The organism is Streptomyces sp. NPDC057543 (genome assembly GCF_042801895.1).
GTDB lineage: Bacteria > Actinomycetota > Actinomycetes > Streptomycetales > Streptomycetaceae > Streptomyces.
The window spans coordinates 1-51,329 of sequence record NZ_JBHVFF010000015.1 but is presented as its reverse complement, the minus strand read 5'-3'; the positions used below and the strand labels follow the sequence as shown (position 1 = coordinate 51,329).

Genomic DNA, 51,329 nt, shown 5'->3' with positions numbered 1-51,329 from the left:
AAGCTCGACGTCAAGAAGGTCGCCGACCCCGAGGGCGGCGAGCGCGCCGTCATCACCCTCGACGGCAAGTACCTGCCCACCAAGCCCTTCTGACCGTCGGGCGCATCCTTCTCCCCGGGCGGCCCCGTCCCTACGATCGGCATGACCCCCGCGCCCACAGGCGCATGACGGCCCGATTCTCCCCGTGCGGGAGGCGCGGGCCGTCATGCGCACGGTCAGCAGGGGCACATGTGCGGCCGCGCGGGCTTCCTGCGGGGCCGGCGGCCCTGCCACTGAAGCCTCACCGTCCGCCGTTCCGCAAGCACGGCTATCTGCTGGTCCGCGTCGACGACGGCTGCCTGCCGGGCCTCGCCACCGCGGCGGACGTCACAGACCGCTTCCCTCGTGGCGCCCCCTCCGCCAGCCGGTGTTCGCCCTGTCAGCCGGAGTTGTAGCCCCAGCGGGCCTGGCCGTCCTTGCCCATGAAGCACTTCGCGGGCCGCCCGTCGACGGTCGTCGTGGTGGCGCCCACGGGGGAGCAGTACTGCCCGAACCGGGCACCGCCCCGGCTACCGGTGCTACCGCCCGAACTGCCTGAAGTACCGGCGCTGGTGGTGCCACCACCGGTGGTGCCCCCGCTGCTGGACGAGCTCCCACCGGTACTGCCCCCACCGGTGCTGCCTCCTATGGTGCCGCCGCCCGAAATGGTGCCGTACGAGGGCTGGGGGCGTGGCTTCGGCTTCGGCTTCGGCTTGGGCTCGGGTTTGGGCTTCGGCTCCGGGCTGGGTGCGCTGCAGGGGTCGCTGGGCCCGATCAGCCACAGTTTGACCGGCGTCCAGGTCGAGACCTCGGTGTCGGGTTCCGGCTGCTGTCGGCATACCTGCCAGTCGGCCAGGTCACTCGACTCCTCGTCCAGGTACTTGCCGGTGTGCGCGTGGAAGTACGCCGCACGAGCAAGGCCGAGGTCACCGAGGGCACCCGAGGCGTCGTCGAACCGTCGACCGCTGAGGTCCGGCATGACGAGCCGGCGGGGGCCGAGCAACCGCGTCGGGCACTCCTCCCGCTCCGGGACCGCGTACAGCGTCAACGCCCTGGCGGTTGGACGAACCGTCTCGTCGCGGGTGGGGGTCTGGAAGCAGACCCGCCAGCCCGGCTGGGTTGTCTTCACCTGCCGGTAGGCGGAGGAGGCGTCAGCCGCCGACACCCTCAGCCACGGTTGGGCGTCGGCTTCCGCCGCGGCAGCGGAGAGTGAAGCCCCGTTGAAATCGGGAACGACGAGGGTGCGGTCCCCCCGAACCTGCGCCACGGCCTCCTCCCTGCTGGAATCCGACCCCAGGCCGATGAGGAACATTGCGGCCACGCCTGTGGACATCAGGACGGGATGTCGGCGTACCCAGGTGAAGAACCGCGTCCCGCGACCGGGACGCAAGGCAGATGCAGGAGGCAGGAGTTCCCCCCTGGTTTCGAGGAGCGTTCCCTTCGGGTCGAGCTTCGAGCCGTGCAACTTGTGCGGCCTACCGTCGACAAGGATCTCGACGGAGTCGAACACGCCGTACCTGCGGCGGAGGATCCGCAGTGGCTCGGGCACGCGGGTCGCCTTGGGCGACAGGGGATTCCTGAGAAGGATGAGGCCCCTTCGGGTGAGCGCGGCGTAGCCCCATCCGTTGTGGTAGATGGCCCGGACGACTTCGCCCGGCTCCAGCTCTTCCAGCAGCACCTTCTCGCAGTTGCCGGAAAGGGAGATGGTCTCGCCTGCGACGGCAGCGGTGACACGCCAGTCCTTGGCCGGCGTCTCGGGCACGAGTTTCCTGCTGCGCAGGAGCAAATCGCCGGACTCGTCGATCCGCGAGCCCCACAGACTTATTCGCCGCCCCTCCACAGACACATCCACGCGCGGCGGGGAGCCGTACGCGGGGCGCTGTATCGCCAAAGGCCTCGGAATACGCGCCGGAACACCCCCGTCCAGGAGGATGAGGGCCTCCTCGGTGAGCGCGGCATGCCCTGCCCCCTGGTGGTACAGGGCCAGCACCGACTCCCCGGCCCCGAGAGCACGGAGCAGAGCCTCAACTTCAGGGGCCGGGAGCCCAATGGCCTCATGGGCCGCCACCTGCATGGTGCGTGAGTCGTTTCGCAGGAGGCGCTGCGCGGCAGTCTCGGACATGTGGGGATATTAACGACTGCCGTTCGAGGCCCGGCCACTGGTACGAGATCACCGCACGCCTGTGACCTGCTCCGATTCCACGGCTTCATCGCCATCTCAGGCGCGGGACTTCGGTCGCTCAGCCGCCTGAGTCTCTGGGCGCAGTGCTTTCAGGAGCGGAGCAGCGCGCCCTGTCCCGGAGACAGCCGGAGCAGCGTGTCAGCCCGTACCCGGGGCGAACTCCTCGCGCACAGTGCGGCGTGGAGCCACACTGTGCGCTCGTCGGGCGGGTCTCCAGGATCTGTACCGCCCACGAAGCGAGCGGCCGGCAACCGCGACTGCGAAGCGGCGTCGTGATGGCCACATCAGGAACCGCTGAGCTGGTCTCCTTCGTGGTTGCGCGCAGAGCCTGACCGTGTCGCGTCCGCCGCCGTGACCGTCGTGAACGGCAGCACCAGTCGGGAGCGGTGCGCAGCGTCGCGGTAGATCTTGTGGGTGACGGGGCGGCCCACCGGCAGGTGGAAGGCGTCCGGCGGCAGCAGGGCGTTGTGCTCGTCGGCCAGCGGCTCGGCGTTGGAGAGCTCCACGACCAGCTTGTGTCCCGGCAGGAACGTCGCCCCGAACGGGTAGACGCGCAACACGTACTCCTCGATCTTCCCCGGCTCGACCGGCACCGCGCGGGTGTGCGGGTGGTGGGGGTCGCCCTCCGTGGTGCGCTCCTCGTCGAGCTCGCGGTGCGAGGCCTTGAGGTAGGCGGACGTGATGAGCTGACGCTTACCGTTCGGGGCCTCATCCCACATGCGCAGGATGAAGTTCGTGTCGGGCTGGTCGATCTCCGCGAAGATGTGCGCCGCACCCTGACCGATCATCTCGGCGGGCTCGGTGAACGGGGCGGTGCTCCAGTCGAGGATCTCCACCTTGTCGGTCACCGTCAGCGGCGCCTGGTAGAAGCCGTCGGGGGCCGCGTACTCGGCACCCATGAGCTCGGGCTCGAAGGAGAGCTTGCGGCGCGGGCGCAGGTAGAGCGGCTTGTACTCGACGTCCTTCGGCGGCCACTGCGTGCCGGTGACGGTCTCGCGCGAGCCCTCGACGTGGACGGTGACGGCGGGCTCGTCCATGATGCCGTTCTCGATGCCCTTGAGCCAGTACTCGTACCAGCGGAACATCTTGTCGTGCTCCTCGATGAAGGGGCGCGACTGCATGGGCGGGTAGGGGCCGATGTCGAGCTTCTTCGGGCCCTTCAGCGAGTTGTAGAGCTCGATGGTGCCGTCCATCGTCCAGCCGCGGCCCTGGTCGATCTGGAGCCAGACGGGGATGTCGATGTCGGGCGCCAGCGTGATCGGGTTGCGTTCCTCATACCACTCGCTGTCGACCTCGTTCATCACGATGTCGAACCAGGCCTCGTGGTTCTTCGGGTAGTTCAGCACGTGGACCAGGTTGGGCCAGGCGGCCACGTCCGGGTCCTGCAGGCGCTTGGCGACGCGCTCCTTGATCTCCTCGGGAGAGAAGGTCTCAAGCATGCGGGACTTGACGCCGTCGGTGAAGGCCCAGCCGGAGTCGCCACCACGGCCCTCGCGGGCGGCGCGCGGCATGAACCACATGACGCCGCCGTGGTAGGTGGTCTCGTAGAAGTCGTAGTGTCCGCCGCTGACGAAGATCGCCTTGAGGCTCGGCGGCCGCTCGGCGGCCGCCAGTACCTGCATCGAGCCGAAGTAGGAGATGCCGATCATGCCGACGTTGCCGTCGCACCACGGCTGCGCCGCGACCCACTCGATGAAGTCGTAGGCGTCCTGGCCGAGCGAGACTCCACCGGCGTTGTAGTTGCCGATGTGCTCGCCCTCGGAGGCGCCGGAGCCGCGCAGGTCGCCGATGACGTGGACGTAGTCCTCCTGGACGACACGCGCGATGTCACCGGCCTCGATGCAGCCGTCCCACATCGGGCTGGGGCGCCGCTGCGGCGGCGTGGTGAGCGCGAGGACCTGCAGCTCCTTGCCGTACGGGCTGAGCGCCACGAGCGCCGGACGCGGCTTGTCGTCGACGCCGCTGTAGGTATCGGCCGCGAGCATGACACCGTCGCGCATCGGCACCCGGAGATCCTTGCGGACGGCGATCGTCTGCGCGCCCGCCTGGATCGTCTGGAAGTCAGTCATGAGTGCGAAGCTCCTGTACTACGAGTTCTGGTTGTGCTGCGTGCGGTAGCCGTTCATGGATGTGAAGAACGGGGACGGCTCGAGCGCGGGGTCGCCGGTGTAGCCGATCTCCTCGGCGACGCGGGCGAACGGGGAGTACGGCGAATCCGTCTTCTCCAGGCCGGCCTGGAGGCAGCCGCAGGCCGCCTCGCCGACCCGGCCCTCGATGGCGAGGCTCTGGGCGATGGCCTCCTGGGCCTGTGCGGCATCGAGTTCGACGCCGTACGGCGTGCCGTTGGCGCGGCGGTACGGGTGTCCTAGGTACAGGTGCTGCGGACGGATCTCGTCACGCAGGTACTCCAGGCTGGTGCGGTAGGCGGCCGGGTCCACGTAGCCGGGGAAGCCGTTGGCCGCCCCGTGGACCTGCACGGCGTCGCCGACGAACACCGAACCCTGGCCGTCGATGACGTAGGCGACCGATCCGGGCGTGTGGCCCGGGATCGAGTGCACCGAGACGGTGACGTCGCCGCCGAGGGAGATGGTCTCGCCGCCCTTGACGAGCAGGGAGGGCTCCATCTCGCCGGAGATGACGGAATTCGTGGAGGCCGTCACCTTCGCCTCGCCCTCGGGGTCGCCCAGGTACTGGCCCCGTCCCGCGAGGTACTCCGCCACGTGGGCCCGCCGCGAGCGGAGCATCGGTGCGTCGGCCTCGTGGATCACCACCTGGGCGCGCCGACCGGTGAGCTCCCACAGGGCGTGCGCCCCACCGAGGTGGTCGATGTGACCGTGGGTCAGCAGGATCCAGCGCACGTCTTCGATGCGGCGCCCGATCGCCTCCAGCGCGGGAGCCATCCCTTCGGCGGGCGAGGAGGCGATCCCGGTGTCGACGATGGCCGGCTCGGGTGCGTCGATGAAGAAGCTGTAGAGACCGAACCGGCCCCACGGCGAGACCAAGGGATGGACGTTGACTGCGTGCGTCATGGTCTTCTTTCTGAACTCGTAGGGGGCCGGCCGGGTCAGCGCCTGCTGAGGAAGTCGCGCGTCTGAGCGAAGACCCTGTGGTACTCCGGGATCCAGGAGAAGTGCTGGACGAATCCATGGCCCGCCCCCTCGTACCGGCTCACTGTCGCCTCCACACCGGCCTCCCGCAGCCGTCGGCCGTAGAGCTCGCCCTCGTCGCGCAGCGGGTCGTACTCCGCGGTGACGATGAGGGCCGGCGGCAGCCCGGTGAGCTCCGCCCGCTTGATCGGCGAGACGAGCGGGTCCGCGGGATCGGCGCCGCTGTCGATGTAGAAGGCGTTGAAGGGCTTCAGCCCGGCCGTCTCCAGGCCGTGGCCCACGGCGTTCTCCCGCAGCGAGGCATAGCGGTCGACGTCGAAGTCCAGGTCGAGCGAGGGGTAGTAGAGGACCTGATGCGTGATCCGGTGAAAGCCGTCGTCGTGAGCCTTGCCCGCGACCGCGGCGACGAAGGTGCCGCCGGAGCTGTCGCCGGCGATGGCGAGGGTCGTGCTGTCCCAGGCAAGGCTCTCGCCCTCCTCGGCGGCCCAGCGCACGACCGCGTAGCAGTCGTCGAGACCGGCCGGGAAGGCGGCCTCGGGCGCCAGGCGGTAGCCGACGGATATGACCTTGAACCCGGTCTCCTTCGCCAGCGAGCGCGCGACGTGGTCGTGCGTCTCCAGGCTGCCGAGGAAGAACGCGCCGCCGTGGAAGTAGACCAGCACGCCGTAGCTGTCGGCCTCGACCGGCGTGTAGATCCGCACCGGTACCTCGCCCGACGCCGTCTGCGCTGTCACGTCGTCGACCGCGTGGAGCGGCAGGCGCTCTTCGAGGGGCGCGACGTGCGCCTCGTCCACGGCGCGCATGGAGACCGGGTCGAGCGGACCCTCGGGCGGGGTCGGCAGGCCGGCGAGGAACGTGGCGATCTCAGGATGCAGGGGCATGGCGCGTCACTCCTTCGTCGCGGCAGCCGCGGGCTTCTGACCGGGGAAGACGTCATTGATCTCGTCCTCGGTCCATCCCTGGCGCGAGATGCGCTGCAGCTCGTCGGTCACCGGCTTGCGGGTGGCCTGGTACAGGGCCAGCCCCTCCTTCAGGGTGTCCGCCTGCTGCAGGGCGTCGGCGAGAGCGCCGGCGTCCTCGATGGCCGAGTTCGCGCCCTGGCCCTGGTGGTGCAGCATCGAGTGGGCCGCGTCGCCCACGAGGACGACGGAGTCCGAGTGCCACGTGTCGACCGGGTCGATGTCGTAGACCGCGCGGACGTTCAGGGTGTCCATGTCGAGGTCGCGCGTGATGCTCACGAGGCGCTCGTCGAAGCCCTCCACCGTCGCCAGGAGGTCGTCCTTCGTGACCTCCGGTGCCCAGGTGCTGTCCGGGCACAGGGCGGTGATGTCGAACGACACCTGGTTGCGGTGGCGCAGCGGCAGCAGGTAGATCTTCGTGCCCCTGCCGATGTACATCCGGAGGTTGTCGTCGACGACCATCCCGTAGGCGTCGTCGACGGAGATGACCGCGCGGTAGGCGTGCTCACCCGAGAACACCGCGCCTTTGTCGCTGAACAACTGCTGACGCACCACCGACTTGATGCCGTCGGCACCCACGACCAGGTCGGCCTCGACACTCTTGCCGTTGGCGAAGGTGAGGACGGAGCCGTCGCCGTTGGCCTGGATGGTCTCCAGCTTGTGACCGAGGTGCACCATGCCCTCGGGGAGCACGCCCAGAAGGGCCTCGATGAAGTCCCCGCGGTGGATCAGGTGGGTCTTGGTCTCCTCGGCGAAGTCGTGGATCCCCGGCCACGCCTCCTCCATCATCGGGTCACCGGTGGCCGTGAGGATCTCGAAACGGTCGCTCGGCGAGCTCACTTTCGCGATCGCGTCGAAGATCCCCCACTGACGGAACCGGTTCATGGTGGAAGGACGCAGTCCGATGCCGGCGCCGACCTCCCGGATCCGGTTCGCCTGCTCGTAGACATTGACGTCGGCTCCGAGCAGGCTCAGGGCTTTGGCCGCCGCCGCGCCACCGTACCCCGCTCCGACGATGGCGATCTTCAGGTTCTTCAGGTCTGAGAGCTGCATGGTGGTTCTCTCTACTTCTGGATGGTCAGGAAGTCGGCTGGGTTGTCGACGAAGATCGTCTTGATCGCGGCCTCGTCGAGACCGGCAGCGCGGAGGTCCGGGATGAGGTCCTCGAAGATGTAGTTGACGGTGTGGCCCTTCACGCCCGGCCAGCCCAGCGGGCTGCAGTTGGCGTCGGCGGAGGCGAGGACCCGCGTCAGTCGGCCTTCGCCGATGAACCGGAGGAAGTGGTCCAGCCGCTCCTTGCGGGGGCGGGCCCAGAACGGCGGGTCCGGTAGCTCCGTCTCGTAACCGAAGGTGTCGAAGCCGATGCGACCGCCCTGCTCCGCGATCCAGACATCGCGCGTCTTGTCGGCGTTCACACCATCGTCGACGTGCCCGAACAGGACGCGGTCCAGGGGAAGGCACTCTTCGCCGAAGATCGCGATCGCGTTCTCGGCGTCGATCGCGAGGTGGGTCAGGATCGGCACGCCCGTGGTGAGCGAGGCGCGGGCCGCGGCGCGGTAGATGCGCTTGTCCAGGTCCGTCATCCGGCCGCCGCGGCTCACTCCGACCTTGATGACACCGGCGAGGCTGCCGGTGTCGCCGATGCCGACGGTGATCTCGTGGACGAACTGCTGGGTCAGGTAGTCCACCTCGGCCCGGGCGAAGTGCGGCAGGGCGGTGTCGCCGCCGACGAAACCGGTGCAGGCGACGATGTGGACGCCGGTCTTCGCGGACAGCGACCTGTAGTAGTCGACGTCACGGCCGTTGCAGATCCCGGTCGCGTCGACGAAGGTTCCGCCGCCGTACTCGTGGAACGTGCGCAGCTTCGGGACGGTCTCCTCGTACCGCTGCTCGGGGGCCTTCCACCACTTCGTGTCCAGCTCGGAGCCGGGCATGCCGTAGCCGATGTGCTCGTGGATGGCCACGAGACCCAGCTCCTCGGCCGGGATCGGCCCCAGGACAGTGTTCACTCTCGACACAACACTCACCTTTGAAGAAAGAGACTTGATGGTCGTTCGCGCCGACGCGTTCAGCGCACCGACAGCAGGTCGCGCGGGTTCTCCACGAGAATCCGCTGCGTGTCCTCGTCACTGAGACCCTGTGCCTTCAGGAGCGGGACGAAAGTGGTCAGGACGTAGCTGTACGGCACGTCGTTGCCGGGGTGGCCCTTCGCCACCCCGGTCGCGTTGCTCGAGAGCAGGATCCGGTTGCCGAAGCCGGCCTGCACGAGGTCGGCGACCAGGGCGGCGCGCTCGGCGTCGGTGAGGTGGGTCTCGTCCTCCACGCCGACGTGGTCGAGTGCGACGTAGGCGCCGCGGCGGGCGATCTCCAGGGGCGCGCCGGTGGCGACGGCGTCCTTGCGGTCGAGTCCGCCGACGACGACGCGGTCGGCCGACAGCTTCTCGTCCAGGACGACATCGAGGTCGTGGACGGCGTCGCTCCCGTAGCGGATGGAGACCGCGACGCCGGTACCCAGGGCGGTTCGGGCCGCACCGCGGAACAAGCTCTCGTCGGTCGCGGTCATGCCCTCGGGGGTCGCGACGGTGGCCACCAGGCCGGCGGCGCCGCGTCGCTCCACGCGGGGGACCACCATGCCCTCGGCGACCTCCTTGGTGAAGAGGTCGGCGAACTTCTCGGCCGGCCACGGCGCCGGCGGGTTGGTCTGCGGCGTGAGGAAGTAGCCGCCGAGCAGCTCCTCCGGGCCCTGACCCGTCGAGGCGACGATGTGCACGCCGGTCGTGCGGGAGAGGGTCTCGTACAGCCGGACGTCCCGGCCGTGGAACATGCCGGTGCTGTCGACGATCGTGCCGCCGCCGTGGGCGCGGAAATCCTTCAGCTTCGCGGCGAGGGTCTCGAAGATCTCCGCGCGGTCGATGGTGATGTCGAAGGCGTACTCCGCGCCCGGCACCACCGACAGCAGTGCCTCGTGGACCGAGACGACGCCCAGCTCCTCGGTCGGCACCGGGCCCAGGACGGTGTTCACGGTGTTGCTCTTGACGCTCATGCCTGCCCTCATATGTCCGGGTTGGGCGCACTGCACCCTGTGGCTGCAGTCACCGTAGCCATTCAATTTACACAGTGTCAATGAAATGAACACTAAGAAAAAACAACACACGAAGAGTGCAGCGGGCGTCCGGGGCCGGTCGCTCGGCGGCTGCCATCAGGCCGGGCAGCCGGTCTCCGCACGACGCCCCGAGTCACCACCTGAAGGGCTGATACCGGGCAGGCGCGCGTGCCGCGCGCGAGTCCGGCGCGACGAAGCCGATCGAGGACGCCCCCTCGTCGGCGACCGTGATGGGCAGGGCGGCAGGAGCATCTCCTCGACGGTCGCCGCGGGACCTTCCGCACGGACCCGGGTGGGTCCGCCGTCGCGGAAGCGGCGGACGTGGGGGAGAAGCATGAACGTCATGCATGTTGCGGCATGTAAATCATTCACTTGTTGGATGTGATGCCAGCCACTTCACTGAAGGACATGACCGCCCCACCTATCTCAGACATCGACCTTTTCGCCGACGAGGTCGTGCTCGACCCCTACCCCGTGTACGCCGAGCTGCGGGAACAAGGCTCCGTCGTCCACCTCTGGAAGAACGATGTCCATGTGCTGACGCGGTACGACGCCATCCGTGGCGCACTCGCGGACTGGGAGTCGTTCTCCTCGACCTCGATCGGGTTCAACCCGATGACCAACGAGGCGCTCACCGGTACCTCGCTCGCGTCCGATCCGCCGACGCACACCCAACTGCGCGCCACGCTCACCGAGAACCTCTCACCGCGTGCGCTGCGTGGTCTGAAGGGGCGAATCGAGGTGAAGGCGGACGCTCTCGTCGCAGAACTCGTCGAGAAGGGCACCTTCGAGGCGATCGACACCCTCGCTCGAGCATTCCCGCTGGAGGTCGTCGCGGACCTGATCGGCTTCACGGGCCACGTGCGCGACAACATGTTGCGCTGGGGCCAGGCCGCCATGCAGGTCATCGGTCCGATGAACCAGCGCACGGCCGAGAGCTTCCCGATCGCCGGCGAGCTCTACAGCTGGTGCTCCCAGGTCAGGGCCACTGATCTGACCGAAGGGTCCGTGGGTCGCGGCATCTTTGACGCCGAGGCACGTGGCACCATTCCGCCGAACACGGCCGGCCACATCATCCACCAGTACCTCGGTGCCGGCGTCGACACCACCGTGGCGGCGATCGGCAACATCGTCGCCCTCTTCGGCTCGCACCCCGACCAGCTCGACCTGATCCGCAAGGACCCGTCGCTGGTGCCGGCGGCATTCAATGAGGTGCTTCGCTTCTGGGCTCCCGTCCACGCCTGGGGCCGACGCGCCACCAGGGACGTCGACATCGACGGTGCCCTCGTCCCCGCAGGTGCGCAGATCGCGATCCTGTTCGGCGCCGGCAACCGCGACCCCCGGCACTACGAGAACCCGAATGCCTTCCTCGTCGAACGCAATCCGGTCGACCATCTCTCGTTCGGCTACGGCCCTCACGGCTGCGCGGGCCAAGGACTCGCCCGCCTGGAGGCTCACGCTGTGATCGAAGCGCTTTCCCGGCGCGTGAAGCGCCTCGTGGTCGGACCCGAGGTCCGTGTTCCCAGCAACATCACCCGGAGCATCGAGGAGCTCCCCGTCCTGGAAGTGATTCCCGCATGAAGATCGTTCTTGACCGCCCCCGCTGTGAGGGCCACGGCCTGTGCGAGGAGGCTGCCCCACAGCTCATGCACCTCGACGACGAAGGCGAGCTCGTGCTCGACAGCGAGCAGGTCGGCGCAGCCGACGCCGCCCTGGCGAACGCCGCCGTCCGCGTGTGTCCGGTCGCGGCGCTGAGGATCGTATGAGCGGCGACACGATGGACCGCGTCGTTGTTGTCGGCAACGGGATTGCCGGGCTCACCGCGGCCGATACGCTCCGTGAGGCCGGCTTCGACGGCGAGCTGACGATCGTCGGCGACGAAACGCACCCGGCATACAGCCGCCCGGCCCTGTCGAAGGCGCTCCTGCTCGACGGCGATGACATGGCGCCGTACGAGCTTCCGCCGACCAGCCACGGGGCGACGGAAATTCTGGGCGTACGTGCGACCGGACTCCATCTCGATCGTCGGCTCGTCACTCTCGACGACGGTACGGCTCTGCCGTACGACCGCGTCGTCCTTGCCACCGGCTCCCGGGCGCGACGATTGTCCGCCCTTCCCGAGGAGCTCACCTTGCGTGGACTCGACGACGCGCTGTCCCTGCGAGGCCGGTTGGCGGGCCGGCCATCGGTCGTCGTGGTCGGCGGTGGCCCGCTCGGAATGGAGATCGCCTCGGGGTGCTTGGCCGCCGGCTCCCGGGTCACCCTCGTCTCCCAAGGGATGCCACTGGTCGTTCAGCTCGGTTCCTACCTCGCCGGCGTCTTCGTCAAGGCTGCGCTGGACCTGGGGCTCACCATCGTCGAGACCGGGTCGGCACGGCTCGAACGGCGTGAGGGAAGCGCTCGGGTCGTACTCGACGACGGCACGGTCCTCGAGGCTGAGATTCTCGTGACCGCCGTCGGCGACGTCCCCAACACAAAGTGGCTCGCGGACACGGGACTTGTGGCAAAGGGGGTTGTCCCGGTCGACTCGCGTGGGCTCGTCCGCCCCGACGTCGCGGCCGTCGGAGACCTCGCAGCCTTGCCCACTCCGTACGGCCTGCGCCGCATCCCCTTCTGGAGTAGTGCGATCGAGCAGGCGAAGGTCGCCGCAAGGGCCCTTGTCCACGGCGACGATGCGCCGCCGCTCCGGTTTCAGCCGTACTTCTGGACCGAGCAGTTCGGGCTGAGTCTCAAGGCGGTGGGCCATCTGCCGCTGGAAGGCGAACCGACGTACGTCGAGGGAGGGCCCGGTGGTGGGCCGGCGTTGATGCGCTGGTCGCACGATCACGGCACCGGTGTGGCCGCGGCGCTCAACTACCGGATCCCGATTCCCCGGTTGCGTCGTATGACCCGGTCAGCTGCGTAAGGTTCGCTCCATGGGCGACGACGAAGAGGGCACCACGGGTTCGGGGTTGGATCGACTGGCATCGGTCAACCTCAACCTGTTGGTGCCCCTCCTCGCGCTCCTCGAGGAACGTTCGGTGACCAGGGCCGCGGAACGAGTCGGTCTGTCACAGCCGGCAATGAGCCACGCCCTCACGAGAATGCGGCGTCTACTGGGTGACGACCTCGTCGTCCGACAAGGGGCAGGCGTCACGCTGACCCCGCGCGCGCTGGAGCTGATCGCGCCGCTACGCAGCGCCCTGCAACAGACGGCACAGATCGTGAACTTCCCGCACTTCGACCCCGCCACGGATCGGCGCGTCATCACGATCGCCATGACGAACAGCACGGCGTTCGTCGTCGGCCCTCGACTGACGCGGCTCATTGCCGAGCGTGCCCCTCACGCCACGTTGCGTGTCCGTACGATCACGGTGCCGACGGAGGCCACCTTCACCGACCAGGGCGTCGACGTCGTGCTGCTCTCCGAGGGGCACTTCTCGCCGTACCCGCGCGAGCGGCTTTACAACGACCGCTGCGTGGTGGTGGCCTCACCGGACACGCCACCGGAAGCGAGCGCGCTCGACCTCCTGACCACACAGCCGCACATCGTCGTCGACACCGATCGGCGAGTCTTCCCGTATTCGGTGCTCGAGGAAGAGGGTGTCACCTACCGCATCGGCCAGTTGATCTCCGACTTTCTGCTGGTACCTTTCCTGGTCGCACGCGCGGGCGGCGTCGCTCTCCTTCGCTACCAGGTCGCCGCCGCCATGCGGACGCTCACCGACCTGCGGATCGAGGAGTTCCCGTTCCCGATTCCCGGGCTCGGGATCGACATGGTCTGGAACCCCCGACTGGCCGATCAGTACTTCACTGAATGGCTTCGGGCGCTGCTGTTCGACGTCGCAACGCATCTCTGAGCCGACTACGCCCACTGCGCCGGACCGGGCCGGGCATCGGCCCCACCCCGGCCCGGCGGTTCACCGTGAGCGGGTGGTCGCTTCCTTCGCTTCGGTCGACCACTGCGCGATGTGGAGCCACCCGGAACATCCGGCCGACGGCGGCGATCCCGACGCGCATGGCCTGGCTCCTTCGAAGCCGGGAACAACAAGCTCGACCGCGCGGACGATCTCATCGGTGTCCCGGGAATCGAGGCGAATCGATCACGCGTCGATGTTCCCGAACCGCTTGAACGGCGCGGTCCTGCCCTGCGTCGCGCGTCCAGTCCGGCGGGCGTGGTCAGGTCAGTAGCTGTACCCAACTGGCGCTGAGCTCATCGAGCATCTGGTCACGCGTGAGCTTCCAGTCGGCACGATCCCAGTTCTGGGCGACGAAATCGAGCTGGGCCATCGCCAGAACGCCCCGGAAGTGGCGCTGATGGGGCTCGAGGCGCCCAGCCGTCGCCAGTCCTTCCTCGATGTCGCTGATGGCCTCCTCCATCCATCGCTCGACCAGGTCGGTGAGGTCTGGATCGACCGCCGCGGCGTCGCGGCCGACCCGGATGATGGGGCGGATGGCCGGCCAGCTGTCGGCGGTTCGCCGAAGCCACGCCGTGATCGCCTCCGGCGTCCCGTCGGCGACCGTGGCGACGAGGTCCTGCGCCGTGGAGCCGTGCTCGGGAGAGCCGACGCGCTGCAGCGCCTCGTTGAGTTGCTCGTCGATGAGTGCCTTCATCAGCTCGCTGCGGGAAGAGAAGTATGCGTAGAAGGTCACTCGCGTGGTGCCCACCGCAGTCGCGATGTCGTCGACCGTGGTGGCGGCGTACCCCTTCGTCTTGAACAGCTCAAGCCCTGACTCCAGCAGCAGACGGCGCGTCATCTGCTTCTGCGCCTCACGAAGGTTCGCCATGACTGGATCCTAACGCGCCCCTGTACGTCGAGCGCACATACCGGCTTCGCACGTTACACATTGGCCTAAACCCTGACGCACCGTAAACCGACATGTCTCCGTTGACGCGATTCTGGGTGACGCGGATCACGTACCTGTCCGGTCGCGGTACCTCCCTGGCCTCGTTCGGGAGACGACCGGTGAGGGCCGGCGCCCGTCAAGGAGTTGAATCACGAACGGAGTCGGCGCGCGTCCGTCGCTCCGTGTCGGTGGCTCACGGGAGCAGGTCGACGTCGGAGCCGTTCCCGTAGCTGCGCGACCGTGATGCCGTACGTGGCGGACGCCGGCGGGCGCGCCGTCGAACCGGCCGAACGGTCTCCGCACCGCCGTGTAGCAAGGCATCGCTCACCGGGCAATGCCTTCCGCGAGCGCGGTGACGTCCGCGCCCTCGACGTCCGTCTGTGCGAGCGCCCCCTCGGTGTCCATCTCCTCGAGCCGGGCCGAGGACAGCGGGATCGGGGTGAACATCGCGGGTTCCTCGTCCGGGGCCAGCGCGGTGGGGCCGTACACCCAGTCGGTGAAGCCGTAGTCGTGTGCGTCGAGCCCACGCATGATCACATTGCGCTGCAGCCGCTGCTCGCCGTCCAGGTGCCACAGGTCACCCCACGCACGGGCGGTGGACTGCACCCGGCGGCAGTGCTCGACGCGGACCGCCTCGTAGGAGGCGAGTACCGCGTCCCAGTCCGGTGTTCCGGCGTCCCCGGTGGACTGGCGGGCGACGTGCTGCGCGAAGACCCAGCCGTCCTCGATCGCCATGATCGCGCCCTGCGCCATGTACTGCAACGGCGGGTGGGCGGCGTCACCGAGCAATGCGATCCGGCCGTGCACCCACGTCTCGATCGGGTCCCGGTCGAGCATCTGCCACCAACGGTCCCGCCACATCAGCGGGATGCCCTTGCGCACGGTGTCGCAGGTGGCCGCAAAGGCCGCGTCCAGTTCGTCCGGCGTACCCCAGTCGTCCTTCCCGGCCAGCGCCTTCGGCGACTCGAACACGGCGACCTGGTTGAACATGTCGCCGCCCCGCAGGGCGTACTGCACGAAGTGGCAGCGCGGGCCGACGTACACGGTGACGTCCTTCTCCGCGATGCCGTTGTCGCGCACCTCGTCGATCGGGACGGCCGCGCGGTAGGCGACGTATTCGGAGCTGACCACGTCGTCACCGACCAGTTTGCGCCGGGCCACCGAGTGCAGGCCGTCGGCGGCGATGATCACCGGCGCCTCCTCTGTCCGGCCGTTCTCCAGGCGGATCCGGGCGCCGCCGTCGGTGTGCTCGTAGTCGATGACCGTCCGGTCGGTCAGCAGCTCCACACCGGCCCGCCGACAGGCGCGCAGGAAGATGCCGTGCAGGTCGCTGCGGTGGATCACCATGTACGGGAAGCCGTAGCGCCGCTCCACGTCCCGCAGGTCGAGCCGGGTCAGCTCCCGGGAGTCGAGGGCGTCGCGCATCACCATGTTCTCCGGGAGTACGCCCAGCTCCTTGGCCTCGTCGAGGAGGCCGTACTCGTCGAGGATGCGGGTGCAGTTGGGCGCGATCTGGATGCCGGCGCCGACCTCGCCGAATTCCGGGGCCCGTTCGAGGACGCGCACGCGCAGCCCCTGCCGCGCGAGGGCAAACGCGGAGCTGAGGCCACCGATGCCTCCTCCAACGATGATCACGTCGGGTTTGTCGCTGGTGGGAGGGGTTGCAGGGTTCATCTTCTTTTCCTCGAATGGCAGAGAGTCGTCGAGTGGCAGGGCCTGTCCGACCCGGACACCGGGTCCGGCCGACGGAGCCCGGCCGGCCGGTCCCGGTGCGGTCCCAGTGGTCAGAGCCAGCGAGCCAGGGCGGGAACGGGCCCGCCGCCGGGAGCTGTGAGGGTGTGCTCGCGCCCGGTGAGACAGGCCGTGATCGCGTGGAGTGGGCCGGCGAGCACGGTCGGCTCGCCGTCCCCGGGCAGCTTCCAGGAAGCGCCCGTGTCGGTCGCCTCCAGGAGCAGCGCCGGGCCGGACTCCTGGGCGCGCTTGCCCACGACGTCGGCGCAGAGCGCGGTGAGGAAGCCGGTGGGCAGGTCGGCGAAGGTCAGGCCGGTGCCCAGGTCGATCGCGTGGACGCACACCTCGCGGGAGCGCATCCAGGGCAGTTCGGTGGCGGGTACGGTGCGGCCCTGGGCCGTCACGACCGGGGACTGCCATTGCTCCTCAGTGAGCGAGGCCGTCGACGCGGCCAGCTCCTCCGCGGAACGGCGCAGCCACGCGGTCAGTTCGGCGGCCGGCATCCCGGCGCCCCGTTCGATACCGGCGGCGCGGTCCTCGGGGGAGGAGTACATCGGTGTGCGCTCGCCGGTGGCGGCCCAGTGGACGAGATTGCCCAGGGCGTCGGCGTTGGCGGCGACGTGCGCGACCAGATGCTTACGGGTCCAGCCGGGCAGCGTGCTCGGCGCGTCCAGCCCGGCTTCACCGAGGTCCGCGGCTTGGACGAACAGGGCGGTGCCGAGCTGCGCCCAGCGGCGAGCCTCCTCGAACGTGCGGGACATCAGGCGGACTTCTCCTTGACGACACGGTTCTCCAGGCGGCCGATGCTGTCGATCTCGGCGACGACCGTCTCGCCCCCCACCAGATAGCGCCCCGGCTTGCGGGCGTGCCCGACACCGCCCGGGGTGCCGGTGGCGATGATGTCGCCCGGGTTCAGGCGCACGATCGTCGAGACGTACTCCACCAGGTGCACCGGGTCGAAGAGCAAGTCGGCCGTGGAGTCGGACTGCATGACCTCACCGTCCACGGTCAGCCGGATGTCGAGAGCGGGGCGTACGCCGCCGGGCAGCTCGTCGGGGGTGACCAGGTAGGGGCCCACCGGGGTGCTGGAGTCCCACATCTTGCCCTGCAGCCACTCCCGGGTGCGGAACTGCCAGTCCCGGCAGGTGATGTCGTTCAGGACGGTGAACCCGGCGATCGCCTGCTCGGCCTCCTCGCCCCGGGCGCGGCGCACGCGTTTGCCGACGACCACCGCGAGCTCGACCTCCCAGTCGAACTGGTCGGTCTCGTCCGGCCGGAGGATGTCGTCGCCGGCGCCGATCAGTGCGTCGGCGAACTTCGCGAACAGGGTGGGGTGTTCGGGCAGGTCCCGGCCCATCTCCTGGATGTGGTTGCGGTAGTTGAGTCCGACGCAGACCACCTTCGAGGGCTGCGGGACCACGGGCGCGTACTCGGCGCCGTCCAGGGCGTACGTCTCGGCGTTCTCGGCGGTGGCCGCGGCGGCGCGCTCGGCCCAGTCGTCCTGACCCAGCAGGGTGCCCACATCCGGGACGCCGAGATCGACCAGGGTGCCGCCGTCGAGCCGGACGGCCCTGGTGGTGCCGCCGGTGCGGAGGGTGGCGAGCTTCATCGGGTGGTTCCTTCCACGTGGGTACGGTCGAGCCGGAGGGCCTCGAAGATCGGGGAGTCGCTGAAGCGGAACAGGTCCAGTGCGCCGGAATCGGAGTCGGTGGTGCCGGCTTCGGAGCGCACGGACAGCGGCTGCCAGGACGGCACGACGAACAGATCACCCCGCGTCACGGACCACGAACTGTCGCCGACGCTGACGGTGCCGGAGCCGTCGAAGACCTGGTAGACCGACGAGCCGGTCTCGCGGACCGGCGCGGTCTCGGCACCGCGCACGACGCGGTGCATCTCGGCACGGATGGTGGGCAGCACATCGGCGCCGGTCGCCGGATCGGTGAACCGAACGGCGGCGTGGCCGGGCTCGACGGTGCCGGCGAAGCCCTCCGCCTCCAGGGCGAGCTGGTCGCTGAGCGCGCGGCCGGTGTGCTCCCAGCGGTACGCCAACAGGGGCGTGCCGGGAGCTCGTTCGGCGGCCGAGACCGGGCGCAGTCCGGGATGTCCCCACAGGCGCTCGGCCCGTGACCGGTCCGGGGTGATCCGCTCGGCATCGCTGATCTCGTCCCGGCCGAACTCGAAGAACTGGGTTTCGTTGGCGTACTGGAACGGGATGTCGAGGCCGTCGATCCAGGCCATCGGCTCGGTGGTGGCGTTGTGGTGCGCGTGCATGTTCCACCCGGCCTGCGGCAGGAAGTCGCCGCGCCGCATGGCCACCGGATCGCCGCCGACGACCGTCCACACCCCCTCGCCCTCCACGACGAACCGGAACGCGTGCTGGGTGTGGCGGTGCTCCGGGGCGTCCTCCCCGGGCATCAGGTACTGGATGGCTGCCCACAGCGTGGGCGTGGCGAACGGCCGGCCGGCCAGCGCGGGGTTGGCCAGCGCGATGGCGCGGCGCTCACCGCCGCGGCCGACCGGGACGAGTTCGCCGGCCTGCGCCGCGAGCGCCCGCAGCTGTTCCCAGCGCCACACGTGCGGGACCGCACGCGAGTGTGGGTGCGCCGGCATCAGGTCACCGATCTCGGTCCACAGCGGGACGAGAAGTTCCTGTTCGAAGCCCCGGTACAGCTCCTCGAGTGCCGGGGTGACCTCGGGCCGGCCCGCTGCGGAAACGGCCTGCAGTCGGACGGGGGAGCCCGTGGCGATGTCATGAGCGAGGGAGGACTGAGTCACGGACTCAGCGTGCGCCGGATCCACATACAAGACATGCAGATTCTGGAGAGCAGAACCGCTCGAGGCCGGGCCAGAACGAAGGCGCACCGGACGCCGGGCCGGAAGGCCGCACCAGGTGGCCCTGCGGACAAGCCGCCCAGGACGCCGCCCTATCCCGTGCCGAGCGTCGGCCACACCATCAGGGCGGCGACCATGGTGAACCAGGAGCGCTACGAGCGCGGACTCATCGCCGCGGGGGTGCCGGTGCGCGACCGGGACGGGACGACACAGGCGTGCCTGCCGGTGTCGATGCCCGGCGTGCACCACGACCGAACCTCACGGTCTCCGGTCGCCGATCGCGCCCTCAGCGTCGCGGCGCGCGCTGGAGGCGGATCCGGCCGCGGCGTACTGAGCAGCCCTGCCCGCGCCACCGCCCGCAAAAGGTGTCGCCGAGGCAGCCCGACCCTTACGTCGAGGAAATTTCACTTAATCGACGAACATTTCATTGACGTGACGTAAAGCGAGATGTCATTCTCCACGGCACCGCGCCTGACTCCTGCTGCGCTCTCCCCCCCACCGCCTCGAGTACGGCAGCGGCTCGCCACGCCTGTCCCTGCAGGACAGGCCCGCAACGCTCACCCTCTCCTCGCTTCGGCACTCGGCCGAAGCCGGTCCCGCCCGACGGCGGGGCATTTCACCTTCCCAGCCAGGGAGAAGCAATGACGCTCAACAACGGGACGGCGACGTCCTACGGCCCCACCGCGGGGGCGGCCCGGAAGCCGGGCTACGCGGGGACGCTGGCTGCCACCTGCTGTGCGGTGTTCGTGGCGCAGGTGGCCAACGCACTGCCGGCATCCCTCCTCGGACTCTTCCAGGCGGACCTGAACACCCATGGCTCCCAACTGACCTGGATCACCGCGGCGTTCATGATCGCGGTGGTCTGCTTCGAATTCACCTTCGGCGTGCTCGGCGACCTGTTCGGCCGCAAGAAGCTGATCACCGTGGGGGCGGCCCTCGTCGCCGCCGGCAGCACCGTGGCCGCGGTCGCGCCCAACGTGCAGGTCCTCTGGGTCGGTGCCACGCTGAACGGTCTCGGCGCCGGCGCCCTGTTCCCCGGCTCGCTCACCATGCTCGCGTCGGTCACCCGCAACGCCCGGGAACGGGCCCACGCCGTCGCGCTGTGGAGCGGGTTCCTCTCCGCCGGTGCGGCCGTCTCGCCCTTCCTCGGCGGGGCATTCGCCAAGGTCGGCTCCTGGCGCGGCTCCTTCTGGGTGCTCGTGGTGATCGCCGCGGTGAGCGTGGTACTCACCCTTGCACTGACCTCGGAGTCCAGGTCACCCGAGGGCCGGGAGCTCGACATACCGGGTCAGATCACCTTCGCCGTCGGTCTGATCCTGGTGCTCTACGCCGCCGTCGAGGGTCCCGAGTCGGGCTGGACGACCCTTCCCGTCATCCTGTCTTTCTGCATCGGCCTCTGCTTCCTCGTCGGTTTCGTCGTGGTCGAGCTGGGTGCCAAGTCCCCGATCTTCGACCTGACGCTGTTCAGGAACCGGGCCTTCACGGTGGCGTCCGTCGTCGCCGTCGTCGGCATGCTCGCGTTTCTCGGCGCATGCTTCGCGACGGCCATGTGGCTCGGACCGGTGCAGCACCAGGACCCGCTTCGCGTCGCCGTCCCGTTCCTGCTGCTGCAGGGGCCGGCGTTCGCCCTCATACCGGTCCTCTCCCGGCTGTTGCACCGGGTCGCCCCGACCTGGCTGCTGACCTCGGGCTTCGTCCTGATGGCCGTCGGCTGCCTCCTGTGCACCCGGCTCGATGTCACCGACCCCGCCCTGACCGCGCTCGTCGTACCCGCCCTGCTGATCGGCGTCGGCTTCGCCCTGTGCGTGAGTTCGGTGACGGCCGTGGCGCTGGACAGTGTGCCCCCGCAGTTGGCGGGCATGGCGAGCGCCACGACCAACATGCTCCGCGATCTCGGCTTCGCGCTCGGCCCGGTCGTCGTCACCGCGGTGGCCCTCAGCAACGCGGGAACGGCGTTCACGTCGAAACTGAACGGCGCGGACCTGCCGGCGGACCACCTGGGTGCCGCACGCGGGATCGCCGCGGAGGGAGGGCCCATCGCCGTGAACAGCCTGCCGCCCGGCGCTCCGGGATCGGCAGCGCACGACCTCGCCCTCGACGCGCTGGGCAGCGGCTTCGGCAACGCCTTCCTCATCTGCGGCATCGCCGCCGCCCTGGCCGCGGTCCTTACCGCCGTCGGCATGATCGGCGTCCGCCCTCACCGCTCCCCCACTCAGTCCCCGGCCGAGCCCTCCGCCACCGAGCAGGGCGGCGCGCCGGAACCCGCCGCGAAGTAACGAGCCCGGCGAAGCGGACGACAACGCCGTCCACCGCTTCGGAGCGGCGCCTGCCAGGGCCGGACACGCCCCCGGCAGCGCCGCTCCCACGCGTACGCCGGTGCTCGGGCTCGGTGAGCACCGGCGATCACCATGCCCTCCTTGCCGCCCTCCGCCTTCGCCTTCGCCGACGATCACGGTGACCAGCACAAAGGTGCCGAGGGCACCAGCATGGTGGACTGCAGGCCGGACGCCACATCGCCGTCCTTGACCGGCGCGTTGCCGGTGACGGTGATCGCTGCGGCGGTGGCGGGCAGCGCGATGCCAACGTCGAGGCCCCTGGCGATGTACGGCGGCCGCATGGTCGCGCAGGACGAGTCGACCGTCCAGGTGACCATGCCGAACACGGCCGAGGCCGAGAGGACCGGACCGAGCGGGATCGTGACGCGCGGCCCACGTGAGCACCGACGTCCCACCCCGAGTGGCCGCACCAGCAAGGCGTACGCGGTCGGTGCCGCCGGCGGTGGGACGGGGCGCCCCGGCAGCGTACTGGTGGGCACGCGCATCTGGTTCCGAGCGGCCCACCGGGGCTCAGATGACGGGCCGGCTCGCCAGGTACTCGGTCAGGCCCTCGCCGGTGAGCGGATAGTAGTCGGACAGCCGTCCGCCCTCGTCGAGGCGGCGGCGCGCGAATGCCTCCCGGTCCTGGTGCAGCAAGGAATCCTCGGCGAGCGGAATCGCGTTCTGCTGCGGCACGACGACGGCGCCGTCCTCGTCGGCGACGATCAGATCGCCGGGCGTCACCAGGGAGCCGCCGACGCCGACGGGCACGTTGAACGCGGACGGGAACAGCTCGGTCTGCGAGGCGTAGTGCGGGGTGACACCGGTACACCAGATGGGCACGCCGAGCGCGCGGACCCGGGCCGCGTCCCGCACCCGTCCGTCCACCACGATCCCGGCGCCGCCGCGCAGCTTGAAGTAGCGCACGAGCATGTCGCCGAGGCAGCCGGTGAAGTGGCTGCCGTGGGCCGAGACGACGAGCACGTCGCCGGGCTGGATGGATTCGAGGACACCCCACAGCGCGGTCTTGCGCTCGATGTCCTCCTGCTCCGCACCATTGAAGACATCTTCGCGCTGTGGCAGGAACTGCAACGTCACGGCACCGCCGGTGACCTTGACGTCCGGTTCGCGGTGCAGTGGCACGGGACCGTCGATGAATGTCCGGGTGATGCCCATCTGGTGCAGCTTCGCGCAGGCCGTCGCCGCGCTCACGTCCTTGAGGGCTTCCACCATCTGTGAGGTGGGTCGTACGTAGACCGAGGTGTGGACCGGCGCTCGCATCGATTCATAGGTCCGGGTTCCCTCCGTCCCGTTGATGCGGGTCTCCCCCGTCGACGGCGCTTCCTGATCCCCTATCGGGTGCATGCACTTGCCTCTCCGCGCGCTCATCGCGCGCAACGCCAGTGACATCATCGCCTATCGATGGTAGATAACAGCCAATCGATTAGTGATGTCAATGTGTCAGGAGCCCTCCGTGACCGGCGCTTCCACTGATTCCACTGATTCCACCGGCTGGTTCGAGGCGGCGCGCTTCGGACTGTTCGTCCACTTCGGCCTGTACAGCCTGGCGGCGCGGCACGAGTGGGTGCGCAGCCGGGAGGCCATGTCGCGGCAGGAGTACGACCGTTACCTGCACCGGTTCGATCCCGACCTGTTCGATGCCGAACGACTGGCGTGTACAGCACGGCAGTCGGGCATGCGCTACGCGGTGCTGACCGCCAAGCACCACGACGGTTTCTGCCTGTTCGACTCGGCGCTGTCCCACTACACCTCGGTGCGCGCGACAGGCCGAGACCTGGTGCGCGAGTTCGTCGACGCGATGCGCGCCGAGGGCCTGCGCGTCGGCCTGTACTACTCGCTGCTCGACTGGCACCATCCCGACTTCACGGTCGACGAGCACCACCCGCTGCGCGGCACCGCGGCCGAGCAGGAGCCCCGTGACATGGCGCGCTACCGCGCGTACATGCAGGGGCAGATACGCGAGCTCCTCACCGTCTACGGCCCGATCGACCTGCTCTTCTTCGACTTCACATATCCGGAGAAGGGCCCCGAGGAGTGGGGTGCGAAACAACTCCTGGCCCTCGCACGAGGATTGCAGCCGGGCATCCTCGTCAACGACCGGCTCGGCATACCCGGCGACTACGTGACGCCCGAGCAGTACCAGCTCGACCGGCCGCTGGAGCGTGGCGGTGAGCAGGCGATGTGGGAGGCCTGCCACACACTCAACGGCTCGTGGGGGTACGACCGCGACAACCACGACTACAAGGACCCTGCGCTGCTGGTCCGTATGCTGGTGCAGTCCGTCGCCTGCGGCGGCAACCTCATCCTGAACGTCGGACCCACCGGCCGCGGCGCCCTGGACCCGCGGGCCCGCGCCACGCTCCGAGCCATCGGCGAGTGGACCGAGCTGCACGCGCGGTCCGTGCACCGCGCGGGGCCGCCCGATCCGGACGACCCCTACCTCGACAGGACCTCGACGACCCTCAGCCGACACGGAGTTGGGGAGCCCACCTCAGCCGGCTCATGCTCACGTCCCACTCCCGGGGCCCAAGGCCGCGTAGTCGTACGGCGGTTGCTCGCCGACGGAGCCGACCGGAACCCGAAGGACGGAACTCAGAGGTTTGCCGCAGCACCCTTGAAGAAGCGAGGAGCCACCCCTAGCATCAGCAATCGATAGACGATAGCCACGAAGGTGAGGGCCCCGCCCCGCCTCCGCCGCATCGCACCACCCCGCCGGGCGATCCGCACCAGTGACCGCCCGCGACCCCTCCCACCGCTGTTGCACCGGGAACTCTGCGGCTGAACACCAGCTATCGATTATTCACGACTACGCAACGGAGCGTGTCCCATGAGAACAATGTGGCGCCGTATCTGCGGGCTCGCCGTGGCTCCCCTGGTGATGGCGTCGGCCGTCGCCTGCGGCGGCGGGTCCGACCAGGCCGCGGAGGGCACGACCCTCCGCGTCATCGTGAACATCACGCCGAACCTGACGGAGATGTACTGGAACGACCTCTTCGCCACGTACGAGAAGGCTCACCCCGGAGTGACCGTCAAGCTCGAACTGACCGGGACGATCTCGGCGGACGCGAAGCTGAGGCAGGACCTGGCCGCGGGCGATCCGCCGGATGTCGCCCAGCAGATCACGCCGACCGCCGACACCGCGTCGCTCTTCACCGACCTGTCCGACCAGCCCTGGACCGCCAAGACTCCCCTGGCCGACCAGTACGCCGTCGACGGCAAGCACTACGTGGTCGGTGTGGGTGAGCAGATCCAGTCGCTCGTCTTCTACAACAAGGCCGCTTTCAAGAAGGCGGGGATCGACGCCACGAACATCCGGACAATGGATCAGTTCACGGCGGCCATGGGCAGCCTGAAGGGTGCCGGCTACAAGCCGCTGCAGACCGCCGGCCAGTGGGTCACCGGCTCCCAGTTCTCGATGATGGCCGACGCGGGTGTGCTCACCGCCGACCCCGGGTGGACGGCCAAGCGCAACGACGGCAAGGTCTCCTTCGCGAAGAGCGACTACCTGCCCTACCTGGAGCGCTACAAGAGCTGGATCGACAAGGGCTACCTGGACAAGAGCGCGCTCGGCCTCACTTACGCGGACGGCCAGACGGCCTTCCTGAACGGCAAATCCGCGATGTACATCATGGGTTCGTTCTTCGTGCCCGCCGCGGACGCCGCGAAGAAGAGCGACGACATCGGCGTGTTCACCATGCCGACCGACGGGGCCTACCCGTCCGGCCAGTTCGGCAACATCTCGAACCCGTACGTCGTGGTGAACAAGTCGCGCCACAAGGCCGAGGCGATCGAGTTCGTGAAGTGGGCGACCACCGACCCGAAGGCCATCAAGAGCCAGCTCGCCTCCGACGGCAATCTGCGCGAGGGCTTCACGTACCCGATGTCCAGCCTCGGTTCGTCCGTGCAGCAGATCCTGGACAAGGCACCGTCGGTGATCGTGAAGTCCGGGAAGAGCCAGCCGATCGCCGGGTTCAGCGACGAGCTCAACAAGCAGATCCAGTCCTTGTACACGGGCTCGTCCCCCGCGGGTGCGGCCGACGGATTGGACAAGTGGTGGAACTCGCAGAACTGAACGCAGGGCTGAACCATCGGGGGCGGCGCCGGGCGCGGCTGCGGGACTCGGCCGTCTCCCTCGGGATGATGGGCCCGGCCGTCCTGCTCTACACGGTGATGACCGTCGTGCCGGTGGGCGTCGCGGTGTATCTCAGCCTGACCGACTGGGACGGCTTCTCCACCGCCACGTTCACCGGGCTCGACAACTACAAGCACCTGTTCGACGATCCGAGTTCGTCGGACGCCTGGTATGTGACAGCGCTGATCGCCGTGGCCGGCACGGTGCTCATGGTGGGACTGGGGCTCGTGTACGCGCTTGCACTGAAGGGCCGTTCGCGCACCAACTCCTTCTTCCGGGCCGTCGCCTACTTCCCGCACGTCATCAGCTCGCTGATCCTCGGCTACTTGTGGGCGGCGATTCTCGGCACCAACGGCGCCATCAACAACACACTCGCCAAGTTCGGCATCGAACCGCTCGGCTTCCTCTTCGACGAGCAGTTCGCACTGATCTCGCTGATCGCCGTGATCGTGTGGGCCGGATTCGGCTTCAACGTAGTCCTGTTCGTGGCCGCCCTGCAGACGGTGCCCGCCGAGCTGCTGGAGGCCGCGGCCATCGACGGCGCCTCGAAGCGGCAGATCAATCTGCGGATCGTGATCCCCATGATCGCGCCCGTGGTGACCGTGGCTACGGTGCTGAACCTGGTGGGGCTCATCCGGGCGTACGACATCGTGGTCAGCCTCACCGGCGGCGGTCCGGCCGGGTCGACGCAGACATTCACGTACCTCATTCTCGCCCGGTCCTTCGAGGGCACCAAGGTCGGGTACGCGACCGCGCAGGCGGTGTTCCTGATGGTGGTGTCCGCCGTGCTCGCCCTCCTCGTGACGGCGCTGCGCAACCGTCAAGACCAAGCCACGACAAGTTAGTTAGGAGCCGCTGGTGGTCGTACTAGAGGCAGAGATCCGCGACAGGCCGAAGGCTTTGCCGGCCAAGAGTGACGACGCGCGGCGCACGGAGCGCAAGGAGTCCCGCTCGCCCGTGCGTCGGGTCCTTCTCGGCACGCTCTTCGTCGTCATGATCGTGCCGATCTACCTGCTCGTGGTGAACGCCTTCAAGTCGCAGCAGGACATCCTCGACAACCCGTTCTCGATCCCCCTGAGCGGGCTGACCTTCGAGCACATGTCGGCAGCGATCAACAGCCCGCAGTTCAACGTCATCGGCGGCTACGGCTTCACGCTGTTCCTCGTCGTGGTCGTGGACGTGCTGTGCATCCTGCTCGCGGGCCCCGCCGCGTACGCGATCGCGCGCAGCCTCAAGCGGCGTACGCAGTTGGTGCTGCTGTACTTCCTGGCCGGCACGTTCATCCCGGGCGCCGCCGTGATCATCCCGGTGATCTATGTGCTGCGCGAGGTCGGCCTGGCCAACACCGTGACCGGTCTGGTCGCGCACGACGTGGCGTCCACGCTGCCGGTGAGCATCTTCTTGTTCGTCGGCTTCATCCGCACCATACCGGTGGACATCGATCACGCGGCGACGATCGACGGCGCGGGCCGGTACCGGACGTTCTGGGCCATCATCTTCCCACTGATGCGTCCCGCGGTCGTCACGGTGCTGATCCTCAATTCGATCGGGATCTGGAACGACTTCGTCTCCCCGCAGATCCTGCTCAGTCCGTCCTCCGGGCACTACACGGTCACGACGGCGATCTACGCCGGCATCAGCCAGTACTCGACCGACCTGACGAAGGTGTTCCCCAACCTACTGCTCGCCGTCGCACCCGTCGTCATCTTCTTCATCTACATGCAGCGCCACATCATCAGCGGGCTCACCGTCGGCGCGGTGAAGGGATGAGTCGTGAAGGGACGACCGGGCTCGACGTTCCCCGTCCGAGAAAGAGCCGAGAGAAGAGAAAGGACCACACATTGCTGAGGAGATGGATGCCGCGGTCCCGCAGAGGACCGTGGTCCGCAGCCGCCCTGCTCGCATCCCTGGCCGTGGTGGCGGCCGGTCATCCTGCCACCGCCCATCCGGTCAAGCCCCGGGCAGGACGGACCTATTACGTCGCGCCGTCCGGCCGGGACACCGCCGGCGGCAAGAGCCCCAAGGCCCCGTTCCGGCACGTCCAGAAGTGCGCCGACGTGATGGTGCCGGGCGATACGTGCCTCGTCCTGTCCGGCACGTACGAGGAGACCGTCGTGCCGGGCCGTTCCGGCACCGCCGAACTGCCGATCACGTATCGCGCCGCCCCCGGCGCGAAGGTGACGGTGAGCGGTGCCTCGAGGATCGGCGGCTTCGAGCCGGTCACCGCCGCCGATGTCACCGAGATCGCCAGGACCGACCCGTTCGCCAGGGACTCACAGTTCAGCGACGCGGTGGCGGCCGGGCACATCTACAGCACCAACGTCGACCTCGGCTCGGACGTGACCACCGTGCAGGTGTTCACCGACAAGAAGATGGACATCGAGGCCCAATGGCCGTATCCCGGCCTCGATCTGCTCGACCCCACGCTCCAGTACGCCGGTGCGGGCAGCGCGGACGCCACGATCGCCGACGCGAACCTGACCCGTCCGGCCGGTTACTGGGACGGCGCGCGCGCTCTCACCGGCTACTGGTACATCTCGGCCACGGGCAAGGTGAAGAGTTCGGCCGTCGGCTCGGTGACGCTCGACGTGGCGCCGCCGTGCGTCCACAAGGTCGTGCCGAAGGAGACGCGGTACGCGCTCTCCGGCAAGATCGGTGAGCTCGCGCACCCCGGCGAGTGGTTCTACGACCCGGCCACGAAGCGCCTGTACGTGTACAGCACCGACGACCCCGGTGCCCACACCTTCGAGGCCAAGCGTCGCACCCTGGGCTTCGACCTGACGAACACCAGCCACACCACGGTCGCCGGCATCGGCCTGTTCGCCACGACGATCCAGACGGGCGCCACCAGCACCGGTGTCACCCTCGACGGCATCGAGGGCCAGTACCTGTCGCACTACACGGACATCACCCGGGGCGCGACGGACTGCGGCAGCACGGTGACCCGGGGCGTCGGCGACACCGGCATCATCCTCGACGGCACCCACAACAAGATCGTGAACAGCGATCTGTCGCTGAGCGCCGGGAACGGCATCGCGCTGCGCGGACAGAACAACACCGCCACGGACAACGTGATCCACGACGTGGACTACATGGGCACCTACGCGGCGGGCATCGCCGTGCAGGGCAACAGCCAGACGGTCACGCACAACACCATCTCCCGCGCCGGCCGCAGCGGCATCAACCTCCAGTGGAACGAGGTGGCTGGCCTCACCCCGGGCAAGGACCTGATCGCGTACAACGACATCTCCGGGTACGCCCGGCTGAGCCTGGACGTCGCCGCGATCTACACCTGCTGCAGCGCGTACATGATGGGCTCGTCCATCGACCACAACGTGCTGCACGACCCGGCGCCCACGACGACCTCGACCACGTTCGGCATCTCGGGCGTCTACGCGGACAACGGCCAGAGCGATCTCGTCATCGCGAACAACGTGGGCTGGGGCAACCGCGAGGGCACGGTGATGCTCAACGGCCTGGGCACCGGGTCGCACGACAATAGCGTCTACAACAACACCGGTGGGATGACACTGTTCTACGTGAAGGAGCCCGAGGCGTCGACCGGCACGAAGATCTACAACAACATCGGGACGATCCGGGGCCTGACCGACGCCACGAACGGCGGTCTGGTCCTGTCGAACAACCTTCCCGCCGAGGCCGATCCGCGCTTCGTCGACGCGGCGAACCACGACTACCGGCTTACCGCCGAATCCCCCGCGCGCAATGCGGCGATCCCGCTGCCGGGGATCAATGACGGTTCCACGGACGCGACACCGAGTCTGGGCGCGTATCAGTACGGGGCACCGAAGTGGACGGCGGGCGCCCGCCGATAATTCCCCTGATTGCCACCCTCCCTGCAACTCACATGCAAAACAAAGGGGGCCCGGTGCGAATTTCGCATCGGGCCTCCTCGCCGGTGGATCAATTCGACTTCGCCGCCGTCTTCCTGGCCGCCGTCCGCTTCGTCGCGGCGGCCTTCTTGCGCGGCTTCTTCGCCTCCCGGGCGTCCGGCACGGGCCCGCGGCCGGCGGCATGGTCGGCGAATGCCTCCGCCGCCTTGTCGGGCTCCCCGGACCGCAGCAGGTCGACGAGACGGCCGTGTTCGTCGGCCATGGCGCACCAGTCACCGTCGAAGAGCGGGTCGGAGATGGCCCGCAGGGTGCGCAGGCTCGGCTCGATGACCTCCCACATCCGGGCCAGGAACGGATTGCCGGCGAACTGGCTGACCTGGGTGTGGAACTCTATGTCGGCGTCGCGGAAGCCGCTCACATCGCTCGCGGCGACCGCCTCGCGCATCCGCTCCACCAGCGCGTCGAGCTCGGCGAGCTGCTCCCCGGTGATGTGCTCGGCGGCGAGCCGGGCGGCGAGGCCCTCCAGCGGTTCGCGCACCTGACGGGCGTACTCCGCGTCCTGCGAGGAGATCTCGACCACGAAGTGGCCACGGCGGGGGACGTGCGTGAACAGGCCCTCACGCGCGAGCCGCTTGACCGCCTCGCGCACCGGGGCCTGGCTCACACCGAGCCGCCGCGCGATCTCCGATTCGACCACCCGGTCGTTCGGCGCGAGATCGCCCTCGACGACGGCCTGGCGGAGCAGTTCGTACACCTGGTCCGAGATCAGGGTCTTACGGAACCGGTCCTTGTTGGTGGCCAGCGTGGAGTCGAATCCACCCGACGCGTTGGATGCCATGAATTCCCAATCTTGCACTGGGGCACGTAAGTTGCGACATAATACGCGCCCATCTTCTCTCGATGGAATCACACCGAGGTTTCCAGCTGCTTGGACAGCCATTCCAATTTGACGACCTCATGGGCGGGCCCGCCGCCTTCGTGATCATTGAACGGATAGGTCCGTATCTGCTTGTCGGCCTGGTCCACATTCCGCTGGGCGCCGTAATGGTTGAACGCCGCGTACACCGTGGAGGGCGGGCAGACGCGGTCCATCAGACCGACCGAGAACAACGTCGGCGCATTCGCCCTGCGGGCCAGGGCGGCGCCGTCGAAGTAGGACATGGTGCGGGCGACCGTGGCCGCGTGTTCGCGGTGCAGCTTGACGAACCTGGCGACCTCGACGTACGGCGGCAGGTCGGTGATCGTGGTGGCGCGCGGGAAGTGGCACAGGAACGGCACGTCCGGCATGACGGCCACGAGGTCGGGGACGAGACCCGCCGCGGCGAGCGCGATCCCGCCGCCCTGGCTGGTGCCGGTGACCACGGTGCGGGCCGGATCGACGTCCGGGTGCGTGCGCGCGGCGGCGACGGCGCGCACCGCGTCGGTGTACAGGCGCCGGTAGTAGTAGCGGCGCGGATCGAGCACGCCGCGGGTGAGGAAGCCGGGCGCGGCGATGTCGCCGGCGGCCGGGTCGGGGTCGGGGGTCTCGGCGCCCTGGCCCCGGGTGTCCATGACGAGGTGCGCGTAGCCCGCGTCCGCCCACAGCCGCTTCTCGTGCGGGGCGCCCCGGCCGCTGCCGTAGCCCAGATACTCCACGACGACCGGCAGCGGGCCGGTGCGGGTCACCGGCAGGTGGAACCAGCCACGCACGGGGTGGCCGCCGTAGCCGGCGAAGGTCACGTCGAAGCTGTCGATCGTGGCGAGCCCGTTGTGCACCGGCTCGAACGTCGCGGCGAGGCCGAACTCCTCCTGCCGGCCGAGTGTCTCCTGCCAGAACGTGTCGAAGCCGCCCGGCTCGGTGAGGGCCGGGCGGTATCTCTCCAGCTCGTCCAGGGACAGGTCGAAATGTGCCATGGGGCATCTCCTCGGAGGTCGGGACCGACTCTCGGCGAGGCGGAGTCGGTCACTGTTCATCGCCTATCGATCATCGATAGAATCGAATCAGGGGCGTTCGAGCACTGTCAACCACGCGTACGGTCATCCGCCGAGTCCGTACACCCGGACCGCGGTCGTGTGCAGTACCCGATGCCGCTGATCCGTCGTCAGATGGGCCAGGCCGAGCGCGGACGCCGTGAGCGAGTCGGCCCGTGAGCCGCGGGGCAGGCAGATCGGCCAGTCGGAGCCGACCAGGCAGCGGTCGGGGCCGAGCGCGTCCACGACGTGTCGCACCATGTGTGCGATGCGTTGCGGCGGTACCCCGTGCTGCTGGGTGAGCAGCCCGGAGATCTTCACCACCACGTTCGGGCTCGCGGCGGCGCGCTCGACATCGCGGTACCACTCCCCCGCCGCCGGCGTGCGCAGGTCCGGCGCGTTGCCCAGGTGGTCGACGACGACGGTCAGCTCGGGATGCCGTGCGGCGATGTCGGCCGCCGCCGTCAACGCCTTTTGCTGGAGGTTGAGTTCGAGCACCAGCCCGGCTTCGGCCAGCACCGGGACGAGCGCGCGGGCCGACTCGGGGGTGCCCGTCCACGAGGTGCCGCCGAGCCGCATCCCATTGGGGGGCAAGTCGCCGAGCTCGTACAGGAGGGCGCGGAACAGGTCGGGGCCGCCCGCGCCGTGGACGTGCAGGTTGGCCACGTACCCGGTGACCAGATCCGGTCGGCACAGGCGCAGTTCACGTAGGGCGAGCGTCTCCCCCGCATCGCCACGCGACGCCTCGACCAGGATTGCCCCTGCCAGGTCGAGGCCCGCGCCCGACTGCTCCAAGTCGTCCTCCCGGAAGACGCGATGGTGCTCGCTGTCCGGCCGGATCCATGGAAATCCCTCGGCCGGATCCCACAGGTGGACATGGCAGTCGATCACGGTGCGCCTCCTCCTCGGGCTTACCGGGGCCGCTCCGGAGTATTGACATGTCGGCTCCCCGCCCGTGAGTCTAACCATCGGCTATCGATGGGCGATTATTCAATCCGTACGTGACGAGGGTGCAGGTGTTCCCGATGCTCAGGCCTGAACGAACCGGCGGCGCGCGCACAGTGGGCGAGGCACACGGACCTCTGCTGACCGCTACCCAGCGCGTCACCGAGATCCCTCAATGGGCTTATCTGGAAAGGGAGTTGTTCGCCGTACAAGACAAGGCGTGGCGGCTCTTCGCGGACCGCTACACCGAAGGAGACGGCCGCCTCGTCTTCCGCGACACACTCGGGCAGGGACTGGACGGCCGGGACGGCGTGGACGATTTCTATGAGCCGTTCTTCAACTGGCCGACGCTGTATCTGCTCGGCGGCAGCGCGGATTTGCTGACCGCAGCGCGGCGGCACTGGCGCGGAGTCACCACGCAGCTCACCGAGATGGGCATGCTCGTCGACGGCCTGGAGCGCGGCTACGACTGGTTCCACCAGGGCGAGGGCCTGCTCCTCTTCTACGGCCTGTGCCTCGCGGCCCCGGACGACGCGGAACTGAGCGAACTCGCCTGCCATTTCGCTGACTTCTACCTTCCGGGCGGCCCCAACTACGACCCCGGGCACCGGGTCGTGCGCGCCCCCCACAACGGCGCGGCGGGACCGCGCTTCGGCTTCAGCGACGAAGAGGCGTACTTCCCGTGGAGCCTGGCCCTGCGTCCGTACGGCCTGCCGCTGGACGGGGTCGACGGCGTCACGTCCTTCGACGACCTGACCGCGTCGCCCGAGCGCGCCCGCGCGTACGGCCGCGCGATGTGGGATCGAATGGGCCGTGGCGACACGATCGTGAATCTGGCCGCCACCGGTCTCGCCACCAACGCCTTTCTGCTCAGCGGAGAACAGCGATACGCGGACTGGGTGGCCGAGTACGTCGGCGGGTGGCAGGAGCGGCTTGCGGGTCGCGACGTCGTGCCCGACAACGTGGGCCTGAACGGCGTGGTGGGCGAGTACCTGGACGGCCGCTGGTACGGCGGCCACTACGGATGGTCATGGCCGCACGGCCTGTCCCCCGTCGGCAGCGCGACCATCATCGGCGCGGCCAACGCGACGCTCCTCACCGGGGACCGAGGCTTCCTGGACCTCGCCCGCAATCCCCTCGACGTGGTGCTGCGCCACGCCGAGCAGCGCGGCGCCGACCGGATGGGCACTCTCGGCGAGCGCTGGCAGCCGCACCTGCGCGCGATGACGTCCGAGCGCACCCTCATGGTGCCCCAGCGGCACAACGACTCCGGCTGGTTCGACTACACCGTAATGCCGGGCCAACTCCCTTTGACGCTCTGGCACTTCAGCCGCGAGGAGGCCGACCGGGACAGGATCGAGCACCTGCGCACCGAATCCCACTGGGACTGGACCACCGTGCACACCCAGCGCATCAAGGACGAGGCCGGGCACGAGGAGCCCTGGTACGAGTTCCTGCACGGGCGAAACCCGCATTTCCCCGAGCGGATGCTGCGCAGCGCCCTCGCGAGTTGCACCGAGCGGGTCGAGGCCGTCGAGAACGACACCGTCGACCCGGCCGTTGGCCCCGACGCCCTGGGCATCCACCACTGGCAGCACCTCAACCCGGTGGTGACGGAAGCCCTGTTGCAGCTGACCACCGGCTCCCCGCAGGTCCTCTACAACGGCGGCCTTGCCCAACTGCACGTGCGCTACCACGACGCGGACGCCCGCCGCCCCGGCCTTCCGCCGGACGTCGCCGCGCTCGTGTCCGACATCCGACCGGACCACACGGTGGTGGAGCTGATCAACCTCGGCGGTGCGGCGCGCTCCCTGCTGGTGCAGGCGGGCTCGTTCGCGGAGCACCACGTCGCCACCGTCCGCATGGACGACGGACCCGAGCAGCCGGTCGACGGACCGTACTGCCGCGTCGACCTCCCGGGAAACTCACGGATCCGGCTGACCCTGACCATGACGCTGCGCGCGCGCCGCGCGGCCTGTGCCTCCCCGTGGGGGAAAGCATGACCGACCGACCGGCGGCGAACCGGCTGCCCTTCATCCTGCCCGGCTTCGGCATGGGCACCGCTCCCCTGGGCGGCCTCTTCGAGGCGGTCAGCGATCAGGAGGCCGCCGCGACCCTCAAGACCGCGGCCGAGGCCGGGATCACGTACTTCGACACCGCGCCCCGCTACGGACACGGCCTCGCCGAAGAGCGCCTGGGCCGGCTGCTCGCCCCGTCCGCAGGCACCGACCCGGTGATCTCCACAAAGACGGGCTGGCTGCTGCGACCCCGGCCGGACGGCTCCCCCGGAGAGGTGATCACCGACTGGACGGAGCGCGGCATCCGCGAGTCCCTGGAGGCGAGCCTGATCCGTCTGGGCCGCTCCAGCGTCGACATCCTGTATCTGCACGACCCGGACGACTACCCGGACGAGATACGCCGCACGGCCTATCCGGCGGTACGCAAACTTCGTGACGAAGGGCTGATCCGGGCGGTCGGATTCGGCATGAACCACAGCGGTCCACTCGCGTCGTACGTGGCGGAGTTCGAGGTCGACGTCGTGCTCATCGCGGGCCGTTTCTCGCTCCTCGACCACGAGGCGCTCACCACCCTGCTGCCGCTGTGTGCCAAGACGGGCACCGCGGTGGTCGTCGGCGGTGTCTTCAACACCGGCCTGCTGGCCGACCCGTCTCCCGGCGCCATGTTCAACTATCGGCCGGCTCCCGCGGAAGCCCTGGAGCGGGCACGGCAGTGCCGGGCCCTGTGCGACGCGTACGCCGTACCGCTCCCCGCGGCCGCGATCCAGTTCCCACTGCTGCATGCTGCCGTCAACTCGGTCGTCCTCGGCTGCCGTTCAGCGGCCGAGGTGACGGCGAACGCGGCGGCCGCCCGCTTCCCGATCCCGGACGAGCTCTGGCAGCGGCTCGCGAGGGCCGGGTTCGTTCCCGAACAGTTGCTGGATGAGCGCACCGGGTGACTACGGACGACCGGCTGCGGCTGCGTCCCGCCGGCGGCAGGCGGGTTGCCGGGGACCGGAGGGGTGGTTGTTGCTGGTCGCATCTCGGCCGCACGCGGTTCGGAGCCGAGCAGTTCCTCCTCGAAACCGTTTCCGTGCTCGGGCAGCAGGTCCCGCACCGGGTCGCCGGGCAGCGTGTCGTCACAGACACGCGGTCCGGGACGGCGATCGCCAGCTCCTTCAAAGGCCACAGGGCCCAGGCACGCCGATCAAAACCACGGCGCCCACTCTCAGGGAAGCCACGATTCGCCTGCGCATCGTCTGCCTCAGCCGACCTTCGGGGCGCCGTCGGGGAGGTCGGCGGCGCCCTCGCAGCGTTCCACGTCGCGGGCGACCACGCGGGCGACGTCGGCCGCCAGCGCGGAGAGCTCTGCCTGCCTGGTGCTGTCCTTGGTCTCAGAGACGCCTCCGATGCCGACCGAGACCTCCAGGAGATCCTTACGCCCCTTCGCATACGGGCAGTCGACGAACAACTCGGCCCTGTTGTAGCTCTCGATGTACCCTCCGGCCGCTCCGAGCGAGAGCGGGATGTTGCCGGGTTTCGACGCATCTCGCTGCACCCATTCCCGGCTGTATTTGGGGTCCTGGAGCCTGCTGTACCTGATCTCGAAAATTCTGCCGCCGCCGGACAGGTCGCACATCCCCAGCCCCTTCGACGCATCACGCATGAAGTTGACGGCGCGTTCTTCCTCGAAGGGCCTGCCCCGTTCCGGCAGTAGAGACTTCACATGGGTACTGGGCACCGCTTCCGCGCATACGCGGTCGGGTATGGAGAGCGCCGGCTCCCGGTCCGGCAGGAACAGGGCGATGCCCACTCCTGCGAGCACGAGAACGCCCAGAGCGGCGAACACGATCTTCTTCCGCTTGTTGCCACCCGACGGCGTTCCCGTCGCATCGTTCCGCACGGTCCTTCTCAGCTCCCTGCCCGTTGGCGACCCATGCTGTAGCCCTCCTTGACGTGGCGGGCGGCGGTGTCGGCCTGGCTCCTGGCATTCTCCGGGTCGGTCCCGGCCGCGACGGCCGCCTGATACGTGGCGTCGTACACAGCGTCCGCGGACTTGGCCCGCTGGCTCTCCAGGAAGTCGCTCCGCTCCTGACCGGCCTCGTCGCTGGAGTCGCGGGTGTAGTGGTCCACGACCGCTTCCTTGATGTCCCCGATGATCATCCCGGCGGCGTCCCCCGCGACCGGCAGCTTGGACAGCCCCATGTCGATGGCGCGGTCGGCCCACTTGTCGGCGGTCGTCAGGCCCTCGTTGAACTCCTCGTCGGAGGCGATCTTGTCGTCGTACACGGCCTGGGTACGGGACTCGGCCATGATCCCCGCGATCTCGGCGCCGGGGGTGACGCGGTTTCCGATCTCTGGCGAGAGCTCGTTGTACCTCGCCTTGTCGTGGTAGGCATCGTTGATGAGCTCGGTGGTGACCGCCTGCTGGGAGTTGATGATCGCTCCATAGGCATCGGGGTCCTTGCCCACCCCGGCGAGGAAATCCTTCAGCAGCCCCGGCGACAGGTCGCCCAAGTTGGCGTTGCTTCCGTAGGTCGGGATGTCCCGCTTGCTGTTCATCCCGTCCTGAACGTCACGCATGTACTCGGCCGTGATGTTGCCGAGGCTGTCGCTCAGCGGGGAGTCGTCGAGCCGGTCGTGGTTCTTGCCGTACTCCGCGACGATCCGGTTGACGAGGTCCGCGCTGCCGGACGAGTGCTTCGGCGGTGTCGCGTCGGAGTCGTACGGCAAACCGATGGTGGCCGATTCGAGGGCGTGGCCCAGGGCGTCGTGCCCCAGCGGCTTGCCGTCCTCGCCCGGTGGCCACTCCCGGGCGTCGTCGCCCTTGGCCACCAGGTAGTCCCAGTTGTCGAGCTTCTTGCCGTCCGCGGTCGTCGAGTCGTTGAAGAACTCCAACGACGCCTCGGGGTTGTGTCCGAGGCCTTCCATGAAGCCGGCGAACGGGTCGTTGGGCTCGTCCGTGGGCGGGTAGTTGAGGTTGGTCGTGTCGCGCCAGGCGACCTCCGGGTCCCCAGGGAACTCGCGCTCGTACTTCAGCAGGCTGTCACCGTAGTCGTGCAGGAAGTCGTCGTCGAACTTGCCCTTGCCCATCAGGCTGCTCATGACCTGGTAGCCATTGGGCCCCATCGGCAGTCCCTGGATCGGGAACGGCTTGTCACCGGCCGCGATCACCTCGCGCTTCCAGGTCTCCATGGCAGGACTGTCGCTGTGGGTGGCGGTGGCCAGTGTCATGCTCAGGTTGTCCTGGACCTCGGCGAGGGTCTTGGCCCGCTCGCCGTCGACCGCGCCGCCGGGTGGGGCCGCCATGTCCCGCCAGAACTGGAGCGTCCCCTCGGCGCCCAGCGTGGTGGCGAACCGCTCGCTGAAGCCCGGGTTGTCGCGCTGGTACCTGAGGGTCTCGTTGAAGCGCGCGACGTCCTCGTCGCTCCACTCCCCGGGGTTGGTCTCCCTGGCCTTCTTCGCCCAGTAGTCGGCGTCCGCCTTGCCTTGACGGTCGTCGGCCTCCTCGAGCCCGCCCGGACCGTCGCCGGTGAAGTCGTACTTGTTCTTCGCCAGTGCGCGCAACGCCCGCGCGGCGATGCGGTCGGTCTCGCTCGCTTCCCGGAGCACCCGCTTCACCCGGCGCTCCGCGACGGCGAGTTCCTCGTCGCTCGGCGTGTGGATGTCACCGTCGCCGGCCGCCGCGCCCGAGGGGACGGAGGCGACAGCACCGCCCTTGGCGTTGATGTAGATGTTGGTCTTGGCGACGTCGTCAATGACTGTCCGCAGTGCCGCCTTGTGCTTCTTGAAGGCAGCGCTGGCGTCGCGCAGGATGCCGAGCACGCTCTTCGCCTGGGCGGCCACGTCTTGGAACTCGACAGCGATCTTGGTGACGAACTCCTTGGAGATGGTGGCATTGGCCCCCTTCCAGTCGGCGGCGTCCGCCTGCCTCCGAAAACCTTTGGCGCTCGTACCACCGCCCTCCCCGGTGGCCAGCGTCTCGAGCTTCGTGTACATCTTTTCCCAGTCGGACACCGCGGTGTCCAACGTACCCAGACGCAGATCGGTGAGTTCCTGCGCCGTCATCGATTCCGCTGTCATCCGCCGTCCGACCCCCGTAGCTTTCAGCCACTGATCCTTCTGCGAAGCTAATTGATGTAGTCGTTGATCTTCGAAACGGACATCAGGTCGCCACCGGCGTTCCTCATCCCCGTATCGATATGGGCCTCGTCCTTGGCATGCTGCGCGCGCGTGAAGTCGAAGTGATTCGAGATGTGCGCGCACGCCTCCTTCGACGTCGCGGTCTGGGTGTTCCACGCATCGTGCAGCTCGGTCAGCGCGGAACCCATGTCGAGACCGTCGTTGAACAGGTCGATCGACGCGGTGAACGTACTGGGGCGTGCGAAGTCGCTGTCCGTGCCGAACTTCTGACGCAGTTCGTACGCCGTGTTGCCCATCTTCCCCAGTTCGTCGTCGTGCACGACCAGATCACCGTCAGCCGAGCCGCCGCCCCCGTCGGCGGGTATCTGGTTGAGCTGCATGTGCGCGGAGTGCTTCTCCGTGGCATCGCTCTTGAGTTGTTCCCATTCGTCCCATGCCATGTGCTGAACCCTTCCCCCGTACGTCGGTCGCCCACGTGGACGCCCTCGCTCCATGCACGCTAGCAACTTGTGTGCAGAGCGAACGCGCTGGAGGGAGATGGGCACGTTTTGCTCACATCGGAGCGCCCGCCCTCTCCCGCCCATACATGCAATGAGAGAACTTACTGACATATTGCCGCCGTTATAAACGATTGTTCGGTCGAAAGGCGATGCACACACCGAGGCTGCTCGCGACGGCCGTCCACGCAGAAACTGCACGACCAGCGGAATGACGACCCATCAGCAGAACTGCCACGAGCATCACTTCAGCGTCAGGGAGTCAGCACCGCTCACGGAACCTCGTTCCGCCGCGGACCTCACGACATCGAACGTCAGGAAACGGGAAACCAGGCCGACAGGCGCTTGGCAATGACCGGTACATCGATGTTGTCCCGCGCGACTTCCTCGACGAACGGGCCGGCAATGGAGACGGCCGGCGGGACGACACTGGCGCTTACGCCGTTGAGCCGCAGGAAGAGGCGCATGGCGAGCCAAGCGGTGCGCTCGTTGCCGTCGATCAGCGCGTGATTTCGGGCGCGGAGTGCAGCAGTGCCGCCGCCTTCCCGTGCAGCGTGTGTGCGCTCGATCCGGTGAACGGAGGGAAACAGATCGAGCGAGCCCACTCGACCGTAAAGCCGCAGGTCAGGAGCCCTTTGAGGCGGGCTCGAGAATAGCCACGCACTCCACGTGATGCGTCATCGGAAGGGTGTCGCAGGCAGCGAGGCCGGGAGAAACCGCAGGACGGAACCGGTTTCTCGGCTCAGCCGGCGACACCTCAGGCGTCCAGAGCGTCAAACGAGCGTCACGGCCAAGACGGGTCGACCCTGCTCGACGGGTGTCGACGGCAGTCCCGCACACTGCCGGAAACAAGGACGTCAGATGTGCGGAATCACCGGTCGATGCTCACCCCCGGGCGCCAGCCACCGTCGACCGGATTCGGGGTCGTAGTGGCGGAAGTAGTCGTAGTGGAGTCCTGTTTCCGAGTCGGAGTACTGACCGGGGAAGCACAACGGTGTGTACGTCGAGCTTGTCGCTGTCCAGACAGTAGTGCCCCACAGAGTGCTACGGGTGTGCCACGTGACGTCGCCTCTTTCGTCGACGAGTCGGCGGCCGGGAGCGGTTCGGGGACACGCCCGACGCACTGCCCGCGCCGCCGGACCCAGGGCTCCGATTGACGGCACGGCCGGGGCGGTGTGACGATGCGCCGATGTCGGACCTGCACGCCCGGATGGCCGCCCGGGTCGGTGACCTCACGGCCGTCGTGGTCGCGCGCTGCGCGGCGGAGGCGCCGTTCTACGGGGCGCTGCCCCGCGCCACCCTCCAGGGCGAGGTGGCGCGGTCCATCGCGGCGGTGCACGCGCTGTTGCTCAGGGCACTGCGCGACGGCGGCGGGGGTCCGATGGGGCCGGGCGATCTGACCCGGCTCATCGAGTGGTCGGCGCGCCGGGCCGAGGAGCGCGTCCCCCTGGAGGCGGTGATCGCCGCATACCTGATCGGCGCCGAGGTGTGGTGGCAGACGCTGACCGAGGTCGCGGAGCCCGGTGAGCTGGCCGGGGCGGGCGGCAAGCTGCTCGCCTGCCTGCACGCCGCGCTGCCCGCGGTCGTCCTCGCCCACCAGAACGCCCAGGAGGACCTCCACAGCGAGGACAAACGCGTACGGCGGGCCCTGCTCGGCGCCCTGCTGGCAGGACGGCCGTACGAGGAGCTGGCGGGCGTGGCGCGGGTGGCCGTGGTGGGTGAGTACGAGGTGGTTGCCTTCGCGTTCGAGTCCGACCCGCCGAGCAGATTGGTGCAGTCCTCGCTCGACGCCTTCACCGGGATCCCTGTGCTGATGGACCACGTCGCTCGGATCGCCTTGTTGCCGGGCAGGTCCGATGTGCCGGGCCTGGTGGCCCGGCTGGAGAAGGACGTGGGGCAGCCCGTGCGCGCCGCCGCCGCCCGCTCCTCCGTACCGGCGGCCATCTCCTCGGCGGCGCAGGAGGCCGGCCGCGTGCTGGATCTCGTCCGGCGCCTGGGACGCCCGCCCGGGTGCTACCGCCTCGACGACGTGCTGCTGGAGCACCAGCTCGCGCGCCCCGGGGACGGCCTGGTGCGGCTGGCGGCCAAACTCGACCCCTTGGAGGAGCATCCGTACCTGCTTGAGACGCTGCGCGTGTTCGTGGAGCGGGGGCTCAACCGCCGCCAGACGGCGTTGGAGCTGTGCGTCCACCGCAACACCCTGGACTACCGGTTGCAGCGAGTGAGCGCGCTGACGGGTCTCGACCTCGCGGTTCCCGCGCAGGCGCGGCTGATCCAGGCGGCGCTCGTCGCCAGGGACCTGGCCGGGCCCGCGGATCACCGCGGGGGCACCGGATGGCAGGGATCCGCAGGAGCAGCGGAAAGCGGATGAATCACGGCCGGCGTCGGCGAGCGCTCGGCCTGTCATCTGTCAGAGCCAGGCGCCGAGTTCCTCGTGCCTGGGTGCGAGGACCGGGCCGGCGCCGGGGTGGTCGAAGACCATGACGGGCCGGTCCGCGTTCCAGCCGGACCAGCCCGGCTGTCCGGTAGTGGCGAAGGCGACCCAGGCCCGGTGCATGGCGTCGGCCAGTGGCTGGGGCGCGCCGGGCCCGGTCAGGTCCTCGGCGGCGCGCAGGTTGTCGAAGACGAAACCGAGTTCCAGCGCATGGCACGCGCCGAGTCCCATCACGGGCGAGCGCCAGCAGAATTCGTAGACGAAGGTGCGGGCGGGCCGGGAGTCGGCGAGGCGGTTGAGCGGCCCCCGCAGCAGCAGGTCGGTGGCCATCTCGCCCAGGATCTCACCGGGTTTGGCGTGCGGCCGGTTGGCTCGGTACAGGCGTGCCACGCGTTGCGGGACACGGATCTTCAACAGTGCCAGCCGCAGGGTGAGCCGGCTGATCCGGTCCACGGTTCCGCCGGGTACGAACCACAGCCGGTACTCCTCCCGGTTGCAGCCCAGCAGCAGGTCGGCCTCGGGAAGGGGCGGGGCGGCGGGCACCACGTCGCCGTCGACCACGATGTGGAAGCCGGGACCGCCGCCGATGGGGTCGGACCGGTCGACGACGGCGGCCTGCGCGTCCAGCAGCAGGTCTCGGTCCACCGCCGCGAACGCCTCGGCGGTGGCCGGGATCCGCAGTCTCTTCGCCATCGACCGTACGGTCTTCGCGCCCTCGCGGCGCGACGTCGTGTGCGGCGGGCCGCTCTGCAGGATCGCCCGGTGGAACAGCCCGGCCGCGCCGGGGCTGGTCATGAGGGCCGCGACGCTGATCGCGCCGGCGGACTCCCCGCACACGGTGACGTTCGCCGGATCTCCGCCGAAGGCGGAGATGTTGTCGCGGACCCAGATCAGGGCTGCGATCTGGTCGAGGAGGCCCCGGTTGACGGGGGCGTCGGGGAAGACCCCGAACCCCTCGACGCCGAGCCGGTAGTTGACGGAGACGAGGACCACCCCGTCGCGCGCGAAGGCGCCCCCGTCGTAGAGCGGCAGGTTCGCCGAGCCGTTGCGCAGGGAACCCCCGTGGATCCAGACCATGACGGGCAGCCGGCCCTCGCCGACGGATGGGGTCCAGACGTTGAGGTTGAGACAGTCGTCCCCGGCGATGCTCGGATCGGGTATCAGCCGGTCGAGGGGCGGGCGGTAGGGGCGTTTGGGGGCGGTCGGCCCGTACTCCAGAGCGTCTCGTACCTCTTCCCAGGACTCGACCGGGGCGGGAGCGCGGAAGCGGTGGGCGCCGAAGGGCGGGGCGGCGTAGGGGATGCCGAGGAAGGTGGCGATCCCGTTGTGGAAACGGCCCCGGATCTTTCCCTGCCGGGTGGTCGCGATGAGGTCCATGGCGGTCCTTCCATGTGCGAACGGGGGCCGGCCGCCCCTGGTCGCGGGAGCGTCAGGGGCGGGCGGCGTGGATCGGGACGGCCGCCGGTCACGGCAGAAGGGATCTCCGGGAGCGGGTCACCGGTTTGCGAGGCCGTTGCGGCGGACGTCGGACCAGGTGCCGCTGTCGGTGCAGATCCCGCAGCCGGCCCCGAAGAACTGTGCACGCGCCGTCTGGTCCCCCATCAGGTGTGCCTTGAACCAGGCGGTGGTGGGCGCGGCGAACGGGCCGGGGTCGCCCACGACCGTGAGGTGATCGGCGCCGCGCAATTCCCCGTAGATGGCCGGTATGTGGTCGGCGTCGTTGTAGAAGGTCTTGACCATGAAGGGGAAGACGATGCTGTCCTTCTGCCCGGCCAGGAGGAGTGCGGGTACGTGTACGTCGTCGATGTCGGCGAGCGGCCCGGGCTGGATGGGCAGGATGGTGTCGATGCGCGGGTCCGCGCCGACGACGATGGCGGCGGCGCCACCCTGCGAGTGACCGGACGCGCCGATGTGCTCCAGGTCGACACGGTCGTGGAAGGGGCTGCCGGGGTCGGCGTTGCGACGGGTGAGCAGGTCGATCCCGGCGCGCATGGAGATGCCGAGGTTGGACTGCGGGGTGTTGGCGGCGGCGACGATGAAGCCCTGACTGGCCCAGTGGAGCAACAGGTCGCGGTAGACGACCGGGAAGGCGAAGGTGCCGTTTCCCCACACGATCACGGGGTGGCGGCGGTCGCTGGTCGCGATGTCACGCGGGTAGTACAGGGTGGTCACCACCCCGACCTCCACCGCGGTGGCGTAGGGGCCGGGAGCGCCGTAGTCGGCCGCGGCCGCCTCGGCACTGGCAACGGCGGGGGAACCGGTGGACGCCGCTGCCGCTCCCGCGCCGGCAGAGGCCGTCAGCAGGAGCAGGAGCGAGGTCAGGGGGACGAGCAGTTTTCTCCAGAGCACAGCGGACTCCCGATGTCGTCACGGTGAACTGGATGTTTCATCCGGCTCACGCCTTGTCTGATCGCACATCCTGAAGCACGGTTCGAGACCCGTCTCTGCGCAATCGCGGCAAGCAGCGACGTCGGAGTTTGTGCAACATGCCGAGAGGCCTGAGCGCGGTGAGGGTGCCATGCTCGGTTCCGCCGCTACGACAGAGAGCCCGCCGCCCGGTCCCGAGAGGAGAACGCCGGGAACGGAGAAAGCCCCGCGCACCGTCCGCCCCGGCCCCGTCCAGGCAGGTCCTCCTGAGAGGGACTCGGGAGGCCCGGACGGGGGCCGGCAGCGGGAAGCGGTGCGCGTGGCTGTGAACGACTTTTCTTGGCTCAGAGGAATCGTCGAGGACGGAGTCCATGCCGCTCGCGGCACGATCGGTCGCTGAGCCCTGCCCCGCCGATCTCTTCCGCTGACACCATCTGCCCAGGGGAAAGACGGCATGGGCGGCAGACGACCATGCGGACCAGAGGGCTACTCGTCCGACGCTCCGTCGGGACCAGCGTCAGGACGGTTTCCCATACGCCCCGCGGAGTAGGGACAACGCGTCCACCGTCTCGCACGACGTTCACGAAGCCGCAGGTCAATCCCTCTCCCTGGTCCCCCGACATTCCACGTCGTGCACACGCGGAAACAGGTCGGCGGCCATCCAGCAGCCTGAAGAACCTGAGGAAACAGCAGGTCAGGAGCTCTTTGAGGCGGGCTCCAGAATAGCCACGCACTCCACATGATGCGTCATCGGAAACAGATCGAACGCCCGCAGCGTGCGCACCCTGTATCCGCCCTCGCGGAAGTACGCCAGGTCGCGGGCGAGGGCCGCCGGGTCGCAGGCGACGTAGGCGATGCGGCGGGCGCCGAGGCCGGTCAGGTGCTTGACGGTCTGCTTGCCGGCGCCTGCGCGCGGGGGGTCGAGGACGATCAGGTCGGTCTCGGTGATGCCGGTGCGCGGCAGGATCTGGTCGACCTTGCCGTGTTCGATGCGGACCCGCTCCAGGTCCTTCAGGTTGTGCCGGGCGTCCTCGACGGCGCGCTTGCCGGACTCGATGCCCAGGACCGCGCCCTTCTCGCCGATGCGCTGGCCGAGGGCGCCCGCGAACAGGCCGACGCCGCAGTAGAGGTCGAGCGCGGTGTCGCCCTTGCGGGGCAGGAGGCCCTGCATGACGGCGCGGACGAGAGTGTTGGCGGCCTGGGGGTGGACCTGCCAGAAGCCGCCCGAGCCGACGCGGTAGGTGCGGTCGTCGGCGCGCTCGCGGACGAATGCGCGGCCGTGCACCCGGTGGACGCCGCCGTCACGCTCGTCGACACGCATCACCGAGACGGGCTTGTCGAGCTCGACGAGGGGCAGTCGGCTGCCGGGCCTCGGGGTGAGGATGACCTGACGGTCGTGGGAGCCGGTGGCGGCGATGGCTTCGACCGAGGCCATGCCGGGCCATTCCCGCTTCTCGATGCCGAGCTCGGTGACGCCGGGGGCCGCGATCAGGCAGCGCTCGATGGGCTCCACGTCGTGCGAGCGGTGCTTGCGCAGGCCGGCCTTGCCGTCCTCGTCGATGGCGTACTGGACCCGGGTGCGCCAGGCCGGGACCTCGCCCGCGGGGAGCTTGTCGCCCTCGGCCGGCATGACGGTGCCGTCCCAGCCCGCCTCCTCGGGGGTGAGGCCCGCGAGGCGCTGGAGCTGTTCGGCGATCACTTCGCCCTTGAGCCTGCGCTGCGCACCGGGCTTGGCGTGCTGCCAGTCGCAGCCGCCGCACTTGCCGGGACCCGCGTACGGGCAGGGCGCCTCGACGCGGTCCTTGGACGCCTCGATGATCCGTACCGCGTCGGCGCGCAGGAAGCGGGAGTCGCTCTCGCCTTCCGTGACCTTGGCGATGATCTTCTCGCCGGGAAGCGTGTGCCGTACGAAGAGGACCCGGCCCTCCGAAGTGCGGGCGATGCAGTGGCCGCCGTGTGCGACCGGCCCGACCTCGACCTCGTACTCCTCCCCGACCAGCGACGACGTGGGTTCGTTCTGCATGAGGGGGTGGCTCCAGAGATCAAGGGAAAAACGGCCGGACAACAACCCACGAGTCTACGTGGGTGTGGTCCGGCCGTTTACCACGAGCGGGCGGGCGCGGTCAGCCCATATGGCGGGTCGGTCGCGATTGGCGCCGACCGCGACGGGCGCGGTCAGCCCTTGTTGGCGGGTTCCTTGGGTCTGCGCTCCACGGGTCCGCGGCGCACCGAGCCCGGTGCGTTCCACTCGGCGCGCTTCCGGGCACGCTTCTTCGCCGCCTCGGAGGACTCCAGCTGGTACGGCACGGACGTCACCATCACACCCGGCGTGAACAGCAGCCGCCCCTTGAGGCGCAGGGCGCTCTGGTTGTGGAGGAGATGCTCGTACCAGTGGCCGACCACGTACTCCGGGATGTACACGCTCACGACGTCGCGCGGGCTTTCCCGGCGCAGGCCCTTCACGTAGTCGATGACGGGGCGGGTCACCTCGCGGTACGGGGAGTCGAGGATCTTCAGCGGGATGTCGATGCCGCGCCGCTCCCAGTCGTCCTTGAGCGCCTTGGTCTCGGCCGGGTCGACGCTGATGGAGAGCGCCTCCAGCCGGTCGGAGCGGATCAGCTTGGCGTAGGCGAGGGCGCGCAGGGTGGGCCGGTGGAGCTTGGAGACCAGGACGATCGAGTGGACCCTGGAGGGCCGGATCGTCTCGTCGGACGGGGTCTCGTCGGCGGCGATCTCCTCGGCGACCCGGTCGTAGTGCTTCCGGATCGCGGTCATCGTCGCGAAGAAGATGCACATGCCGAGCAGGGCGACCCAGGCGCCGTGGGTGAACTTGGTGACCAGGACGACCACGAGCACGAGGCCGGTCAGGAAGGCGCCGAAGGCGTTGATCGCGCGGGAGCGGATCATGTGGCGGCGCTTGTCGGCGTCCTTCTCGGTGCGCAGGTGCCGGTTCCAGTGGCGGACCATGCCGGTCTGGCTGAGCGTGAAGGACACGAACACGCCGACGATGTAGAGCTGGATCAGCCGGGTCGAGTCGGCGCCGTAGACGACGACGAGCAGGGCGGCCGCGCCGGCGAGCAGCACGATGCCGTTGGAGAACGCGAGGCGGTCGCCGCGGGTGTGCAGCTGGCGCGGCAGGTAGCGGTCCTGGGCGAGGATCGAGCCGAGCACCGGGAAGCCGTTGTACGCCGTGTTCGCCGCGAGGAACAGCACCAGGGCGGTCGCCGCGGCGAGCACGATGAACAGGAAGCTGCCGTTGCCGAAGACGGCCTCGGCGACCTGCGTGATCACCGGGTCCTGCACATAGCCGGGGCCGACCGGCACACCGCCCTTCAGCAGGTCCTGCGCCGGGTTCTCGGCCATCCGGACGTCGGTGACCAGGGCGAGGGCGATGATGCCGACGAGCATGGTGATGGCGAGCACGCCCATCATCGAGAGCGTCGTCGCCGCATTCTTGGACTTGGGCTTGCGGAAGGCCGGGACGCCGTTGGAAACCGCCTCGACGCCGGTGAGCGCGGCACAGCCGGAGGAGAAGGCGCGCAGCAGCAGGAAGACCAGAGCGAAGCCCGCGAGGCCCTCCTGCTCCGCCTTGATGTGGAAGTCGGCGGTGGGCGCGTGCATGGTGTCGCCGAGCACGAGAGTGCGGAAGGCACCCCACGCGATCATGATGAAGACGCCCACGACGAACACGTACGTCGGAATCGCGAAGAGCGACCCGGACTCCTTGACGCCGCGCAGGTTCATCAGCGTCAGCAGGAGGATCACCGCGACGGCGCACAGCACCTTGTGCTCGACCACGAACGGGATCGCCGAGCCCAGGTTCTCGATCCCGGAGGTGATGGAGACGGCGACGGTGAGGACGTAGTCCACGAGCAGCGCGCTGGCGACCGTCAGGCCGGCCTTGGGGCCGAGGTTGGTGGTGGCGACCTCGTAGTCGCCGCCGCCGCTGGGGTACGCGTGCACGTTCTGCCGGTACGACGCCACCACGGTGAACATCACCACCACGACCGCCAGGGCGATCCACGGGCTGAAGTGGTACGCCGACACGCCCGCGACAGACAGGACGAGCAGAACCTCGCCAGGCGCGTAGGCAACGGAGGACAAGGCGTCGGAGGCGAAGACGGGGAGGGCGATGCGCTTCGGCAGGAGCGTTTCTCCGAGCCGGTCACTGCGCAGTGCGCGTCCGATCAGGATCCGTTTGGGCAGGTCGGTCAGTTTGGACACGCAGAGGATCGTAAGCGTTCCGTATGGAAGCCGCAGACCCAGTAACCGCGTGGCCCCGCAATCTCCTGCGCTCGGCCGAGAAAGCCACGAAATCCTTAACGAAATCCTTGCACTCAGGCGTCCGCGAACAGGGCGCTGTAACCATTCAATGCGGGCTGACCGCCGAGATGGGCGTAAAGGACGGTGGAATCCCGGGCGATCTCGCCGCGCGCCACGAGGTCGACCGTCCCGGCCATCGACTTCCCCTCGTACACGGGGTCGGTGACCATGCCCTCGGTACGGGCGGCGAGCCGCATCGCGTCGAGGGTGGTGTCGTCGGGGATGCCGTACGTGCCCGCGTGGTAGCGCTCGTCCAGCTCGATGTCGTCCACGGTGAGCTCGCGGCGCACCCCGATGAGCCGTGCGGTGCCGGCCGCGATCCGGGCGATCTGCTCACGGGTACGAGCGGGTTCGGCGGACGCGTCGATGCCCAGCACGCGCCGTGGACGGGCGCCCGCCTCTTCGAGCGCCGCGAAGCCCGCGACCATGCCTGCCTGGGTGGACCCGGTCACCGAGCAGACGACCACGGTGTCGAAGAACACGCCTAGCGCGCGTTCCTGCTCGGCGACCTCGTAGGCCCAGTTCGCGAAGCCGAGCCCGCCGAGCGGATGGTCGGACGCGCCGGCGGGGATGGCGTACGGCCTGCCGCCGCTCTCCTCGACCTCGCGCAGCGCCTGCTCCCAGCTGTCCTTGACACCGATGCCGAACCCGGCGCGCACCAGGCGGACATCGGCACCGGCCAGGCGGCTGATCAGGATGTTGCCGACCTTGTCGTAGACGGCGTCGGGCCACTCGACCCAGCTCTCCTGGATGAGTACGCACTTCAGGCCGGCGCGGGCGGCGACGGCCGCGACCTGGCGGGTGTGGTTGGACTGGACACCGCCGATCGATACAAGCGTGTCGCAGCCCTTCGCCAGGGCGTCGGCCACGAGGTACTCGAGCTTGCGGGTCTTGTTGCCGCCGTAGGCGATGCCGGAGTTGCAGTCCTCCCGCTTGGCCCAGACGGCCGCGCCGCCGAGGTGGTCGGTGAGCCGGTCCAGGCGGTGGACGGGAGAGGGGCCGAAGAGGAGGGGGTAGCGGTCGTACGAGGAGATGGAGGAAGAGGCGGAGGGCGGGGCTGTTTGAGTCACGGGAGCTCCCTTGATCGGGGGTGATGGAGGTGACGGTGGTGGTGGTTGGTTCGTCTGCCGGCAGGGGGCGTCCGGTTGGAGCTCGGACCGGTGGTCTAAGGCCTCTCGGCGGACGGATCGTCAGCGAGCTCTTCGAGTGCCCGCCAGATATCGGCGGTGACCCGGGCCGCCCCGTCGGCATCGCGCCCCGCGCACGCCTCGATCAGCCGGTCGTGCAGCTCCGCCGAGCCGTGCGCCGCGCTCGCCGTGCCGAACTGCCGCCACTCCAGGCGCCAAATCAATGGGGTGTAGCGCTCGACGGTGGCGGCCACGGCGCGGTTGCCACAGGCGGTGACGAGGACGTCGTGGAGCCGGTCGTCGGCGCGCAGCGCGTCCGCCACGTCGCCGCGGCTGGTCGCGTCCCGGAAGCGGTCGTTCGCCTGCCGCATCGCGGCGATGTCCGCATCCGTGAGGCGGGGCACGGCGGTCCTGGCGGCCAGTTCCTGCATGGCGCGTACGACCGCCGCCGCATCCCTGACGTCGCGCGGCACCAGACGGGTCACCCGGGTGTAGCTCTGCGGCTTGGACTCGACGAGTCCCTCGCCGGAGAGGCGGGACAACGCGTCGCGGACCGGGGCCCGGGAGAGGCCGAGGCGTTCGGCGAGGTCGGCATCGCGAACGGGGGCACCGGGCGGGATGTCGCCGCGGACGATGGCGTCCCGGATCGCCTCGTACGCGGTGTCCCGCAGCAAGGTCCGTCGGACGGGGCGCAAGGTCTCCATGAACTGACATGTTAGATGTCTGTATGGGCCGCGCTCAAGGGGCAGTCCAAGGAGACACCACTGGGGCGGCTCCACTCGGCGGCCTCCCCGTCCGCATCGCGGACGCATCCCGTCCGCATCCCGTCCGCGTCGCGCCCGCATCCCGTCCGCGTCGCGCCCGCATCTCGTCCGCAGCACGGGCGCGGCGAAAGCGCACTCGGATGAGGCCTCGCACTCCCGGCCGCATAAGCTCATCCTGGGCAACGGGACAGACCGTTGCCCCGTTGTTTGCCCGGCAAGCTGAGAAAGAAGTGTGAGCAGGGTGTTTTCGCAGGTCAGCCGGACGACCAGGACTGCGAGGTAGGCGCAAGGTGCACATCGTCATCATGGGCTGCGGGCGAGTTGGAGCCGCTCTCGCGCAGACCCTGGAGCAGCAGGGGCACACGGTCGCCGTCATCGATCAGGACCCGACGGCGTTCCGGCGCCTGGGATCCGGATTCGGTGGGCGGCGCGTCACCGGTGTCGGCTTCGACCAGGACACCCTTCGCGAGGCGGGGATCGAAGAGGCCGGTGCGTTCGCCGCGGTGAGCAGCGGCGACAACTCGAACATCATCGCCGCCCGGGTCGCCCGCGAGATGTTCGGCATCGAGAATGTCGCGGCGCGGATCTACGACCCCCGGCGCGCCGAGGTCTACCAGCGTCTCGGCATCCCCACCGTCGCCACCGTGCGCTGGACCGCGGACCAGATGCTGCGACGGCTGCTGCCCTCGGGCGCCGAGCCGCTGTGGCGGGATCCGAGCGGGGGTGTGCAGCTCGCGGAGGTGCACACCACCCCGTCCTGGATCGGCCACAAGATCAGCACGCTGCAGGAGGAGACGGGCGTCCGCGTGGCGTTCCTCACCCGGCTGGGCGAAGCCATACTGCCCACCTCGCAGACAGTGCTGCAGGAGGGCGACCTGGTCCACGTGATGATGCGTACGGACGAGATCGCGAAGGTCGAGGCGGCCTTCGCCGAAGGTCCTGAGGAGGGCGGTCACTGATGCGTGTCGCGATTGCCGGGGCCGGTGCGGTGGGCCGCTCCATCGCGGGCGAGCTGCTGGAGAACGGGCACGAGGTGCTGCTCGTCGACAAGGCGCCGACGGCTATTTCGGTGGAGCGGGTGCCGATGGCCGAGTGGCTGCTGGCGGACGCCTGCGAGATCACCTCGCTCGACGAGGCGGCGCTGCAACGCTGCAATGTCGTGATCGCCGCGACCGGCGACGACAAGGTGAATCTGGTCGTCTCGCTGCTCGCGAAGACCGAGTACGGCGTACCGAGGGTCGTGGCCCGGGTCAACAATCCGAAGAACGAGTGGCTGTTCAACGAGGCCTGGGGCGTCGATGTGGCGGTCTCCACGCCGCGCCTGATGTCGGCCCTGGTCGAGGAGGCGGTGAGCGTCGGCGACCTGGTCCGGCTGCTGCGCTTCAGCCACGGCGACGCCAACCTGGTCGAGCTGACGCTGCCCCCGGAGTCGGCGCTGGCCGGCACGCAGGTCGGCGAAGTGGCCTGGCCGGAGGACACCTCGCTGGTCACCATCATCCGCGGGCAGCGCGTGCTGACGCCGGGCACCGACGAGACGCTGGAGGCCGGTGACGAACTGCTGTTCGTGGCCGCGCAGGCACGCGAAGAGCAGTTGGAGGATCTGCTGTCGGTGCGCCGGGGCGACTCGGACGACTGACCGTCCGACCCTCTGACCGGCACAGGGCCTCGGTGACAACGACCGGCTGGCCGCCCTGGTCGCCCACC

The 51,329-nt window shown here is 69.1% G+C and carries 41 protein-coding genes and 3 pseudogenes; 16 read left to right on the top strand and 28 right to left on the bottom strand.

The annotated features are described in order from the left end of the window. A pseudogene (locus tag ACFU8Q_RS05040) lies at positions 1–93 on the top strand (cyanate hydratase); the annotation flags it as partial. Positions 94–418: 325 nt separating this feature from the next. Here ACFU8Q_RS05040 and ACFU8Q_RS05035 read toward each other — a convergent pair. From ACFU8Q_RS05035 to ACFU8Q_RS05005, 7 genes are all read right to left on the bottom strand, one after another. Then, positions 419–2,140, bottom strand: coding sequence for a PASTA domain-containing protein (locus ACFU8Q_RS05035; protein WP_384447888.1), 1,722 nt, complete (start codon positions 2,138–2,140; stop codon positions 419–421). Positions 2,141–2,484: 344 nt separating this feature from the next. Then, positions 2,485–4,269, bottom strand: a complete 1,785-nt coding sequence (locus ACFU8Q_RS05030; RefSeq protein ID WP_384447885.1) for a CocE/NonD family hydrolase — start codon at positions 4,267–4,269, stop codon at positions 2,485–2,487. A gap of 18 nt (positions 4,270–4,287) precedes the next feature. Then, entirely contained in the window at positions 4,288–5,229 is a 942-nt protein-coding gene (locus tag ACFU8Q_RS05025) for an MBL fold metallo-hydrolase (RefSeq protein WP_384447882.1), read from the bottom strand. Positions 5,230–5,264: 35 nt separating this feature from the next. Beyond that, complete coding sequence (locus ACFU8Q_RS05020; protein WP_384447880.1) at positions 5,265–6,188, bottom strand: alpha/beta hydrolase; 924 nt, start codon at positions 6,186–6,188, stop codon at positions 5,265–5,267. A gap of 6 nt (positions 6,189–6,194) precedes the next feature. After that, positions 6,195–7,319 (bottom strand): FAD-dependent monooxygenase, encoded by a 1,125-nt coding sequence (locus ACFU8Q_RS05015; RefSeq protein ID WP_384447878.1) that lies wholly within the window; start codon positions 7,317–7,319, stop codon positions 6,195–6,197. Between the two features lie 11 nt (positions 7,320–7,330). Continuing rightward, positions 7,331–8,275, bottom strand: coding sequence for a phosphotriesterase (locus ACFU8Q_RS05010; protein ID WP_384447875.1), 945 nt, complete (start codon positions 8,273–8,275; stop codon positions 7,331–7,333). 59 nt (positions 8,276–8,334) lie between these two features. Next, a complete protein-coding gene (locus ACFU8Q_RS05005) occupies positions 8,335–9,309 on the bottom strand; it encodes a phosphotriesterase (protein WP_384447872.1) in 975 nt (324 codons plus the stop codon). Positions 9,310–9,777: 468 nt separating this feature from the next. Here ACFU8Q_RS05005 and ACFU8Q_RS05000 point away from each other — a divergent pair, with 468 nt between their 5' ends. From ACFU8Q_RS05000 to ACFU8Q_RS04985, 4 genes are read left to right on the top strand one after another with little or no spacing between them, the layout of a single operon-like run. Next, positions 9,778–10,950, top strand: coding sequence for a cytochrome P450 (locus ACFU8Q_RS05000; protein WP_384447869.1), 1,173 nt, complete (start codon positions 9,778–9,780; stop codon positions 10,948–10,950). After that, positions 10,947–11,135: a ferredoxin gene (locus tag ACFU8Q_RS04995; RefSeq protein ID WP_384447867.1), complete on the top strand. Its 189-nt coding sequence runs from the start codon at positions 10,947–10,949 to the stop codon at positions 11,133–11,135. The genes ACFU8Q_RS05000 and ACFU8Q_RS04995 overlap by 4 nt, the downstream gene beginning before the upstream one ends. Next, a complete protein-coding gene (locus ACFU8Q_RS04990) occupies positions 11,132–12,274 on the top strand; it encodes an NAD(P)/FAD-dependent oxidoreductase (RefSeq protein ID WP_384447864.1) in 1,143 nt (380 codons plus the stop codon). Before ACFU8Q_RS04995 ends, ACFU8Q_RS04990 begins: the two co-directional genes overlap by 4 nt. A 10-nt stretch (positions 12,275–12,284) precedes the next feature. After that, positions 12,285–13,208, top strand: coding sequence for a LysR family transcriptional regulator (locus ACFU8Q_RS04985; RefSeq protein WP_384447862.1), 924 nt, complete (start codon positions 12,285–12,287; stop codon positions 13,206–13,208). A 319-nt stretch (positions 13,209–13,527) separates the two neighbouring features. Here the strand turns inward: ACFU8Q_RS04985 and ACFU8Q_RS04980 are convergent, their stop codons facing one another. The 5 genes from ACFU8Q_RS04980 to ACFU8Q_RS04960 form a co-directional block, all read right to left on the bottom strand. Further along, positions 13,528–14,136, bottom strand: coding sequence for a TetR/AcrR family transcriptional regulator (locus ACFU8Q_RS04980; RefSeq protein WP_384447859.1), 609 nt, complete (start codon positions 14,134–14,136; stop codon positions 13,528–13,530). A 384-nt stretch (positions 14,137–14,520) separates the two neighbouring features. Beyond that, positions 14,521–15,870 carry an FAD-dependent oxidoreductase gene (locus ACFU8Q_RS04975; protein WP_384447856.1) on the bottom strand — a complete coding sequence of 450 codons (1,350 nt, stop codon included), beginning with the start codon at positions 15,868–15,870 and terminating at the stop codon, positions 14,521–14,523. A 110-nt stretch (positions 15,871–15,980) separates the two neighbouring features. After that, positions 15,981–16,688: a maleylpyruvate isomerase family mycothiol-dependent enzyme gene (locus ACFU8Q_RS04970; RefSeq protein WP_384447854.1), complete on the bottom strand. Its 708-nt coding sequence runs from the start codon at positions 16,686–16,688 to the stop codon at positions 15,981–15,983. After that, the gene (locus tag ACFU8Q_RS04965) at positions 16,688–17,536 is read right to left on the bottom strand and encodes a fumarylacetoacetate hydrolase family protein (RefSeq protein WP_384447852.1); all 849 of its coding nucleotides are present in this window, start codon (positions 17,534–17,536) and stop codon (positions 16,688–16,690) included. The genes ACFU8Q_RS04970 and ACFU8Q_RS04965 overlap by 1 nt, the downstream gene beginning before the upstream one ends. Further along, the gene (locus ACFU8Q_RS04960; RefSeq protein ID WP_384447849.1) at positions 17,533–18,702 is read right to left on the bottom strand and encodes a cupin domain-containing protein; all 1,170 of its coding nucleotides are present in this window, start codon (positions 18,700–18,702) and stop codon (positions 17,533–17,535) included. Before ACFU8Q_RS04960 ends, ACFU8Q_RS04965 begins: the two co-directional genes overlap by 4 nt. 698 nt (positions 18,703–19,400) lie before the next feature. Between ACFU8Q_RS04960 and ACFU8Q_RS04955 the strand changes: the two genes are divergently transcribed. After that, complete coding sequence (locus ACFU8Q_RS04955) at positions 19,401–21,035, top strand: MFS transporter (protein ID WP_384447846.1); 1,635 nt, start codon at positions 19,401–19,403, stop codon at positions 21,033–21,035. A 173-nt stretch (positions 21,036–21,208) separates the two neighbouring features. Here the strand turns inward: ACFU8Q_RS04955 and ACFU8Q_RS04950 are convergent, their stop codons facing one another. Both ACFU8Q_RS04950 and ACFU8Q_RS04945 read right to left on the bottom strand, forming a co-directional pair. Continuing rightward, positions 21,209–21,574 carry a hypothetical protein gene (locus ACFU8Q_RS04950; protein WP_384447843.1) on the bottom strand — a complete coding sequence of 122 codons (366 nt, stop codon included), beginning with the start codon at positions 21,572–21,574 and terminating at the stop codon, positions 21,209–21,211. A 31-nt stretch (positions 21,575–21,605) separates the two neighbouring features. Next, complete coding sequence (locus ACFU8Q_RS04945; protein ID WP_384447840.1) at positions 21,606–22,439, bottom strand: ribonuclease activity regulator RraA; 834 nt, start codon at positions 22,437–22,439, stop codon at positions 21,606–21,608. Positions 22,440–22,548: 109 nt separating this feature from the next. Here ACFU8Q_RS04945 and ACFU8Q_RS04940 point away from each other — a divergent pair, with 109 nt between their 5' ends. The 5 genes from ACFU8Q_RS04940 to ACFU8Q_RS04920 all read left to right on the top strand — a co-directional run bounded on the left by ACFU8Q_RS04940 (position 22,549) and on the right by ACFU8Q_RS04920 (position 29,060). Then, the gene (locus tag ACFU8Q_RS04940) at positions 22,549–23,751 is read left to right on the top strand and encodes an alpha-L-fucosidase (RefSeq protein ID WP_384447837.1); all 1,203 of its coding nucleotides are present in this window, start codon (positions 22,549–22,551) and stop codon (positions 23,749–23,751) included. 171 nt (positions 23,752–23,922) lie between these two features. Continuing rightward, positions 23,923–25,167, top strand: a complete 1,245-nt coding sequence (locus ACFU8Q_RS04935; protein WP_384447834.1) for an ABC transporter substrate-binding protein — start codon at positions 23,923–23,925, stop codon at positions 25,165–25,167. Next, positions 25,146–26,072, top strand: coding sequence for a carbohydrate ABC transporter permease (locus ACFU8Q_RS04930; RefSeq protein WP_384447832.1), 927 nt, complete (start codon positions 25,146–25,148; stop codon positions 26,070–26,072). The genes ACFU8Q_RS04935 and ACFU8Q_RS04930 overlap by 22 nt, the downstream gene beginning before the upstream one ends. Positions 26,073–26,085: 13 nt before the next feature. Then, complete coding sequence (locus tag ACFU8Q_RS04925; protein WP_384447829.1) at positions 26,086–26,997, top strand: carbohydrate ABC transporter permease; 912 nt, start codon at positions 26,086–26,088, stop codon at positions 26,995–26,997. An 86-nt stretch (positions 26,998–27,083) separates the two neighbouring features. Continuing rightward, entirely contained in the window at positions 27,084–29,060 is a 1,977-nt protein-coding gene (locus ACFU8Q_RS04920; protein WP_384447828.1) for a right-handed parallel beta-helix repeat-containing protein, read from the top strand. Between the two features lie 88 nt (positions 29,061–29,148). Here ACFU8Q_RS04920 and ACFU8Q_RS04915 read toward each other — a convergent pair whose 3' ends face one another. The 3 genes from ACFU8Q_RS04915 to ACFU8Q_RS04905 form a co-directional block, all read right to left on the bottom strand. Next, a complete protein-coding gene (locus ACFU8Q_RS04915) occupies positions 29,149–29,916 on the bottom strand; it encodes a GntR family transcriptional regulator (RefSeq protein ID WP_384447825.1) in 768 nt (255 codons plus the stop codon). A gap of 68 nt (positions 29,917–29,984) precedes the next feature. Next, positions 29,985–30,971 carry an acetylxylan esterase gene (locus ACFU8Q_RS04910; RefSeq protein ID WP_384447822.1) on the bottom strand — a complete coding sequence of 329 codons (987 nt, stop codon included), beginning with the start codon at positions 30,969–30,971 and terminating at the stop codon, positions 29,985–29,987. A gap of 123 nt (positions 30,972–31,094) precedes the next feature. After that, positions 31,095–31,919 (bottom strand): amidohydrolase family protein, encoded by an 825-nt coding sequence (locus ACFU8Q_RS04905; RefSeq protein ID WP_384447819.1) that lies wholly within the window; start codon positions 31,917–31,919, stop codon positions 31,095–31,097. A 134-nt stretch (positions 31,920–32,053) separates the two neighbouring features. Here ACFU8Q_RS04905 and ACFU8Q_RS04900 point away from each other — a divergent pair, with 134 nt between their 5' ends. Further along, complete coding sequence (locus ACFU8Q_RS04900; RefSeq protein WP_384447816.1) at positions 32,054–33,976, top strand: hypothetical protein; 1,923 nt, start codon at positions 32,054–32,056, stop codon at positions 33,974–33,976. Then, positions 33,973–34,929 (top strand): aldo/keto reductase, encoded by a 957-nt coding sequence (locus ACFU8Q_RS04895; RefSeq protein WP_384447814.1) that lies wholly within the window; start codon positions 33,973–33,975, stop codon positions 34,927–34,929. Before ACFU8Q_RS04900 ends, ACFU8Q_RS04895 begins: the two co-directional genes overlap by 4 nt. 305 nt (positions 34,930–35,234) lie before the next feature. Here ACFU8Q_RS04895 and ACFU8Q_RS04890 read toward each other — a convergent pair whose 3' ends face one another. The 5 genes and pseudogenes from ACFU8Q_RS04890 to ACFU8Q_RS04870 form a co-directional block, all read right to left on the bottom strand. Beyond that, entirely contained in the window at positions 35,235–35,873 is a 639-nt protein-coding gene (locus tag ACFU8Q_RS04890) for a hypothetical protein (RefSeq protein ID WP_384447811.1), read from the bottom strand. Between the two features lie 8 nt (positions 35,874–35,881). After that, positions 35,882–38,038: a hypothetical protein gene (locus ACFU8Q_RS04885; RefSeq protein WP_384447808.1), complete on the bottom strand. Its 2,157-nt coding sequence runs from the start codon at positions 38,036–38,038 to the stop codon at positions 35,882–35,884. Positions 38,039–38,100: 62 nt separating this feature from the next. Then, positions 38,101–38,553, bottom strand: a complete 453-nt coding sequence (locus ACFU8Q_RS04880) for a hypothetical protein (protein ID WP_384447805.1) — start codon at positions 38,551–38,553, stop codon at positions 38,101–38,103. Between the two features lie 371 nt (positions 38,554–38,924). Then, positions 38,925–39,166: pseudogene (locus tag ACFU8Q_RS04875) on the bottom strand (type II toxin-antitoxin system death-on-curing family toxin); the annotation flags it as partial. 337 nt (positions 39,167–39,503) lie between these two features. Then, positions 39,504–39,695: pseudogene (locus tag ACFU8Q_RS04870) on the bottom strand (RHS repeat-associated core domain-containing protein); the annotation flags it as partial. 104 nt (positions 39,696–39,799) lie between these two features. Here ACFU8Q_RS04870 and ACFU8Q_RS04865 point away from each other — a divergent pair. Continuing rightward, a complete protein-coding gene (locus ACFU8Q_RS04865; RefSeq protein ID WP_384447802.1) occupies positions 39,800–40,981 on the top strand; it encodes a PucR family transcriptional regulator in 1,182 nt (393 codons plus the stop codon). A 39-nt stretch (positions 40,982–41,020) separates the two neighbouring features. Here ACFU8Q_RS04865 and ACFU8Q_RS04860 read toward each other — a convergent pair whose 3' ends face one another. From ACFU8Q_RS04860 to ACFU8Q_RS04835, 6 genes are all read right to left on the bottom strand, one after another. Further along, positions 41,021–42,421, bottom strand: coding sequence for a carboxylesterase/lipase family protein (locus tag ACFU8Q_RS04860; RefSeq protein ID WP_384447799.1), 1,401 nt, complete (start codon positions 42,419–42,421; stop codon positions 41,021–41,023). 117 nt (positions 42,422–42,538) lie between these two features. After that, positions 42,539–43,393 (bottom strand): alpha/beta hydrolase family protein, encoded by an 855-nt coding sequence (locus tag ACFU8Q_RS04855; protein ID WP_384447797.1) that lies wholly within the window; start codon positions 43,391–43,393, stop codon positions 42,539–42,541. A 712-nt stretch (positions 43,394–44,105) separates the two neighbouring features. Continuing rightward, the gene (locus ACFU8Q_RS04850; protein ID WP_384447794.1) at positions 44,106–45,434 is read right to left on the bottom strand and encodes a class I SAM-dependent RNA methyltransferase; all 1,329 of its coding nucleotides are present in this window, start codon (positions 45,432–45,434) and stop codon (positions 44,106–44,108) included. A gap of 152 nt (positions 45,435–45,586) precedes the next feature. Further along, positions 45,587–47,635: an APC family permease gene (locus ACFU8Q_RS04845; protein WP_384447792.1), complete on the bottom strand. Its 2,049-nt coding sequence runs from the start codon at positions 47,633–47,635 to the stop codon at positions 45,587–45,589. 113 nt (positions 47,636–47,748) lie between these two features. Continuing rightward, a complete protein-coding gene (locus tag ACFU8Q_RS04840; RefSeq protein ID WP_384447789.1) occupies positions 47,749–48,804 on the bottom strand; it encodes a 1-aminocyclopropane-1-carboxylate deaminase in 1,056 nt (351 codons plus the stop codon). Positions 48,805–48,899: 95 nt separating this feature from the next. After that, positions 48,900–49,565, bottom strand: a complete 666-nt coding sequence (locus ACFU8Q_RS04835; protein ID WP_384447786.1) for a GntR family transcriptional regulator — start codon at positions 49,563–49,565, stop codon at positions 48,900–48,902. A 350-nt stretch (positions 49,566–49,915) separates the two neighbouring features. Here ACFU8Q_RS04835 and ACFU8Q_RS04830 point away from each other — a divergent pair, with 350 nt between their 5' ends. Both ACFU8Q_RS04830 and ACFU8Q_RS04825 read left to right on the top strand, forming a co-directional pair. Then, positions 49,916–50,584, top strand: a complete 669-nt coding sequence (locus ACFU8Q_RS04830; protein ID WP_072485889.1) for a TrkA family potassium uptake protein — start codon at positions 49,916–49,918, stop codon at positions 50,582–50,584. After that, positions 50,584–51,261, top strand: coding sequence for a potassium channel family protein (locus ACFU8Q_RS04825; RefSeq protein WP_384447783.1), 678 nt, complete (start codon positions 50,584–50,586; stop codon positions 51,259–51,261). The genes ACFU8Q_RS04830 and ACFU8Q_RS04825 overlap by 1 nt, the downstream gene beginning before the upstream one ends. The last annotated feature ends 68 nt before the right edge of the window (positions 51,262–51,329 follow it).

Excerpts from the sequence above, each read along its gene's own strand:
- ACFU8Q_RS05035 (WP_384447888.1), bottom strand. The coding sequence starts at position 2,140 with ATGTCCGAGACTGCCGCGCAGCGCCTCCTGCGAAACGACTCACGCACC.
- ACFU8Q_RS05030 (WP_384447885.1), bottom strand. The coding sequence starts at position 4,269 with ATGACTGACTTCCAGACGATCCAGGCGGGCGCGCAGACGATCGCCGTC.
- ACFU8Q_RS05025 (WP_384447882.1), bottom strand. The coding sequence starts at position 5,229 with ATGACGCACGCAGTCAACGTCCATCCCTTGGTCTCGCCGTGGGGCCGG.
- ACFU8Q_RS05020 (WP_384447880.1), bottom strand. The coding sequence starts at position 6,188 with ATGCCCCTGCATCCTGAGATCGCCACGTTCCTCGCCGGCCTGCCGACC.
- ACFU8Q_RS05015 (WP_384447878.1), bottom strand. The coding sequence starts at position 7,319 with ATGCAGCTCTCAGACCTGAAGAACCTGAAGATCGCCATCGTCGGAGCG.
- ACFU8Q_RS05005 (WP_384447872.1), bottom strand. The coding sequence starts at position 9,309 with ATGAGCGTCAAGAGCAACACCGTGAACACCGTCCTGGGCCCGGTGCCG.
- ACFU8Q_RS05000 (WP_384447869.1), top strand. The coding sequence starts at position 9,778 with ATGACCGCCCCACCTATCTCAGACATCGACCTTTTCGCCGACGAGGTC.
- ACFU8Q_RS04995 (WP_384447867.1), top strand. The coding sequence starts at position 10,947 with ATGAAGATCGTTCTTGACCGCCCCCGCTGTGAGGGCCACGGCCTGTGC.
- ACFU8Q_RS04990 (WP_384447864.1), top strand. The coding sequence starts at position 11,132 with ATGAGCGGCGACACGATGGACCGCGTCGTTGTTGTCGGCAACGGGATT.
- ACFU8Q_RS04985 (WP_384447862.1), top strand. The coding sequence starts at position 12,285 with ATGGGCGACGACGAAGAGGGCACCACGGGTTCGGGGTTGGATCGACTG.
- ACFU8Q_RS04980 (WP_384447859.1), bottom strand. The coding sequence starts at position 14,136 with ATGGCGAACCTTCGTGAGGCGCAGAAGCAGATGACGCGCCGTCTGCTG.
- ACFU8Q_RS04975 (WP_384447856.1), bottom strand. The coding sequence starts at position 15,870 with ATGAACCCTGCAACCCCTCCCACCAGCGACAAACCCGACGTGATCATC.
- ACFU8Q_RS04970 (WP_384447854.1), bottom strand. The coding sequence starts at position 16,688 with ATGTCCCGCACGTTCGAGGAGGCTCGCCGCTGGGCGCAGCTCGGCACC.
- ACFU8Q_RS04965 (WP_384447852.1), bottom strand. The coding sequence starts at position 17,536 with ATGAAGCTCGCCACCCTCCGCACCGGCGGCACCACCAGGGCCGTCCGG.
- ACFU8Q_RS04955 (WP_384447846.1), top strand. The coding sequence starts at position 19,401 with ATGACGCTCAACAACGGGACGGCGACGTCCTACGGCCCCACCGCGGGG.
- ACFU8Q_RS04945 (WP_384447840.1), bottom strand. The coding sequence starts at position 22,439 with ATGCACCCGATAGGGGATCAGGAAGCGCCGTCGACGGGGGAGACCCGC.
- ACFU8Q_RS04935 (WP_384447834.1), top strand. The coding sequence starts at position 23,923 with ATGAGAACAATGTGGCGCCGTATCTGCGGGCTCGCCGTGGCTCCCCTG.
- ACFU8Q_RS04920 (WP_384447828.1), top strand. The coding sequence starts at position 27,084 with ATGCCGCGGTCCCGCAGAGGACCGTGGTCCGCAGCCGCCCTGCTCGCA.
- ACFU8Q_RS04915 (WP_384447825.1), bottom strand. The coding sequence starts at position 29,916 with ATGGCATCCAACGCGTCGGGTGGATTCGACTCCACGCTGGCCACCAAC.
- ACFU8Q_RS04910 (WP_384447822.1), bottom strand. The coding sequence starts at position 30,971 with ATGGCACATTTCGACCTGTCCCTGGACGAGCTGGAGAGATACCGCCCG.
- ACFU8Q_RS04900 (WP_384447816.1), top strand. The coding sequence starts at position 32,054 with ATGCTCAGGCCTGAACGAACCGGCGGCGCGCGCACAGTGGGCGAGGCA.
- ACFU8Q_RS04895 (WP_384447814.1), top strand. The coding sequence starts at position 33,973 with ATGACCGACCGACCGGCGGCGAACCGGCTGCCCTTCATCCTGCCCGGC.
- ACFU8Q_RS04885 (WP_384447808.1), bottom strand. The coding sequence starts at position 38,038 with ATGACGGCGCAGGAACTCACCGATCTGCGTCTGGGTACGTTGGACACC.
- ACFU8Q_RS04880 (WP_384447805.1), bottom strand. The coding sequence starts at position 38,553 with ATGGCATGGGACGAATGGGAACAACTCAAGAGCGATGCCACGGAGAAG.
- ACFU8Q_RS04865 (WP_384447802.1), top strand. The coding sequence starts at position 39,800 with ATGTCGGACCTGCACGCCCGGATGGCCGCCCGGGTCGGTGACCTCACG.
- ACFU8Q_RS04860 (WP_384447799.1), bottom strand. The coding sequence starts at position 42,421 with ATGGACCTCATCGCGACCACCCGGCAGGGAAAGATCCGGGGCCGTTTC.
- ACFU8Q_RS04850 (WP_384447794.1), bottom strand. The coding sequence starts at position 45,434 with ATGCAGAACGAACCCACGTCGTCGCTGGTCGGGGAGGAGTACGAGGTC.
- ACFU8Q_RS04835 (WP_384447786.1), bottom strand. The coding sequence starts at position 49,565 with ATGGAGACCTTGCGCCCCGTCCGACGGACCTTGCTGCGGGACACCGCG.
- ACFU8Q_RS04825 (WP_384447783.1), top strand. The coding sequence starts at position 50,584 with ATGCGTGTCGCGATTGCCGGGGCCGGTGCGGTGGGCCGCTCCATCGCG.